Here is a 57,671-nt window from a genome sequence, read left to right as displayed (position 1 = left end):
CGGCCGCGCGACTATTGTGGAAGTCGTAAAGCACGATATTAGGGATAGGATTATTCGGGTCTGGTGAATCCCGACCTGAGCAATACACCCACATGTAGCTGTTTACTTTATCGGATTTCACCACCTTTAATGGCGTTTCATCGGCAAACAACGTGGGCAGCTTTAACAGCTCGGCTTTAAGCCGCGCAACTAATGGCGCGAAGAGTGCGGCGGATTTGTCTATCCAGCTGCTCATGGTCTGGCGACTGAGCTCAATACCGTATTGCTTGAACATCGCTTCCTGGCGATAGAGCGGTAACCCATATTGGTATTTACTGGTGATAAGCTGACTGAGCAAACTGCTTGTTGCAATGCCTTTGTTGATGGGCATGGCAGGCATTGAGGCTTGTTTTATCGGTGTCTGAGTCGAGGATTTATCACAGTGACGGCAAGCGTACTTAGGCCTAATGTGCTCAATCACTTTGATTTGAGCGGGTATAAACTCAAGCTTTTCTGACTTATCTTCACCCATTTTATGCAGCTCACCGCCACAACAATCACAGGTCTTATCGGTGATGTCGTGAATAACCTGCTCACGGGGTAAGTCTTTTGGCAGTGGCTTACGCACCGGCTTTTTACGGGTATAGCTAATGGATTGCTGCTCAGCCTCAGCGGCTTCAACAATCTCTTCTACTTCATTGAATAACTCGCCTTGGCCGACAAAGCCTTCAGCACTTTTGCCGAATTGTTTTTGTTGGGCTAAACGCCAGCGCTCTTCCAATGCCGCAATGTGGGCATCCTTCTGCGCTAACAGTTTTTCAAGTTCAGCAATACGCTGTTTAAGGGCGAGTTCATTTTTCATGACGCCTATTTTAAGGCATAACAAAAGGCTTTCCAGTGCTAACTGAACTAACTTTGATGATCATCAATCGATCGCAAGAATTAAAGCACTTGCTTACCTGCAACATCCATTTTGCGGTGACCAATCACATCATAACCTGCTAATAACCAATGTAATTGTTGCTCGGTTAATGTCATGGTGGGTGACATGAGTTTAGGCCATTTGAACTTATGCTTATCTAAACGCTTATACCACAGGGCAAAACCGGTGTTATCCCAGTACAGCAGTTTGAGTTTGTCGCGCCCTTTATTACAAAACACAAATAGCGCACCACTGAGCACAGGTAGTTCAAGCTCTGCTTCCACCAACGCCGCCAATCCATTAATCGATTTACGAAAATCGACCACATCGGCACATAAATAGACGGTGGGTACATCAACGAACATCTTCATGCCGTTAGCCCTTTAATAATGGCAACGATATCGTTCGTTGCTAAATTGGCTGGAAACATTAACTGGCCTGTGCGGATATCAAACAGCACCACATTTTGATGAGTTTGCGCGCAGACTTCAGTGGTGGTTTGTTTTAACTGAATAAAACGTGATGATGTGGGGTTGGTTGTTTGCACTGGCAAAGTTGAATTAGGCTGATACTCAGCCAGTAAAGCGCGCTGTTTATAGTAAGTGGTGATAGCGACATTATGGTGTTGGCAAAATTCGATATTAGTGCCACTAAACGAGCCGCGTTGTTGAAGTAGCATCTGCCACTGAGTAGTTGTTCTGTATGTTTTCATCACCTGCTCCAAATTTATCATTGAGCAGGTATTTTTAGATAATCAGAACATCGATGCTAGGTGTACTTCGCTAGACGCATACGTTGAAGACGTACTTGCCCGGACGCTTACTTAGCATCATCTATGTTTCGATATGATTAAATTACAGATATAAAAAAGCCCGCTATATAATAGCGGGCTGTTTTACGACTCTTGCAAGTCAATTAGGCGCCTGGAAATGACCTACTCTCGCATGGGGAGACCCCACACTACCATCGGCGATACTGTGTTTCACTTCTGAGTTCGGAATGGGATCAGGTGGTGCCACAGCTCTATGGTTTCCAGACAAATTTGCATATCTAACACACTAACTCTTCATTAGGCATTAAATAATAATTCGGAAAGCTGATTGCTTCTATCTTACTTTGAGTCTCTTCACACCGTTTAAGCGCTTCATTCTAACACTAAGGTCAGTAAAACCCATCTGGGTTGTATGGTTAAGCCTCACGGGTCATTAGTACAAGTTAGCTCAACGCCTCACAACGCTTACACACCTTGCCTATCAACGTAGTAGTCTCCTACGGCCCTTTAGAGAGCTTAAAGCTCTAGGGATGACTCATCTTGGGGCTCGCTTCCCGCTTAGATGCTTTCAGCGGTTATCGATTCCGAACGTAGCTACCGGGCAATGCCATTGGCATGACAACCCGAACACCAGCGGTTCGTCCACTCCGGTCCTCTCGTACTAGGAGCAGCTCCCCTCAATCATCCAACGCCCACGGCAGATAGGGACCGAACTGTCTCACGACGTTCTGAACCCAGCTCGCGTACCACTTTAAATGGCGAACAGCCATACCCTTGGGACCGACTTCAGCCCCAGGATGTGATGAGCCGACATCGAGGTGCCAAACACCGCCGTCGATATGAACTCTTGGGCGGTATCAGCCTGTTATCCCCGGAGTACCTTTTATCCGTTGAGCGATGGCCCTTCCATTCAGAACCACCGGATCACTATGACCTACTTTCGTACCTGCTCGACGTGTATGTCTCGCAGTTAAGCTGGCTTATGCCATTGCACTAACCGTACGATGTCCGACCGTACTTAGCCAACCTTCGTGCTCCTCCGTTACTCTTTGGGAGGAGACCGCCCCAGTCAAACTACCCACCAGGCACTGTCCTCAACCCCGATAAGGGGCCAGAGTTAGAACATCAAAACTACAAGGGTGGTATTTCAAGATTGACTCCACTCAGACTAGCGTCCAAGCTTCAAAGTCTCCCACCTATCCTACACATGTAGGTTCAATGTTCAGTGCCAAGCTATAGTAAAGGTTCACGGGGTCTTTCCGTCTAGCCGCGGGTATACGGCATCTTCACCGCAATTTCAACTTCACTGAGTCTCGGCTGGAGACAGCGTGGCCATCATTACGCCATTCGTGCAGGTCGGAACTTACCCGACAAGGAATTTCGCTACCTTAGGACCGTTATAGTTACGGCCGCCGTTTACCGGGGCTTCGATCATGAGCTTCTCCGAAGATAACCCAATCAATTAACCTTCCGGCACCGGGCAGGCGTCACACCGTATACGTCATCTTGCGATTTTGCACAGTGCTGTGTTTTTGATAAACAGTTGCAGCCACCTGGTATCTGCGACTGCCGTCAGCTTAGGGAGCAAGTCCCATCACCAACAGCAGCGTACCTTCTCCCGAAGTTACGGTACCATTTTGCCTAGTTCCTTCAGCCGAGTTCTCTCAAGCGCCTTGGTATTCTCTACCCGACCACCTGTGTCGGTTTGGGGTACGATTCCTACTAACCTGAAGCTTAGAAGATTTTCCTGGAAGCATGGCATCAACTACTTCATCACCTTAGTGACTCGTCATCAGCTCTCAGCCTGTACATTAAAGTACGATTTCCCGGATTTGCCTAAGAAATCAACCTACCACCTTAAACGCGGACTACCAACGCCGCGCTAGCCTAGCCTTCTCCGTCTCTCCATCGCAGTTAGCAGAAGTACAGAAATATTAATCTGTTTCCCATCGACTACGCCTTTCGGCCTCGCCTTAGGAGTCGACTCACCCTGCCCCGATTAACGTTGGACAGGAACCCTTGGTCTTTCGGCGAGGGAGTTTTTCACTCCCTTTATCGTTACTCATGTCAGCATTCGCACTTCTGATACCTCCAGCGTGGGTTACCCCTTCACCTTCAACGGCTTACAGAACGCTCCTCTACCGCGCACTTCTAATGAAATGCACCCGTAGCTTCGGTGACTAGCTTAGCCCCGTTAAATCTTCCGCGCAGGCCGACTCGACTAGTGAGCTATTACGCTTTCTTTAAATGATGGCTGCTTCTAAGCCAACATCCTAGCTGTCTAAGCCTTCCCACATCGTTTCCCACTTAGCTAGTACTTTGGGACCTTAGCTGACGGTCTGGGTTGTTTCCCTTTTGACAACGGACGTTAGCACCCGCTGTCTGTCTCCCGAGTAGTACTCATTGGTATTCGGAGTTTGCAAAGGGTTGGTAAGTCGGGATGACCCCCTAGCCTTAACAGTGCTCTACCCCCAATGGTATTCGCTCGAGGCGCTACCTAAATAGCTTTCGAGGAGAACCAGATATCTCCGAGTTTGATTGGCCTTTCACCCCCAGCCACAAGTCATCCGCTCATTTTTCAACATAAGTCGGTTCGGTCCTCCAGTTGATGTTACTCAACCTTCAACCTGCCCATGGCTAGATCACTCGGTTTCGGGTCTACACCTTGCAACTAAACGCGCAGTTAACACTCGGTTTCCCTACGGCTCCGCTATTCGCTTAACCTCGCTACAAAATGTAAGTCGCTGACCCATTATACAAAAGGTACGCAGTCACGGTCTCAAGAACCGCTCCCACTGCTTGTACGTATACGGTTTCAGGTTCTATTTCACTCCCCTCACAGGGGTTCTTTTCGCCTTTCCCTCACGGTACTGGTTCACTATCGGTCAGTCAGGAGTATTTAGCCTTGGAGGATGGTCCCCCCATATTCAAACAGGATGTCACGTGTCCCGCCTTACTCGTTTTCATCTATGGTTAGTTTTCATGTACGGGGCTATCACCCTGTGCCGCTGTGCTTTCCAACACATTCCACTAACACCCCATAGACTTAAGGGCTAATCCCCGTTCGCTCGCCGCTACTAGGGGAATCTCGGTTGATTTCTTTTCCTCCGGGTACTTAGATGTTTCAGTTCCCCGGGTTTGCCTCATAACGCTATGTATTCACGTTATGATGACCACTTATGTGGCCGGGTTTCCCCATTCGGATATCGTTAGCTCAAATGCTTATTACTAGCTCGCCAACGCTTTTCGCAAGTTATTACGTCCTTCATCGCCTCTGACTGCCAAGGCATCCACCGTATACGCTTGGTCACTTAACCATACAACCCAAATGAGTTTCACACCCTTGAATTAACAAGAGAAGAGCTCTGGGTCATATCATGACCAGCTGGTTTTTACTTGTCTCACTCCCGACCAGGAAGTGGACTCGCCTTAGTCTTTTAGAATATTCAAGACACTTAAACAGTGTATTGAGAACTCAAGTGTTAATGCTTTCGCATTAACGTTTTTCGCACTAACGTAATCACACAAACGACAACGAATCATCATCTATGCGCCTTTAGTTAGTACTATCAGCTTTCCAAATTGTTAAAGAGCGGGCTAAAAAAAGCCAAAGATAAAATTTCGTTTATCTTTGGCATCTCTGACCAATGCATATGCTTATCTATCAAGATAAGTGTAAATGGTGGAGCTATGCGGGATCGAACCGCAGACCTCCTGCGTGCAAGGCAGGCGCTCTCCCAGCTGAGCTATAGCCCCATTTACATGCAGTTGAGATAAATATCAAGTATCCAATCATAAGATTGGCGAACCCAAATCGAACTTTAGCAAGTTAATTCAATGCGACGTTTCCTCTCTTATTACAAGAGTCTAAACGAGTATTTAATTAACGCAGATAAAATGAAGATTTGGTGGGTCAGAGTGGACTTGAACCACCGACCTCACCCTTATCAGGGGTGCGCTCTAACCAGCTGAGCTACAGACCCATTCTTTTTGGTCTTTTAACTGTTACTCAGCGTTGCTTTCGTCGCTCGGTCGTCATGTAGTGAACTACACATCCTTCCTCTCTTCTCAAGCGCCTTGATTAACAATCAAAATCCTCAAAAATACCTTTCGATATCTTTCTCTTTCTTCTATCAAGTAATCTGTGTGAACACTCACATGCATCGCTGCACTTTAGGTATTGAGTTAGTCGTATAGGTAAGGAGGTGATCCAGCCCCAGGTTCCCCTAGGGCTACCTTGTTACGACTTCACCCCAGTCATGAACCACAAAGTGGTGAGCGTTCTCCCGAAGGTTAAACTACCCACTTCTTTTGCAGCCCACTCCCATGGTGTGACGGGCGGTGTGTACAAGGCCCGGGAACGTATTCACCGTGGCATTCTGATCCACGATTACTAGCGATTCCGACTTCACGGAGTCGAGTTGCAGACTCCGATCCGGACTACGACGTACTTTGTGAGATTAGCTCCACCTCGCGGCTTTGCAACCCTCTGTATACGCCATTGTAGCACGTGTGTAGCCCTACTCGTAAGGGCCATGATGACTTGACGTCGTCCCCACCTTCCTCCGGTTTATCACCGGCAGTCTCCCTAGAGTTCCCACCATTACGTGCTGGCAAATAAGGATAGGGGTTGCGCTCGTTGCGGGACTTAACCCAACATTTCACAACACGAGCTGACGACAGCCATGCAGCACCTGTCTCACAGTTCCCGAAGGCACAAGTCCATCTCTGGTCTCTTCTGTGGATGTCAAGAGTAGGTAAGGTTCTTCGCGTTGCATCGAATTAAACCACATGCTCCACCGCTTGTGCGGGCCCCCGTCAATTCATTTGAGTTTTAACCTTGCGGCCGTACTCCCCAGGCGGTCTACTTAATGCGTTAGCTTGGGAGCCCAGTGACTAAGTCACCAAACTCCGAGTAGACATCGTTTACGGCGTGGACTACCAGGGTATCTAATCCTGTTTGCTCCCCACGCTTTCGTGCATGAGCGTCAGTCTTTGTCCAGGGGGCCGCCTTCGCCACCGGTATTCCTCCAGATATCTACGCATTTCACCGCTACACCTGGAATTCTACCCCCCTCTACAAGACTCTAGTTCGCCAGTTCCAAATGCAATTCCCAGGTTGAGCCCGGGGATTTCACATCTGGCTTAACAAACCGCCTGCGCACGCTTTACGCCCAGTAATTCCGATTAACGCTCGGACCCTCCGTATTACCGCGGCTGCTGGCACGGAGTTAGCCGGTCCTTCTTCTGTAGGTAACGTCACAGCAATGTGCTATTAACACATCACCTTTCCTCCCTACTGAAAGTGCTTTACAACCCGAAGGCCTTCTTCACACACGCGGCATGGCTGCATCAGGGTTTCCCCCATTGTGCAATATTCCCCACTGCTGCCTCCCGTAGGAGTCTGGGCCGTGTCTCAGTCCCAGTGTGGCTGATCATCCTCTCAGAACAGCTAGGGATCGTCGCCTTGGTGAGCCATTACCTCACCAACTAGCTAATCCCACCTAGGTTCATCCAATCGCGGAAGGCCCGAAGGTCCCCTCCTTTCCCCCGTAGGGCGTATGCGGTATTAGCAGTCGTTTCCAACTGTTATCCCCCTCGACTGGGCAGATCCCTAGGCATTACTCACCCGTCCGCCGCTCGTCACCTCAGAAGCAAGCTCCCTTGTGTTACCGCTCGACTTGCATGTGTTAGGCCTGCCGCCAGCGTTCAATCTGAGCCATGATCAAACTCTTCAATTAAAGTTCTTTTGACACATCCCCTTAAGAATGTATCGGCTCAATGAATTCTGATTTTGTTTTCTAAATCCCGAAGAACCTAGATAACGTTTGTACATATTACTATGAACATTCATCGTTGCATTGAGTTTAAATTTTTTGATTATCTAAAGCAGTTAAACTGATTTAAATAATTGTCGAATAACTCAATACCTGTGAATGTCCACACAGATTACTTGATAAATTGTTAAAGAGCGGACTTGGTAACTTGCGTTAGACGCCGTGTTCCGTGTCAGTGGGATGTATTATAGGGAAAACAATTTATAGCGCAAGCGCTTTCTAACGTTTTTATTACTATTACGACTCAACTGCGCACTATTTAAACTTAAAGCCACGTTTAAGGATGTTTATGCTGGCTTTATGAACAAATTAGGCCAAATATAACTACAATAGAATTTTTTTTTATTGTCTATATAAGGCTTGCAGTGCGGTTCACCGTAATATAAGTCGGTTATTTACCTTGTTGAGGCTAAAACATTACCGAAACGAGGTTAATAGCGTGTTAACTCAATTTCTCCTTATAGTAGAAGTTATATTATCAACTTTGCGAACTTAACATATTAGCTCTATCGAGGCGGGAATGGTTATCTTGCCAGGACCAACATCGATAAAGTAACGCAAAGGAAGATCAACTTAGGGCCAACCGAGTAGAATAACGAGCAGACTGTTGGCTGATGTTCACATATAAGAATTAACCTACTTATATATGAACAGCCAGGAGATAATAAATAAAGACTTTAAGCTAACGATTAGGTTACTTATTCGATTACGGTGATATTTGATTACTGGGATAGTAGCTGGCTTAATAGCTTCGGTACATCAGCTACGCTGTCAACAACTGCACTAGCAAGCTCAATACCTGCCTCATCTACCACTTTCCCTGAGCGAACTAAAATAGCAGTATTGATACCCGCTGCTTTTGCTGCACGCATATCATCGGCTTTATCACCTACCATCACAGACTGGCTCATATCAATTTTCAAGAACTCTGCCGCTGTTGTTAACATACCAGGCTTCGGTTTACGGCAATCACAATCTTGCTTATATTCGCCTAAGCCTTTTTGTGGATGATGTGGACAATAGTAAATACCATCAAGTTCGACACCTTTATCGGCAAAGTTCCAATCCATCCATTCTGTTAAATGATGAAAATCATCTTCACTGTACATACCACGAGCTATACCTGATTGGTTCGTGACGACTATTAATAGGTAACCCATTTGCTTTAGTGCTAAACATGCTTCAAATACACCTTCGATATATTCAAACTCATCTACTGTGTGGACATAACCGTTGTCTTTATTGATCACACCATCACGATCGAGAAACACTGCTTTATTCAACCTAATACTCCTTAAACTCTATTCTGTAGTTATTATCCCATTGGGATGAATTTGGAGCCAGTCAATCCGACTATCTTTTACTAATTTGTTTATTTACCGTCTTTTATAAGTTTAATCTGTAGAATTGTATAGGTTTCACTTTATAAAGCGGCAGCTAAGCGTTACTCTTGCTCGAAGAAATTAGTAATAATTATAAATTACATGAGCAATATATCTCCTATTATTCATAAAACTCGCACACAACTTGTTGTTGAGGCGCTCAGGGAGCGGATCCTTTCTGGTGACATACAAGGAGGAGAACCTCTTAGACAATCGGCTATTGCAGAGCAATTAAACGTAAGTCGCATTCCAGTTAGAGAAGCTTTAGTACAATTAGAAGCGGAAGGTTTGATCAATTTCGAACCACATAAAGGAGCTACTGCCACTCTTTTATCTGTTGAACAAGTCTCTGAGTTATTTGAACTACGCGCTATGATTGAATCCGATTTATTGGCGAAGGCAATACCTAACTTAACTGACAATGATCTTGATGAAGCTGAAGTTGTACTCGCTCAACTTGAATTAGCCTTTAAACTGAAAGAGTCTGTTGCCAGCTGGAGTGAGCTTAATACACGTTTCCATACTCGTTTATATCAAGCAGCTAACCGTCCACATACAATGGAAGTGGTTAATGGTTTAAACACTAACTGTGATCGCTATATTCGCCTACAGTTATTGTTCACTGGCGGGATACCTATCGCTGAAAGAGAGCATAGAGTGTTACTCGAATGGTGTAAAAAACGAGATATTGAGAAAGCGACAACGTTATTGCGCGAGCATATCTTGCATGCTTCTGCTTCGATAAAGAAATTGGTAGCACAAAAAATTAAGTCATAATAACAATAATAAATCTTAGCCATGACTATTTAAGAATTTAACATCAATAGTTTTGTATCATAAAATGAATACTTAACTCTTGAATTTGTAAATAAATTTAATTAACTATTGCAACATATTGAGAGAATTTCTTATGCAGTATGCACACATTACCGGTTGGGGTAAGTCTGTTCCGCCCGCAACATTAACCAATGACGATTTAGCCACATTCATGGAAACTACCGATGAATGGATTAAAACTCGTACGGGGATCAGCAAGCGTAACATTAGCCACGTTAATACGTCTGAAATGGCATCGGTTGCAGCTAAGCATGCTCTTGCTGCGGCAGGGATTGATGGCAGTGAATTAGATTTAATTATTTTAGCGACCGCCAGCCCTGATACCTTGATCCCCAACATTGCTTCAACAGTGCAAGCCAATATTGGCGCGACATGCGGTGCATTTGATATTAACGCTGCTTGCAGTGGTTTTTTGTATGGCGTTGGTTTAGCCAGCTCAATGATCAAGAGTGGTCAAAGTAAGAAAATTCTTATCATTGGAGCCGAACGCCTTTCTTTTTACCTCGATTGGTCTCGGCGTGAAACCGCGGTGCTATTTGGTGATGGTGCCGGTGCTATTGTACTTGAGGCCAGCGACCAACCAGGTGGCGTATTAGGTTATGAGTTAAACAACGACCCTGAAGGCCGCGATATTTTACAGTCTAATTTTGGCACACAGATGGACCGATTTGATAATGATTCATTAGACTTTTACATCCACATTAACGGTCAAGATGTATTTAAACGTGCGATTCATGGCATGGGAAGTTTAAGCAATAAGGTATTAGAAAAATGCGGTATTGCTATCGATGATGTCGACTTTGTTATTCCACATCAAGCAAATGAACGTATTATAGATACTCTCGTCAGTAGAATGAAAATTCCTAAAGAAAAAGCATTCGTTAATATCGCTGATTATGGCAATACTTCTGCAGCAACTATCCCAATCGCCATTTGTGATGCATTATCTCAAGGTAAAATTGTCCCAGGACAAACGATTTTGTCATGTGCATTTGGTGCAGGGTTAACCTCTGCGGCGATGTTATTACAATGGGGCGAACGAACCACGCCTATTAATATCAGTGATGCTGAATTACCCCCTTGCGATAAAACCGCACTAGAATTGATTAAGCCTGCGGTTGATTATTTTTTCAATAAAGCCAAAAATGCTCAGTAAACACTAATCATTACTTGATAACTAGCCAGTCTCGATGACTGGCTTTTTCTTGTCTAGCGAAATACATTGATCAAGTCTTTTACCGACAATGTTTTAATGTCGCCCATAGCCGCCACCTGAGCCAATAATAATTCTGCACAAGATAATGCATCTATAAGTGCATTGTGGGCTGAATAAACGGGTAAACGGTAACGTTCACGACTCGCACCTAAGCGTAGCGAACCTTCTTTTAATATAGATTGTTGCATTAAACAGCGTTTCTTCTCTATTGCTAGCGTATCAATAAACACTAACGGGATAGATTGACCAAAACAGCGTACTAATTGCTGTTGAATAAACTCGATATCTAACGGTGCGTGATGCGCCACCAAAATATAACCTTTAGTTTGTGCCAAAAACCACGTCATAGCTTCTTGAAGGGATAAGGCCATATACAATTGATTGTCTACAATACCGTGAACCGTCGCACTATGACCAACACTGCCACTTATGGCAATCATGACATGTTGTGCTTTTTCAAGCGGAATAACCCCTTTGGTAATAGGCACAATACCGATGCTGATGACTTGATCATGAAAGGGATCTAGCCCCGTCATTTCAAGATCAATTGCCATTAGTGGTGCATCGAGAAATGGTTTGGTTAGCGCAGTAGAGATAGCTTCTAAGTAAGCATCTAGTGGCGAAGGTAACGAGACCATTCTTTTACGCCACAACACGGTTTTTACCCACCACAGATTGACCACTAAAAACTCCTCAGAAACTTAAGCTTTATACCTGCTTGGGCATCATGGACTACTTTAAAAGCATCACGCAATTGATGGCGCATTAATGAAGAAAGATGTTGGGGTTTTAAAAAATTATTCACAGGCAGATTATTGGTCGCCTGATAGCCTTGATTCGACAATCGCATATGCGCGATAAACTCATGTGCATCAGCCAAATTTAGCGCATCTTTGCGATTAATAATATTAGCGTCCATTAACACTCTGATCCGCTTAGCGGTATTAACCTCTTTTATTCCTGCACTTAAGGCATACACTCTGGCAATGTCATTAATCAACGCACTGCCCTTGTGTTTTAAATCCATGCCTTTGACTTCTGTACCATCGCGTTCAAGAACAAACTTTCTAAAAAATCCTAACGGAGGCGATTCTGTTAACGAGTTACCCGCCATTCCAGCAAGGAAAATATCATTATTTTTTGTGGACGCTAAAACATCATCTTGCAGTTCGCTAAACAAACTTAGGGGCCCAAATACCGGCCGCATATCAAAAAAGATACTGGCGTGCATTAAAGCTTTCGGATCAGGTGTATTTACCCATTTAGAAAAAAGCCCTTTCCACTTCGCTAACGACAATCGCCATTTGGGGTTTTGCGCCATAATGTCACCCGGGCAATAAATATAACCACATTCATCTAACCCTTTGCATACAGCTTTGGTTAAGGTTTCGAAATAGACCGCGGCTAATTCATCTGGCTCATGGGCAAGCAATAAACCATTATCTTGATCCGAACAGGCTACTTGATCTTGGCGACCTTGTGAACCAAAGGCCAGCCAACAAAACGCCATTGGCGCCTGACCTAAAATTTGTTGATTCAATTCAATTAGCCGACGTGTTAATGCATCAGTTACCGACGTTAATACACGGCCAATTTCTTCTGCTCTAGCATCTGCACTGATCAGGTTTTGTAATAGTAACGGGATTTGCTTACTGACTTGGATAAGCTTTTCTATGCTGTTCTGCCGCCCTATCTCGCCTATCAAAAGTAAAGGTTGTGAGCTTTGTGATCGCAATATATCAGTACTGGTGATCATCCCTAATGCGTGACTACCATCAACCACAGGCAAGTGATGAATATTATGCTCACTCATCGCTAACATAGCTTCAAACACTAATGCATTGGCATGGGTTGTCACAGGATTGGTTGTCATCGCTTGACTCACCAGCGCATTAACACCTAACCCTTCAGCAATAACACGATTACGTAGATCTCTGTCAGTCAAAATACCAGTTAATTTTTTATTATCAATAACTAACACTGATGAAACCCGATGTTCACGCATCAGTTTAGCGGCATCCATAACACTGGCGTATGCATCTATGATAATAGGTTTGGATGACATGATGGAAGTGATGCGACTGGTGGTGGTGAGGTCTTTAGCGGTAAATTTAGCTTCATTGCGTAAACGTTTAGCAAAAGCACGAGCAAAGAACTGATCAAAGCCTCGGTGATCAGAACGTAACTTAGCAAATACCGATTGCGGCAAATGGTACACTAAACTATCTTCTAGAATCGCCACCTTATTCACTACCTTCTCACCGGATAATAAGGTCGAAAAACCAAAACACTCCCCTTCGCCAACACGATCAACTAAAACACCTTCCGGATCGCGAACTTCAAACGCACCACTGCGTACAAGATATAGCTTAGGGTTGTCAGTGTCGAACTCGACAAAAGCCGACGCTTTACTGTAATAACCCACTGTAATTTTTTTCGCACAATACTGAATGATATCTTTCGCAAGCGTATCAAAAGGAGAATGGATCGCTAAAAACTGCTCTACAGGTTGTAATTCACTGGCATCCATTAATTATTTCCCTACTGTACGTGGGTTATCATTATCACTATAGCAAAGCGTTTCACCTACCTGCTATAGGACTAAAGCCCAACAAAAAGAGCGCCGAAGCGCTCTTTTTAAACGGTGTTGATTAATACTTAGTGATCACTCGCTTCACCGGATCCTTTAGGAAAACGAATCGATTCTACCATCGCCACAATTTCGTCAGGAATTTTAGCGGTAACTTTACTAACAGCAAAAGCGACGCCAAAGTTAACCATCATTCCCACCATACCAATACCTTCTGGTGAAATACCAAACAACCAGTTTTCGGATGTATTCGATGCAGGATTAATAAACTTAAAGTAAGCAATATAACCCGCAGTAAATAATAGTCCGATCACCATACCCGCAATAGCACCTTCTTTATTCATGGTTTTAGAGAAAATACCCATGATAATGGCTGGGAATAATGACGCTGCAGCAAGACCAAATGCAATGGCCACCACCGCGGCGACAAAGCCAGGAGGATTAATACCAAAGTAGCCAGCCATAACCACCCCAAAACCAGCGGCTATACGTGCATACATCAGCTCTTTCTTATCAGAAATGTCTGGCATGAGGTTTTTCTTGAGTAAATCATGCGATACCGACGTTGAGATAACCAACAGTAAGCCTGCTGATGTTGACAATGCAGCGGCTAAACCACCAGCAGCAACAAGAGCAATAACCCAAGCAGGAAGATTGGCAATTTCAGGCGTAGCGAGAACGATAATATCGCGGTCAATATTCATCTCATTTTTTTCACCATTGGTGTAAAAAATCTTGCCATCGTTGTTCTTGTCTTCCCAAGTAATTAAACCGGTTTTTTCCCAGTTTTTAATCCAAGTTGGTGCAGTTTCATAAGGCACCCCTGTTGAATCTGGTCCATTAATGGTTTCAATCATGTTTACGCGAGAAAACGCTGCCAATGCAGGAACCGTTGTATACATAATAGCGATAAATACTAATGCCCAACCTGCAGAAATACGTGCATCTTTTACTCGAGGGACCGTAAAGAAACGTACAATCACATGCGGTAAACCTGCAGTACCGAACATCAATGCACCGGTAATAAAGAACACATCGATCATCGATTTAGAACCTTCGGTATACTGGGAAAACCCAAGCTCTGCCGATAATCCATCGAGTTTATCAAGTAAGTAAACTCCCGTACCGTTACCTGCGGCATCCACCATCTCGGCACCAAAACCAATTTGAGGGAAGATATGACCTGTCATCATTACCGAGATAAAGATAGCGGGAACCATAAAGGCAAAAATAAGCACACAGTACTGTGCTACCTGGGTGTACGTAATCCCTTTCATGCCACCTAAAACAGCATAGAAGAACACCACCGCCATACCTATATACACACCGGTTTCTACGTCAACTTCTAAGAAGCGAGAGAACACCACACCAACACCGCGCATTTGCCCCGCAATATAAGTAAAACAAATAAAGATGGCACAAATAACCGCTACTGTTCTTGCTGTTTGTGAGTAGAAACGGTCACCAATAAAGTCTGGTACCGTAAATTTACCAAATTTGCGTAAATAAGGTGCCATACATAGCGCTAATAAAACGTAGCCACCAGTCCAACCCATTAGATAAACAGAGCCATCATAGCCAGTAAAAGACACAATACCGGCTAGTGAGATAAACGATGCAGCTGACATCCAGTCTGCTGCTGTTGCCATACCGTTAAGCACTGGGTGAACGCCACCGCCTGCAACATAAAACTCTTTGGTAGAACCAGCTCGAGACCAAATGGCGATCCCGATGTACAGCGCAAAGGTCGCGCCGACAATTAAATAAGTTAGTGTTTGTACATCCATCTTAGTGCCCCTTAGTCTTCCTGAACATTGTATTTTTTGTCTAATGTATTAGCTTTCGCTACATAAACAAAAATCAGCGCCACGAATACATACATTGCACCCTGCTGCGCAAACCAGAAACCCAGTTTGAATCCCATAAAAGTAAATTCGTTTAACACATCTACTAATAAAATACCGCAGCCAAATGACACTGCAGCCCAAATTGCAAGCAAGCTAAGTACTAAGCGTAAATTCTCACGCCAATATCCCGCTGCCTTATCGTTATTTTCAAAACTCATTGCGACTCCCCGTAAGTTATTTTTTTGTAAAGCCATTGTTAATTTAGCAACTCATGGGGGCACCACAATCAAGACCTTAGTCGTACTTAATTAATAAGAGTTAACACTTCATAGATAAAGTTGTTATTAATCAGGTAAATATCTGACAAAAAAATATATTCCTTGTTCTACATAATTAGACCAAGGTCGAACAAGAATAAGCGCTTGCGGAGTTTGAGATCTGTATCACAAAAGGCAAAAAGTAATATTTGCTAGCAAAAAACTCTTCGTTTGCGTTGAAATCTGTTCTATTTCCTGAGATAAGTACTCCTGTAAAAATAAATCTTTTTAGAATACAGATAATAAGGATATTTTTTTGACGTTGCCACGGATAAATCAACAACACCTTTTATTCTCAATTATCTTGGGAGTAGCCGGACTACTAATAAATTGTTATCCGATACAGTTTTTTGCCAATGTGCAATTTGTATTAGGGAATACGATGACAGTGATTGCTGCCGTTTTATTAGGACCTTGGTACGCATTTTTGACGGCAATGATGGCATCGACAGGATTAATGTTGATATGGGATAGTCCACATGTGTACTTATTTTTTGGACTAGAAGCCCTTTTTTTAGGCTATGCAAGACGTCGAGATATTTATGCTTTATATGCTGATGCGGCTTATTGGTTATTGATTGGTGCACCAATGGTGTATTTATATGTGGTCTTTTTGATGGATATTCCTCCTTCTCACTTAGGCTTTATCATTTCCAAACAAGGGATCAACGGACTGATATATACCAGTATTGCATCGCTATTAATTTTAGCTATTCCAAAGCTGTGGTTTTTAAAAGACAAAGTAAAAGACCGCCATCGCAGACAATTAAGCGCACAATTAACGTATTTTTTCACGTTAATGGTGACATTAACGTTACTATTTACCGCATTAATTTTTAATTTTTATTTTCTAGAACGACAACAAGTTATGTTAAAGCAGAACATGAATGAAGCGGTTGCACATCTGTCTATCTCTGCTCAGAACTATATCGATAATCACCAAATAGTAATCAAAAACACTGCCAATCAGTTGGGTTTAGTTGCCGACAAACCCGAGAAGTGGCAAGCTATTCTATCTAATTTACATCAAAGCTATCCTGGTTTTATTAGTATGTTGATTGCCAATCCAACGGCCGATATTGTGGCAGCAAGCCCAGCATCAAGACTAATAAAACAGCAATTACCAGAGCAAGATATCAACATTAAAGATCGCGATTATTTTATTGAATCATTTTATAATCATCGTCTATTCATCTCATCTGTTTTTCTGGGGCGTGGTTTTGGTAATGATGCAATTATTGCCATGAGTGCACCATTTTATCTCGATCAACAACACACACAAGTAGCTGGAATTGTAGAAGGGTCGCTTGATTTGACCCATTTCTCACATATTGATCAAGTCAATGAATATACTGATGATGAATCTATTGTGATGGTTGATGAGCAAAACCAAATTATTTACGCCTCAGAAAAACTTGATCTAAAACCACTATCACAATTTAATTTTGCAGTAAATAAAGGCGTCTATCGTGCTAACCTTGAGCTCATTAATATTCACAATACCACTTCAATTGTGCCTGAGTATATGTATGCTCATCGTGAATTAAATAATGGTTGGACAGTGTATATTTTAAAAGAATTTTCACCGCTATTGAAACTGGCCGAAGAACAAATGTTTGCTAGTTTTATTATGTTGTTAGTGTCATTACTGTGTACTTTTTATATCTCAACAAAACTCAGTGCACTATTAACAGTGCCATTAGAAGCGGTAGCGAATCAATTCAGTCAAGCTTATTCTGCTTCAGGAAAAACCTCAGCGATAGATGATAACTCACCCAGAGAAGTATTCAGCCTTTACCAACGATTAGCGGCTAGTAAACAACAACTTATTGCACATCAAGTTGAATTAGAAGAGACCGTAGCCAAACGAACAGCTGAGTTAGAGAAAGCCAACAAAAAGCTGACTGAGTTGGTTGATAGAGATGCGTTAACCGGATTATATAATCGCCGTTATGCTGAACGTAAATTCTCTGAGTTATTGGATTTTTGTTTGCAAAGCGATCAAGCGATTACGGTTGTCGTACTTGATTTAGATTTGTTCAAACAGGTTAATGATAACTATGGTCATTTGGCTGGAGATGAATGCTTACGTAACGTCTCTCTACTACTGCAGAAGTATTTTAAACGAGATATTGATGTTGTCGCTCGCTACGGCGGGGAAGAGTTTTTGCTCATTTTACCTTTATCTAACACCTTACATATTGAACACCACCTCAATGGTTTCAGAGAAGCACTGTCACAATTAGAAATCACTTCACCGGAAGATAAACAGACCTTTAAAGTGACGGTCAGCATTGGCGCAATTACAGCCAATGCTGACTATGAGATAGAGCTCGATAAATGGATTAAAGTTGCTGATGATAATCTTTATCAGGCAAAGCAGCAGGGACGTAACCGAACAATCATTAATATCATTACTGATTAATCTTTAGTTGTTTTTTATCCATTGGTGACTCTGAATGGCGCTCTTGAGTAAACTCATCAATTCGAGTCATCATATATGGATAAAATGGGTTCCATTTCTGCCGTAACATATCATCGGCAGGTATGCTAAAAATGCCACGCTCGCCTTGGTAAATCGCTCTTCCTATCTGAATTTTTTGTGGATTATCCACCGGAAGTGGTCCATAAAGCGTATCTTCAATCGGAAAGTTTAATGCCACATGAGATAAAGAATACACGTCTTGAGGCCAAGTCAAACTTAATGCGAGTACATCATTGGTTATCGATTTATCAGCTAACTCTTTTACTTGAACGTGATTGTCGTGTTGTGGATCATTTTCAACCAAACTTAACCGATAAGGCAATTTTTGGGGTAGCCAAAATGGGGCAAAGGATGCCAATGGATCTTGGTAAAGTAATTGGTTGTTACTCTTAGTCCTATTCACGTCAAATAACACCAATTGATGGTGTTTATTTGCTGGTAATCTTTGATATAACAAATCCACCACAGCAAGCGAAGAGACGGTATCATCGACAACAGACTGAAAGGTTAATATTGGCGGGATAGCTGTAAACTGTTGCGGTGTCAGTGTCGCTAATAACGTCTGATTACGTTGCGTTAACTCATACACAACATCGCCAGCATTAACCGCAAATGATTGATATTTGAATGGGTCATATTCTGTTTGAATACTGTTCCAATACAATTTATCTTGCCCGAGTAATTTTCCCAGTTTTGCTTGCCAATATGCGCCTGCGGCAATAGGATCGAGACCGATGGCTGGTGATAACATAATGATGCCATCAAAGCTTGTAGGCTTATCTAAACTGATATTTTCAAGCTCGTGATTTAATGCTAATGCCGCCCCAGTTGAAAACCCCGCCACATATATCGGTTTACCCGGCAATTGCGATGATAAGTGCGCGACAGCCAGTGATACCGCACCGGCAAGATCAGGCCAGGTAATGTCGGTTAATCCAGAAGGAATTGTGCCATGGCCAGGTAAACGTAAACCTAAAACATATGCCTGATGCTGATAATGCTGTGCTAAATGCGACATCATATAGGGGGAATCAGACATACCGTGTAGCAATAATAAGCCGAACTCAGCTTGTGGGTTTTGCCATTCAAATGAACGGTTCCAATTTTGCTGCCATAATCCAGGATCAGATAAGCTATGGCGCTCGTAACGGTTAATAGGAGATGCGATTTCTGGCTGATATTGTCGGTAAACTTGTTGTTCTACTTCAGCAAAAAGTTTATCTTCTAATTGCAAATATTGACTAAAATCAGTTAACCCTGACTGTTGATGGTATTCAGAAGTAAGATGTGTTGTGTGCCACAATGATAAATTAGGCCGCGCATTAAGCAACCAAACGGCAGTAATAATCAATGCAAGGGCAATACCCAAAGCACCATAAAATGCAGCGAATAAAAAATGTTTAGTCGACCCAATCACAATTGCGCGCATAACAACCTTGTAATAAGCAAAAATAAACTCAAATATAAACCCTCAATGTAATAACCATTTAACGTAAAAAGCAGCAAAAAAGCCAAGTAATAACAATCCTTAACTATCCTGGGAAGTAATATGTCATCAGATTTATTTAGCTATGTATGGGGACCGATGAATCCCGATATCATATTTTATTTACCTACGCCTCCAGAGCTACCCGCACATTGGCAAGCCGCTCACCCCGATGCAATTACCCAACTGGTTACATTGAATGGCAACCACTGGCGTAAAATCGTCACCATTATGGCAAAAATTTGCTGTTTAGAGCACGATATCAATGCTAACAAAGGGATTGACTGGAAACAGATCCGTGACCAATTATTTAATGAATCTCATAATCAACAAACCAATAAACACATCAATACTCCATCACGTTTGCATTGCCAATTACGTATTGTTAATTCAAAGGTTGAACATCACGACGAGATAGCATTTTCACCTGAATCTTGGCATATTTTATGTGGTAAAGAAGCCCAGCTACGTATGGGGGTAGTAGATCAACAGTACTATACATCACTAGATGAAAAGCAAAAAATACAGCATCAGCAAACTGTGTTACTGACACCATATTTAGATTATCGGCAATATTCTAATGCGCTTATTGAATTGACACGACAACAGATTGCGTTAGCCAAATAATAAACCTATCAATCGTAAATAGTCGGAATAGGTTCACGCTTATGTTGAGTGCGCTTATAAATACTCACCAGTTTTTCTTCTACTGATTTAGCCACATCTTTACCTTCTAAGAAGTCATCTATTTGATCATAGGTTAGCCCTAAAGCAACTTCATCTTCAAGTTGAGGTTTATTGTCTTCTAAATCCGCGGTAGGGGCCTTTTTAACCAATATCTCTGGCGCGCCTAAATGGGCTGCTAATTGACGTACCTGACGTTTATTTAAGCCAAATAATGGTGCTAAATCGCATGCACCATCACCCCATTTGGTATAAAAACCAGTAATATTTTCCGCACTATGATCGGTGCCAACAACTAATCCGCCGACTAAGCCAGCAATGTTATATTGTGCAATCATCCGCATTCTGGCTTTGACGTTACCTTTAACGAAATCAACCTTGTTTTCATCTGCTAAAGCGATATTAGCTTCTGCTAAGCCTGCTAACGTGGCTTGATGCACACCGATAACGCCTTGAGCAATATTGACCGTGACTTGTTTTGAAGGCTGAATAAACTGACAAGCCATTTGTGCCTCATGTTCATCTTTTTGAACTTGATAAGGTAAACGAACCGCAATAAATTGATAAGATGAGCCACAGTGCTCTTGATTAAGAGAATCTACCGCTAATTGACACAAACGACCCGCTAGAGATGAATCAACACCACCGCTGATCCCTAATACTAAACTACGAGTCTGAGCCTCTTTTAATTTAGCTTTAATAAAAGCAACACGACGTTGAACTTCAAACTCAGGCTCAATGGCCTTGAGTACATGCATCTCTCTTAAGATCTGTCCTTTCACGTGACGCTCCTGATTACTGGTTAAGATTCTGACTTTCGATACCTATTCTATAAAAATCTACACAAAAAAAAACGATAATGATGCTTCATTATCGTTTTTTTTTATATGCCGCTGATCATCGTTCCCAATAAGACTCTTCTAAACTGTCTTCACGTTCAGGTAAACCACGCGACAAACGTGGGCTATGCTGCGCTAACACCTCGTATGCAACACGATTGGCGTATTTACATAATTGTGAAAATGATGAATAACATAAACCATCTCGTTTATGCTTACTTGAGCCAGGTATATTAGTTTTATGGAACGTATTGGCAGATAAGTCATGTAAAAGTGCAGACAATGCGCCATCACCAGCACCATTAGTATTGCGGATTAATTCCGGACCACCCATATAAGGCGCAATGTGTGCGTACACTTTTATCGGCGTGTCACAATCGGCTTGTAATTTAGGGCGAGAGAACTCATAACGATTAAACTCAGGAATAGCACCTGGTAACAAGGTATGGCTAGTTTCACGCTTTTCATTATTATCGGTGTAACCTGCGGTATAAAGCCCTATGGCACCCGCGGTCGTTAACACCATGTCACACCATTCAAGCGCAGCTTCACTGGCAAGTAATGGGTCTTTAAAACCGGTTAACGCTTCGCCTTCATCCTCATTCATAGCTAAAATGGTAACATGTTGATTAATAAAGTTTTGCCACCACTGTGGGTCTTCTTGAATTAAAAAACGTGTCCCTAAAGTTAACACCACGGGGACATCCGCTTCTTTAGCATAATTAATCGCTGTCATGGCAGCATCAGTAATACCATCACCATCGCTGGCACGCATCAAGTAAGCCGTTAACACTAACGCTGAACTGCCCTGCACCACTTCTTTGTCGATATACTCAGGGGTGAGTTTATCCATACACCCTTTGCTGATAGCAAACGTGCGCTCACCACAATCAGAAACCAGAGTAAAACAACGTCCAATAGGGCCGTCGACAGGTTGTAAAAAGTTAAGGTCAACCTTTGATGAAGTATTGCATAAATAGCGATAAGCGTAGCTGCCGACCATAATATGCTGGCTCATTACACCAAAAAGTACTGAGCGGTCATCGGCTAAAATAGAATAATTGTGTACTGTGTTACCAATAGTACCACCAGCAAATTCATCGCTGATCATCTCATTAGATTTAAGTTCAAGGTACAAGTTATGGGCTTGCTCATCATTAATCAGAGTTGAGTTGCCTTTAGGCAAGCCATAGCGCTCAAGTAATTCATCTTCTACTTTAGCCTCTATATCAACCAAAGTTTGATCAATACCACAAATATAAGTAGAAAAAGGTTGAGGCTGCTGCGTAAGTTGAGCCAATAACGGATCACGACTGTTTACAGGGAAATAGTGCTTGGACTTACGTTGACCAGGAAACTTCATATTGGGCTCTCATAGCTTGGCGTCCATGCAAGTGTGAAATTAATTACCACTGACACTCATTCAATTTGAAAAAGTCATCATCCGCGAAAATGGCGGCAAATTTTATCATAGGTACGCGTTAATTCTATATCACTTTTATCATATTCGTAGCCTAAACACGCTTAATGAACAATAAGAGACGGGATACATCGATAGAAACGAGTTTATTGCCAGTTTACGTGATAAAACTTACTCTGTATTTTACTTACAAGGCATAAATACGTGCCAGCTTGGTACTGGTTGTCATTAATGTAACGCAGATAGCATGACAGCAACTGGTTACTGACTCCAGTGTAGAGAGCGTAGTCACTGAATGGATATAACCTTCGAGCCATAAGCCAATGAGACTTAACCATGCGGTTTTCTTTAGCCATAAAAAAAGCCTGCGTTGCAGGCTTTTTATTGAGTAACGCTAAGCAGCTATTATTTTAAAATGCCGGCCAGTTGCTCACTCACTTTAGTGACAGACTGAGTTCCGTCAAATTTGTTGTACTGAGTACGGCCTTCTGCAGCCACTTTGCCATAGTATGCCACTAATGGCTTAGTTTGCTCATGGTAAATACCTAGACGCTTACGCACGGTGCTTTCTTCATCATCAGGGCGAATAGCTAAGTCATCACCGGTTACGTCGTCTTTACCTTCCACTTTTGGTGGATTAAACACGATATGGTAAACCCGGCCTGAACCCGAATGAACACGACGTCCACTCATGCGCTTAACGATTTCTTCGTCTGGCACATCAATTTCAATCACATGATCAATTTCGATTCCGTTTTCAGCCATAGCATCAGCTTGTGGGATCGTACGAGGAAAACCGTCTAAAAGAAAACCTTTTTCACAGTCGTCTTGTGTAATACGCTCTTTTACTAAACCAATAATAAGATCGTCAGACACTAATTGGCCTGCATCCATTACTTTCTTAGCTTCTAAACCTAATGGAGTGCCCGCTTTAACTGCTGCACGCAACATATCACCGGTTGAGATTTGTGGGATACCATACTGTTCCATAATGAACTGTGCTTGGGTACCTTTACCGGCACCTGGTGCACCCAATAAAATAATGCGCATCTCAAAAGTCCTCTTTTAAGTTTATGTTCTTTTTAGGGCGGCGATTTTCGCACATCTACCACACTTTTAATAGCGCTTTTGTTATGACATTAGACCTAAATCTAATAAGGGTTGTAACAAAAACGCATCAACTTGTTTAATACAATAAAGTATATAATTTACGGCGATATTGATTAGCTAAGGCATTACCCTGACCTATCGCGGTTAAAATTTCCATGAACACTTGTTTAACTTTGCCATCGGCAACGTTCAGGTCTTTTTGTAAAATAGCGAACAGTAATTCAAGAGCTTCTTCGTTACGTTGAGCAACATTTAATGCTTTAGCTAAGATTAACACCGCATCCATATTGTCAGGTTGGTCGGCAACATTTTGTTGCAGCTGACGAATTTCAGGTGTATCAGCCGCATCTTCTGCTAAGGCTAATTTAGCGACTAAATTATGATAATAACTGTCTTGATCCGCTAAGCCTATACGGGCAAGTAGCACTTTAGCTTCTGCTAATAACCCCTGCTGTAACGCCACATCTGTCATGACTAATGCCACTTCAGCTATCTGTTGTGCGTCGATATAAATGGTTTTTAATTGTTCAGCTATTGTGATCAAATCTGGTGACGATAACTCACCTTGAGCCAACTGTTGCTTAACGTCATCAAACTCTTGTATCCACATAGGTGGTAAATGCTTGTCGAGTAAGTCACTAATCTGTTCTTGGCTTTGTAGCCCAGAAAAACCGTCAATTGGTCTTCCTTTATCTAAAATTAATGTGGTTGGTACATTTTGAATTTGAAAATAGTTAGCAATTTCTAACTCGGTTTCACAATCCACTTTGGCAAGAATAAAACGCCCAGCTTGAGTGTTAGCCAAATGTTCTAGGGTGTGCAACATCTGCACACTTTCGGGCTGCTGTTGAGTCCAAAATGCCAATACCACCATTTTTTGCATTGAGGTATCAACAACTTGTTGAATATTATCTTTGGTAAGATTGATGAGGTAGTCCATATTGCCTCCGCAGAATGACAAAAACAAAAGCGGACTTATTGTCCGCTTTTGCTGCTTAAATCGAATTTATTTTACACTTGCCAATAACATTTGATTGGTTAGTTTAATAAATGCTGAAGGGTCTGCTAAACTGCCCTTTTCCGATAACAATGCTTGTTGTAATAACAAGTTAGCCCAATCGGCAAACAGTTTTTCGTCAGTTTCTTTATTCAGATGCTCAACCAGAGGATGCGTTGGATTAATCTCAAACGTTGGCTTAGATTCTGGTACTGGCTGACCAGCAGCTTGCATCAGTTTAATCATCTGCGTCGACATTTCACCTTCACCGGCAACCACACACGCTGGCGTGTCAGTTAAACGAGATGTCACGCGAACTTCTGATACACTATCCGCTAGCGCAGCTTTAACCCGCTCAACAAGTGCTTTTGATTCTTCAGCCACTTTGTCATGAGCTTCTTTATCAGCCGCATCTTCAAGTTCGCCTAATTCTAAATCACCACGGGTAACTGAATGTAACGTCTTGCCTTTGAACTCGGTTAAGTGGTTCACTAACCATTCATCAATACGCTCAGACATTAATAATACTTCAATGCCTTTTTTGCGCAACAACTCAAGATGAGGACTGTTGGCTGCAGCTTCATGACTGTCGGCAACAATATAGTAAACCTTATCTTGGCCTTCCTTCATGCGCTCAATATACGCCTCTAGTGACACGGTTGTAGCGGCAGAGTTGTCATGGGTAGAAGCAAAACGCAATAAACCTGCAATGCGTTCTTTGTTAGCGAAGTCTTCTGCTGGGCCTTCTTTTAATACTTGACCAAACTCAGCCCAGAAAGACTGATATTGTTCAGGCTCATCTTTAGCCAGCTTTTCAAGCATACCAAGCACACGCTTGGTGATACCCACGCGCATTGCTGTGGTCACTTGGTTGTCTTGTAAGATTTCGCGAGAAACGTTTAATGGCAAATCATTTGAATCGATTAAGCCGCGAACAAAGCGTAAGTAAGTCGGTAAAAACTGTTCCGCTTCATCCATAATAAATACACGTTGAACAAATAATTTCAAGCCATGTTTATGGTCGCGATTCCACATGTCCCAAGGTGCTTTAGCTGGGATATACAATAAGCTGGTATATTCTTGTTTACCTTCTACACGATTGTGTGACCATTTTAATGCATCACTGTAATCGTGAGAAATATGCTTGTAAAATTCTTGATATTCTTCTTCCGTGATGTCTGACTTATTACGAGTCCAAAGCGCGGTGGCTTTGTTCATCACTTTCCACTCACCTTCAGTAGCTGCCACTTTCTCGTCATCTGGTCCATCTGACTCTGGCGTACCTTCATTCCACATTTGCACTGGAACAGAAATATGATCAGAATACTTAGTGATAATTGAACGTAAACGATAATCGTCAGCAAACTCCATTTCTTCATCACGTAAATGCAGCACGATTTCAGTACCACGTTCATTTTTAGTAATACTTTCTACATTAAATGAACCTTCACCTTCAGACTCCCACAACACGCCTTCATTAGCCGCATGGCCAGCTGCACGAGTGCGCACAGTGACTTTTTTCGCTACGATGAAAGCTGAATAAAAGCCCACACCAAACTGACCAATCAATTGTGAGTCTTTTGATGCTTCGCCAGAAAGATTACCGAAAAACTCTTTAGTGCCCGATTTAGCAATAGTGCCTAAATGCTCAATAACACTATCGCGGGTCATACCAATACCATTATCAGAAATGGTTACTGTGCCCTTTTCTTTATTGGCACTAACACGAACGCGTAAATCGCCGTTGCCTTCATATAAGGCATCATCGGTTAAGGCTAAATAACGTAGTTTATCTGCTGCATCGGCGGCATTTGAGACAAGCTCACGTAAGAAAATCTCTTTATTTGAATACAGAGAGTGGATCATCAATTGCAGAAGTTGTTTTACTTCGGTTTGAAAGCCATGAGTTTCTTGTTGTGACATGAATAATTTCCTTGGTGTTACGTTAAATCGATCACGAGTCGAAAAATCAACTCGCCTTAAAAATCTATGTTAACCAAGAGATGGGGGGACGTTACAATATTTTCAAGGGGCAACACCACCTTGTTGAAGAATAAATCATCAGTTAGGCTCAAATCAGTTAAATAAGGCAGATTATTGCCCGTGTATTACCTGAGTAAGTCAGCCTTAATAAGATAAAAAAATGCCAGTAAACGTTATTCACGTTCTACTGGCATAGAGGTGTGCTCGTTCAATAATAGGATTATTACAAAGGAATACGCCCATTAAATGACAACGCTAAGGTGGTGCTATCTACGTATTCAAGCTCACCCCCTACAGGTACTCCGTGAGCAATACGACTAATCACCACATTATGTCTTCTGGCCATATCTGCAATAAAATGTGCGGTTGCATCGCCTTCAACGGTAGGGTTCGTGGCAAGAATAAGTTCACTGACTTCATCAGAAACTAAATGGCTTTCAAGTAAAGCCAAACCAAGCTCTTCAGGGCCGACACCGTCTAGCGGTGACAAGTGCCCTAACAGCACAAAATAACGACCATTAAAATGTCCACCTGCTTCTATAGCAAGTACATCAGCGGGCGTTTCTACCACGCAAATTATTCCTGTATTAATACGGCGATGGCTGCTACATATAGGGCATAAATCTTGTTCGGTAAACGTACGACAGCTTTGGCAATGGCCCACTTCAGACATGGCTTTTTGTAACGAATCGGCAAGCTTAAGGCCTACTTTTCGTTCACGCTCAAGTAGTTGAAATGCCATACGCTGTGCAGACTTAGGGCCGACGCCGGGTAGTGCGCGTAAAGATTGAATTAATTCATCGACCAAAGGACTAAATTTCATAAATTTGTCAATACCTTATAACTAAACTCATTGTGATGTCATCGGTGAAACAGGCCTGTGATCAGCAGAACCACATTATACTACGCCGAAGTTGTGCGATTATTGTCTGTGCTGCGCACGAATGCAAAGATTAATGTTTTTATGACAATAAATGAAGCCAACAATCAATTTAAAGCATATTTGTTAATTTTTTTAGCTACACATTAAAGGCAATAGTGACACCGATATATATAAATAGGTCACTGAACGACCAAACGATATCGACTCTGCTTTAGTGAGTTCAAACCGATAAAACAAGTAATTTTATCAAAAATTGAGAGCAATCACCTTGCTATTTAATCCATATAAGATTCTATTATTATCCATCGCAGAGTTATGTTATCTAAAATCACTGCAAGATAACTTGACAGCAATATAATAAAAAAGGCTCAAGCATAATGCTTGAGCCTTTTTTAACTGTGGTATAAAACAACAATTAAAACGGCATTTTCATCCCTGGAGGTAATTGCATACCACCAGTGACTTCGGCCATTTTAGTCTTTTGATTTTCTTCAATGCGACGAGCTGCGTCATTGCATGCGGCAGCGATAAGATCTTCTAACATCTCTTTATCGTCTTCCATTAAGCTTGGATCAATTTCAACTTTACGCACACTGTGGTTACCTGTCATGGTTACTTTAACCAAGCCTGCACCCGCTTCACCCGTCATTTCTGTGCGAGCTATTTCTTCCTGCACTTTAGCCATTTTATCTTGCATCATTTGGGCTTGTTTCATTAAATTGCCCATACCGCCTTTTCCACCAAACATAGTCATCTCTCTCTAATTAAGGTTGTTAGCAAGTCGCCATAATGACGCTAATCTTACTGAAATAAAATTGATTGGCAATCTTGCCGATACATTTTTGAGATGAAGATATATTCATCTCAAGCTAAATCGCCATGTTTGTTTATTTATGAAGCATTAATCAAAGCAATATCTTGCGCTATTTGCCCTAGTTGCTCCGATGGATATTCAATGCTATCACTGTCTAACTGCGCCGATAAATGTTGTATCATCCACTGTACTTTATCATCAACTAAAATAGACTGTTGTGCTTGTGCTATGAGTTCGCGATGAAAACGCTTACGTAACTCAAGCGGAGTTTCTCGTTTTGGCACAATCCCAATCTGGATCTGCACTTGAGTGGGTTGCTCAAGATAGTCAGTTAATGCCACTTGTAATTGATCAATAGCAGTTTGTGCTGACAAATGCTTTTGATCTGGTTTTAACACCAATATTACTGGATTAGTCAATGCTGAGCACACTGAGTTCACCCCTAATTGTCGCACTCGGCCGCCCACAGACACATTGGTCATCACTTTATACCAGTGCAAATCAACCTCGTCGCCTTGAATGCTATGTGGCTCAAACTTGGCCACTGCAGGCAATTGAGTCAATGTTGGCTCTGCACTGAGTGGATTAGCCGTTAATGAACGGGTTATTTTTGCATTTGCAGAGAGTTGATTATCGATCGGGTGACTGACAGAACTCGGCTGCTCAATCGTGGCTTCAACTACAGGTTTATTTTCCTGATTGTTCGCTGTAAAGGCATTAACTTGCTCACCAGCTTTGGGGGCAACCCAGGGCGGTCTATCATACTCGGCCAGGATCGGAGTGTTATTGGTTTCACTGGCCAAGGTCGGTAACGTAGCATTGATCTTAGGTGCACTATATTCAGGTGCGTTAGAGACAGTGTGCGACTCATCAGCGTTGACTAGTGGCAAGGTGGCAGATTTAATGACTCTTGACGTCACCGTTTTTGTCGCTTCTTTTTTAGCAAGTTCTTCTTTTTGCTGTAACGCCCCAACATCAGCAATAAGAGAATCACGGCTGGCGAGAACTTCATCAAGAAAGTCATCTAGATTATCTTCGGTGCTACTGACATCTGGGTAAATACTATTGTCAGCATTGTCATTTATATTGTCACTGGAGTCATCATTGCCTTGACGAGACTCTGTCTGCTCAGAAATAGAGCCTGTAGCAACATTAATATTATTGGCTTCAGGAGTCTCATTTAAAGCCGAAAACGCAATATATTCATCGTGATCAGATGGTTGATATTCTATGGATGCTTCATCAGACACGTCATAATCCATAAAAGAGTAGGCATCTAATGAACTATTTTCTGCACTATCATTCGATTGACGATCAGTTACTGCACTTGTATGACTCGACGTTAATGTCTGTTGTTCAGCAACCGCTTCTGATGCTGTAATATCATTTTTTGCTTCTTCAGTACTAATACTCGTTGTTTGTGCGTCAGCTTCAGCGCTAATAGTAACATTATCAACGGTTGTACGATGAAATATACCTGCATCAGTCTCATCGTCTGTAACATGACTTACATCGTGTGCAACATCATTACGGGTAACCCCGCTAATACTATCTATAGCCTGCTTATCAGCATTTTGGGGCATTGATGAATTAAAGCCTAAGCTTTGCGCTTGGTCTAATAATAAAGTTTGCTCGGCAACTAATGTTGCAGCAACGTCTTCATCATCGAAAAAGTCATCCGTTTCGGCCTCAGAACCCGTAATAGCTGCTTCTGCTTGAATAGCGAATGTCGCTAACTCTTTGTCAGCTAGAGGCTGGGTATCAGACTTTGGGCCTGTTTCAATGACCTCTTGCGCGGGAGGTGATGAATGATCAATAACGCTTAAATCAATATCTGCGGCAGTAGTGGTTACCCAACGTTTGACTTGTTTTTCTGGTGTAAACGCAACCGCGCGAAGTAAAGCCATTTCTAAGCCGGATTTAGGGTCAGGAGCAAAAGCTAAATCTTTACGGCCATTCAATAACATTTGATAATATAGCTGTACTTGTTCAGGCCCTAATTGCTGTGCGAATGCTAAAATTTGCTCACTGAATAACGATTGTTGCGCAGCCGCTGGCGCAAACTGAGTTAAGGTAATTTGATGCAGTAATTCTAATAAACTGCGCAGTACTTCTTCAGCATCAGCACCAAAGGCTAATACTTTTGCCACCGTTTGCATTAACGGCCCAACGTCGGCATCACACAAGGCTTTTAATAATGCGAGCACATGTTGCTCATCAATACTGCCCAGCATGGTTTGTACTTGTGTCAACATCACCTGACCACTGCCAAAGGCTATTGCTTGATCAGTTAAACTGAGTGCATCACGCATACTGCCATTAGCCGCTTTAGCTAATAATTTCAGTGCTTGTTGCTCAAAAGGTAATTGCTCTTGGGTGATGACATATTCAAGTTGTTTGCTAATTTCGTCTTGCGACAAACTTTTCAAATTAAACTGTAAACAACGAGATAACACAGTAACAGGCAGTTTATGCGGATCGGTAGTCGCCAGTAAAAACTTAACGTGTTCTGGAGGCTCTTCTAAGGTTTTTAGCAGTGCGTTAAAACTGCTACGCGACAACATATGTACTTCGTCAATTAAGTACACTTTAAAACGGCCACGGGAAGGACGATATTGCACATTGTCTAGGAGTTCGCGGGTATCATCGACTTTGGTACGCGACGCAGCATCGACTTCAATTAAATCAACAAATCGACCTTGAGCAATTTCAATACAACTAGAACATTCACCACATGGGGTCGCTGTCACGCCGGTCTCACAGTTGAGACCTTTAGCAAATAAACGCGCCAAACTGGTTTTACCTACACCACGTGTGCCGGTAAACAGGTAAGCATGATGTAAACGTTGCTGGCTCAATGCATTGGTTAATGCCATTAATACATGGGATTGACCAACCATTTGTTCAAATTTGGCTGGACGCCATTTGCGGGCGAGTACTTGGTAAGACATGAGATTCCCCACACGGAGCTATCGGGAGTAATCCCTTTAAAGGGGTTAACAATAACATGCCAAGGGCTGGCATGCTATTGTTGAGCAAGCATTTGATAGCGCATAATGCAGTTAACTGCCTAATAAAATAGCAGTTTATTTTACTATGATTACTCGCCGTCAAACTCGCATAAACTTAATACTTCAATTCCCATTCCTTGTAAGCGTTTTTCTCCACCAATTTCTGGTAATGAGATAACAAATGCAGCATGGCTCACTTGACCGCCTAATTGACGAATAAGCTTTACAGTGGCTTCAATCGTGCCACCCGTTGCAAGTAAGTCATCAATAACCAGTACTTTATCATTGGCATTAATCGCATCGACATGAATTTCTAAGGTATCTTTACCGTATTCTAATTCATAGGTCTGGCTAATCGTTTCACGTGGTAATTTACCTGGTTTACGCACCGGCACAAAACCAACACCTAGTTCAAGTGCTAATGGCGCACCAAATAAGAAACCACGCGCTTCGGTACCGACCACTTTAGTGAAGCCTTTTGATTGATAATGAGCCACTAAAATAGCAATAGTCGCTTTATAAGCTTCTGCGTTTTCTAATAAACTGGTCACATCACGGAACATAATGCCTGGTTTTGGATAATCAGGAATGGTTTTAATGCTCTGCTTAATAAGCGCTAAACTGTCTTGGTTCATCATAATTTTAGTTAACTCTGTATAAAAGTGATTACGCAATAAAAAAGTCCACGTTACGGGTGGACTCTGGTAAAAATACTAATGTGATCTTATGCCCGTTTAATCACAGTTGCAACAAGCTTGCATTAACTGGCAGTTTATTATTCTAACTCTGGGATCCGCCACAAGAAAAATAATAATACGAACATCATACACAGCAGCATAATTTTCACCCAAACTATTGGCACAATAATAATACTCACCATAAAGCTAAGGCAACTCATTAACATGGCTTTTTGCTTTAATGGTCGACTTAATGCTCGTTTCGATTGCCACTGATTAATACCTTCAGCAAACCAAGGATGAGTAACTAACCAATGGTGAAGTCGATCATTAGAGCGGGCAAAACAAAATGCTGCCAGGAGAATAAATGGCACTGTCGGTAATAAAGGCAATGCAATGCCAATTAAGCCTAGAGCAAGACTGCACAAACCGATAATCAGAAAAAAACCGCGTTTTACCGCCATAACCGTCCTCGCAATAAATAAAAAACCACTCTATAAGAGTGGTTTATTAAGACGATATCATGACAGGTTAACCTGAAGTAAGCGTTAAATTAATCCTGTTGCTTTTAACCATGAAAGACTCGCTGGTAATGTTGGGATTAATAAAACCAAAATAAAACCGATAAAATAAAAAATGTTAAACGGGTCTTTGAAAGGCTGACTCATGATTATTCCTACATTAAGATGGTGTTGTAACTGCAATCGCTTACATCTTTCATCCGTTATGATGAGTCAACTTTACGGTTAACTTAACGAATATAGGCGTGAGGCTTATCGCAAAAAGTGGCTTATTTTAGACCTATATCCACAAAATAAAAACCTTAAATTTAATAAGACTATTCTGTATCAAGTGACGAAATAATAATGCCCTTTTGAGCCAACTGTTGTAATAAAGGTAAACAACCTGACAACAAAGTTTTACTGAGCATTTGTGGATAATGCTCACTTAACCAAATAATAATTGCATCCACGGTAACACTTTGTTGCGAATAGCTCATTTGTTCAATGTAAGCCAATACTTGAGCACTTAACGGTGTCAGTTGCAAAAATGCCACCTCGTCAGTTAGCTCTCTAAATACACAGAAAAAGTGTGCTTGCGGTGTAGGTTTAATCGGCTGGTAATCAATACTAATATGTTGAACATCAAAAGCATATTGCGCTACTCTGGCACAAGCCGCTAGACATAATCTGTGTTGGCTTAGCTCGGTAATATTGATCAATTGAGCCGTTGGCGTGTCAGGGGCAACGGCTACACATAATTCTAGCCATTCATAGTGCGCTAACTGCAACATAAAAACAGGATCATCTTCTGTCATCTGGTATTCATGTTGTAAAAACGCTAAAAACTCACCGGCAATTTCAACAAATATTGGTGTCTTACAATCGTGGCTTACAAAAAATTGTTGTACTAAGGCCTGCCATTGGTCGTCCTGATATACACTTTTCAACACCGGAAACGCACTCGACACAAAACCTGCAATATTATTAAAAAATAATTCTCGATAGATTTTCATACGTCTAGGCTCAATCCCCTCGGGCAATGGCAAACGAGGATCACGGATATAGTCCATAAATTGTTGTTGTACTTCAATGAAATCCATTATGCCTTCCTCAATGATGACTGTTGAGCTAATGCATTTTGTTGATACTGATGGATTTTATTAATTTCATTTAACAAGATTTCAGTTTTAGGAATATTAAAATCACGCTCTAGCAATGTTGGGTGCACGCCATGTAATTGATAACACTGCTGTAATAAAGACCACACAGGATCGATAACATCGGCACCGTGAGTATCCACCATTAAATCAACGTCTTCTTGGTAGTGTCCAGCAATATGTAAATATTCAATTCGCTCGGTTGGCATGGCGGCCAAAAAGGCACTGGCATCGTATTGATGGTTAATCGAGTTAACATAGATATTATTCACATCAAGTAGCAGTTTACAGTCAGCTTCCTGTAAAACAGCATTAACAAACTCGACCTCGCTCATTTGTGCACCGGGAGCAGCATAAAAAGAAACATTCTCTAAAATAAATGGTCGCTCAAGTATGTCTTCAACCTGCTTGATTCTTTTTGCTGTATGGATTACCGCGTCATCGGTAAATGGGATAGGCATAAGATCGTACATATGCCCCGTTCCGGAACAATAACTTAAGTGTTCTGAATAAATATTAATATTATGACGGTCTAAAAAGTGTTTTATATTTTGAACGAACGAAATATCTAATGCTTGTGGACTGCCAATAGACAATGATAACCCATGACAAAAAAAAGTATGCTGCTCGGTTAATTGTGTAAACTGGCGGCCAAACTTACCACCTAATGTCATCCAATTTTCAGGCGCAACCTCAAAAAACTCAATTGCTGATGGTACATGCTGGCAAAATTCATCCAGCATTTCGCGACGAAGCCCTAACCCAACCTTGGCCGGATCAAGAAAATTGTGATGCTGAATAGACATAATGCGTCCTTTAACCGTAAAAAATAGATAAAATTAAGGCCTGATTATCAGGCCTTAGTTGCAGTAAATAACATAAATTAAGATAGTATCAAAAGACAGTAGTCAATTATTCTGACCACATATTTACCTTACTTTATTTCAACAGATTTTTTCATCTCTTCTGCTGCTTTGTCAGCTGATTTTTTCATGTCGCCGCCGCACTTGCCTTCGCCACATTTACCTTCAACTGCTTTTTCGGCTGACTTTTTCATATCGCCGCCGCACTTACCTTCGCCACATTTACCTTCAACTGCTTTTTCGGCTGACTTTTTCATGTCGCCGCCGCACTTGCCTTCGCCACATTTACCTTCAACTGCTTTTTCGGCTGACTTTTTCATGTCGCCGCCGCACTTGCCTTCGCCACATTTACCTTCAGCTGCTTTTTCGGCTGACTTTTTCATGTCGCCGCCGCACTTGCCTTCACCACATTTGCCTTCTCCGCCATCAATTTGATAACCAGAAGTTAATTGTTGAAAACCAAATGGGTTAGCTTCTACTTGAGCAGAAAAGCCTGCAGTCATTACAACAGAACCTAATGCAACCGCTAAAGTAGTTTGTTTGATTGAATTCATAATAATTATCTTCCTATATCTTTATTGTGTAGGGTGACCAACATCATTGCCGGCTTGGTTAAAGAGACCTGCTGTCAGTAAATTTTATTGCAAAAAAATTAAAAAAATGTGAAAAATATCTATTTATTTAACACAAATACTTGCTAGGCAAGCCTCAAAACTAATGCCACCTACATTTAACATAAATACAACAAAAGTGCTATCAATATGATTATTAGCAAGAATTTGTTTAGTTAATCGACAAAAGAACTCGTATCGTAATTTAGTACTGATATCAAATAATAAACACGCTAAAATAGCGCACTTTTGAGTTCAGCAAGGTGTACTTGTGCGCGTTATTTTAGCTCCAATGGAAGGTGTGGTTGATGACCATATGCGTGAAATATTATCTGCCATCAATCCATTTGACCTGGTTGTGACTGAATTTGTCAGGGTCGTCAATCAACTCATACCAGATAAAGTGTTCTATAAATTGTGCCCTGAGCTACTTCATCAAGGGCTAACCGCATCAGGAACACCTGTACGTGTTCAGCTGTTAGGTCAAGAACCAGAGTGGATGGCACAAAATGCCATCAGAGCCATAGAGCTAGGCTCAAATGGTGTTGATGCAAATTTTGGTTGCCCAGCTAAAACTGTCAATAAAAGCAAAGGCGGCGCAGTATTACTGCAATATCCTGAGAATATTTATAATATCGTCAAAGCCATGCGTGATGCCGTACCTGTAGAGCACCCAGTAACCGCTAAAATCCGTTTAGGTTATGAGGATAAGTCGTTATTTATGGAAAATGCTTTAGCTGTATATGAAGCAGGTGCAACAGAGCTCGCTATCCATGCTCGCAGTAAAACTGACGGTTATAAGCCTCCAGCATATTGGGAATATATTACTGAAGTCAAAAAGCGCCTGCCAATTCCTGTTATCGCTAACGGAGAGATTTGGAATGCCGCTGATGCTCACAGATGCATGGATGTCACTGGCTGTGACAGTATAATGATTGGTCGAGGAGCCATATCGCTGCCTAATCTAGGCGATACCATCAAAACGGGTGCGACGCCATTTAGTTGGCTACAAACCTTAAGCTTACTTATGGCCTATACCGACAAAGAACTTAATGGGCGTAAGTCTGACTATTATCCTTCACGTATAAAACAATGGTTTAGCTACTTGAATCGTCAATATCCCGAAGCGGATGCTCTATTTAGAGAGCTAAGAGTGTTCAAAACAACTGAAGAAATCGTTAAGGTTCTACAGCATGCTCACAGGTCGCTTATATAAGCTTGCAACAACACACCAACTGTATACCTAGGCTTAAATTAACCTTGTTGATAATGTGTCATCAAGGTTATATACCCTGTTAATCCTATTCAATAGTAAACATTTCCTAGCCTACCATCGACAGTGATTCAGTGACCATGTTGACGCCGCAATCAACCCTAGCTTAACGCCCAGACAGACAATAATGAATGTTAACATGAATAAAAGTTAAATTATGATTCATGTTTTTATCGTAGAAATCTTATCCTGAATTGATCTTAGTCATAACGTCTGCTTTATTTGTGCCTAAAATAGGATTTCTACATTAGCATAGTCAGTTAAGGTTATCTCAGTTGCACAACACTCAGGACAAACAGCAAAAACTTCAACAACTCGAACTTATTTTGAGATATGAGTTAATGCGACTTATAAGGGATTCATTAAATGCTACTGAAGTTGCTCATATTTCGATGGAAACCCCTCTTGGAAAAGTGATTGACTACTTACCACAAGTAAAACTAATCAATACTGATATTTTCACTAAGTTCATGAAGCTAGATGCTGCTTACTGCCAGCTTGAATTGGGTTTATATGGTCTTTGTTCAGATTGTGAAATAGACATAGAGCCGCCCCGCTTAATCGCCGATCCGACCGAACAACGTTGTACAGACTGTGAACAGAAATTCCGTCGAGAACATCGACATGAATTACGCTTAAATCACTAATCACTCTATTATCGAATTAGTATTATCCAATAAAAAAGGCCTACAAGAATGTAGGCCTTTTCGTATCAGACAGTGTAATGGTCACACTGTCTTATGTTCTGCTTATAATCGCTGGATGGTTATTTAGAACTTAACCGTTACGCCACCGTAGTACTGACGACCAATAGTGTCATACACTTCTGGTACAGTACCACCATCACTACCGTTAGATACGCCTGAAGGCTCTTCATCAGTGATGTTTTTCACACCAGCACTTAAGCTAATCATGTCAGACACATAATAAGTACCAGCTAAGTTGTGATACAGAATCGCATCCACTTTATCGCCTGTATTTAGGTCGTCCATTTCACCAATGTAACGGTTGAAGTAGTTAACACTCCAGCTGTCTTGACCGGCTTGAATACTGAAGTTGTTACGAACTTCAGCATACGCACCAAAGTTACCGTCAATCTTGTTAGTGTAATCATTGTCTTCTTGTTCGAAGTTCAACAAATACGTAGTATCATTGCTGATTTTCCAATCTAGAGATAATGCTTCAAAGTTATACGCTAAGTTGAAGTCTACACCACTAGTGTCTTGGCTACCTACGTTGGTTAACGAGTTAGTTAAGTTAGACAAATCACCATTTGAACCAATATTAAAGGTTTCACATGCTGCAGCAGATGCATTCGCGAAACACTCAGTTAGGCCAGCTTGAACGTCTAAACGGGTAATAGCGTTACTCACTTTAAAACGCCAGTAATCTAGGGTTAATGATAAACCTTCAACATAGCTTGGTGAATACACAATACCAGCAGTGTAAGAGTCTGACTCTTCAGCTTTTAGATCATCATCAGAAGTATAACGAACTAGAATCTGTGGATCTTGTGCATTTCCCCAAGGATCATCTAAGTAGTCGTAAGAACCAGTATCACCACCAAATAACTCGCTGATACTAGGCGCGCGGAAACCAGTTGCAGCAACACCACGAAGCATTACATCATCAGTGGCTTCATACGTTAAACCGACTTTCCACGTTGACGCTTTACCAAATGTTGAATAATCGTCATAACGCAGTGCAAATTCACCGGTTAATTTTTCAGTAAAAGGAACACTGACTTCTTGGAATACAGACATAACATTATAGTTACCATCTGTAGGATCTTGTTGTGCAGCAGTGCTATCGCCAGCAACGGTTACTGGGTCAGGATTAAAATAACCGCTTTCATAACGGTATTCAGCACCAATAGCAAAGGCAACAGCACCCGCACTTACGTCAAACAATTCACCTGTTAAACCAGCAGAAACAACATGTTGCTCATTACCGCCATCAGAATTGTCAGTAAAGCTAATGTCATTAACAATTTCACCTGTTAATGGAACACCTGTGAACCATGCATCTTGGTTAGCATAAACAGATTGCTTAAGATTAGTGGCATTGATTGAGTTCTCTACTTTAGAATCTGCCTTATTTTTACCATAGGTATAAGCAACATCCCAGTTCATACCAGTGTTAATATCAACTTCACCGGCAAGACCGGCAGATAGACGTAATGTATCAGTATCTTGAGAATACATACGTGGACCGGCATCAGTAGTACGGCGACGATAATTAACTCGTCCTGTATCATCGGCAGCAATGCCGCCAGTTGTCATTGCTTGATCAACTGTAATACATGCTGCACCAGCAGCAACGCCTGGAGCGCCACATACATTTAGCATAACGTCAGCAGGTTGTGGTGCTAATTGCTGATCAGACTTACGTTTGGTGTAGAGTGCATCACCAGTTAACACTAAATTATTATCTAGCTCTTGGACCATGTTAGCAAACAAGCTGTAACGCTCGCTTGGTGTTTGATAATAGCTGCTAGTGGTGTAATCATAACCAGTAGAGCGAGCAACCCATTCTCCAGCGTCATTGCGCACTTTTCCGCCTAGTGAACCAGTCGGTAAGAATGAGCTGTAGCCAGGTTCTGTCCAGCTACGATCTGACTGTATAACGCTTTCACGCTTTGAATATGCTGCACCGACAGTGTAGTTACCACCATCTGTATTAAAACCATATAAACCACTAATTTCGCCAGTATCACCATCGCTTTCGCTGGTTGTACTTCCGTTAAGGTCTAGTTGGAAACCTTCGAAATCTTTTTTGGTGATGATGTTAACGACACCAGCAATTGCATCAGAACCGTATACTGCTGAGGCGCCATCTTTCAAGATTTCAACGCGAGAGATCATCGCGACAGGGATAGAGTTCAAATCGACAGAGCTGTCAGCACCTGAACCAGAGTTAACCATACGACGGCCATTTAACAGCACAAGAGTGCGTTGAGCTCCCATACCGCGTAAGTCAACTTGTGCAACACCGCCAGCACCGTTGTTTGTGCTAGAACCAACAGCAGCGCCGGCCATTGACGTTTGAGCTTGAAGTAGTTGATCAACTGAAGTGAAACCTTCTGCTCGAATAGCTTCTGCAGAGATAATGGTAACTGGAGAAGCAGTTTCCATGTCTTGACGCTGAATACGAGAACCGGTTACTTCGATTCTTTCAACTTTCTGTTCATCGGCAGCAAATGCTGCTGAAGAAAATAAGCCTGTTGTCGCGACACTTGTTGCTGCTACCGCTAGTAAACTACGGCGAATTGCCTTAGCAGTTAATGTGACTGAACTCATGAATAAACTCCCTATAACTTGTAATAAAATAAACCAAGTCGTTATATTTTTAATTATGAATAATTGGTCAGTGCCAATTATTGAAAAACATTATTAATGAATAAAAAACCTTTAGTCAATAAGAGCAACATGTGAACAACATCACACTTAACATGTGGATGGATAATTAATTTGACTTAAACTGATCCATTTAAAATCAATCAGTTACTAGATTTAACGCTATTTATCAAGATTCTTAACATTTAAAAACGCAAATAAAAATACAAACTAAAGACTATTAATACACAAGTAGATCCACAAGGTTAAACAAAAAACAAACATTGTTAACAATTTAAAGTCAATCGATCATAAAATGCATCAAAAATTAATTCGTAATTTTTTTTAAAAAAAATTTTAATTGTTGTAAAAAACATCAGAATGACATTTCAAAATTACTGAGTATTTATTCAGAAAATTACTTATTCGTATTTTTTTAGGCTGATTTTATTCAAAACAGCTCTAATATTGCCTCTAATAGATACCATCGTTTGGATCACAACAAAAATAAAATTGTTTATATAGCAGACAGAAATCTTCAACTTGGTGAAGAATGCATGGGCTATGTTAAGCAAAGTATTAATACTCAGTTTAGCGGCTAAATGTTAACAACCGTAACATCCCAAGGTTGCAATATTAATCGTAAGTATTAATCACCAATGCTTAGACTCATCGGCTTTAACAACATAAATCATAAGAGAACATTCATCTCTGAACAGCAGACACAAAAAAAGGAGCCGAAGCTCCTTTTTATCAACTTACAGTAACAATTAACGAGTGCGTGAACACACTTCATCTGCACTGAAGAAGTAAGCAATTTCACGAGCTGCTGATTCAACAGCATCAGAACCGTGAACGGCGTTTTCGTCGATGCTTGCCGCATAGTCTGCACGTAAAGTACCACGTGCAGCTTCAGCTGGGTTAGTTGCACCCATGATTTCACGGTTAGCTAGGACAGCGTTTTCGCCTTCTAACACTTGAACCACTACTGGACCAGAAGTCATGAAAGAAACTAAAGCACCAAAGAAAGGACGTGCGCTGTGCTCAGCGTAGAAACCTTCAGCTTGTTCTTTAGATAGGTGTACCATTTTAGAAGCGATGATCTTAAGACCAGCTGATTCAAAACGGTTATAAATAGCGCCAATGTGGTTTTTAGCAACTGCATCTGGCTTGATAATAGAAAATGTGCGTTCGATCGCCATAACTAGCTTCCTTAATGTGAGCAAGTTTAAAAAATTCGCGCGGATTATACGTAATTTAAACGTATATTCCTAGCCTTATCCGCTTTGGAGCTGATATTTGATCAATTCGTGGCATCATTTTTATTAACATGGCGCAATATATGCTTTAAAGATGTGCGCTATGAGTAAAGATAAATCTTACTCAGCTGACTTTACCGTCTTACCGATACTCTTTTCCATGAAGCATATTATGGCGTCGGCAACGTCTTTTTGAGTCGATTTTTCAATGCCTTCTAAGCCAGGAGAGGAATTGACTTCCATCACCACTGGACCATGATTTGAACGTAATAAATCAACCCCAGCAATATTTAACCCCATGGTTTTTGCGGCGCGAAGAGCAACTGAACGTTCCTCGGGTGATAACTTAACCAAAGTAGCACTGCCTCCACGATGTAAATTAGAGCGGAACTCACCAGGTTTGGCTTGGCGTTTCATCGCTGCTATCACTTTATCGCCAAGTACAAAGCAGCGGATGTCCGCGCCTTTTGCTTCAGCAATATATTCTTGCACCATAATGTTGGCTTTGAGCCCCATAAAGGCTTCAAGCACGCTCTCTGCTGCTTTGCGGGTCTCAGCTAATACAACTCCAATACCTTGGGTGCCTTCGAGTAACTTAACCACTAAAGGAGCACCACCGACCATATCAATTAAATCGGGGATATCGCTAGGTTTATTGGCAAAGCCAGTAATAGGTAAACCAATCCCTTGACGCGATAACAGCTGCATTGAACGCAATTTGTCTCGTGAACGGGCAATTCCAATTGAACCATTAACCGCATATACGCCCATCATTTCAAATTGGCGTAGCACTGCTGAGCCATAAAACGTGACCGATGCACCTATCCGCGGGATCACGGCATCAAAATGACCGAGATCTTTACCGGCCATATGAATGCTCGGTTTGGTCATATTGATATTCATATAACACTTTAATGGATTGATAACCTTGACTTCATGTCCTCTGGCTAATGCAGCTTCGACTAAGCGTTTAGTGGAATATAATTGCGGGCCTTGAGACAGTATTGCGATGCGCACAGAGTGCTCCAAAATAGGGATTTTCCGGCATCATACGCTGAGTTTATTTAAAATCAATGACTGGAATGAGCGCAGATAAAAAAAGAGCCAATCTTAATAGATTGACTCTTGTTAATGTGATCAACTACTCGGTATAAATTACCACGTTGAGCAGATAACGCTTAGCAAAGACTAGCCTTCGCTTACCATGTTAACGGTGTATTTAGGAATATCAATAATCATATCGCAATCGACAACTTTAGCTTGGCAAGATAAACGACTTTCAGGCTCAAGACCCCATGCTTTATCTAACATGTCATCTTCTAACTCATCACTTTCTTCAAGCTGGTCAAAGCCTTCGCGCACTATAATATGACATGTGGTACAAGCACATGACTTTTCACACGCATGTTCAATATGAATACCGTTACGCAGTGCAACGTTTAAAATGGTCTCACCCACTTCTGCTTCAAGTACAGCGCCGTCAGGACAAAGCTCTTGATGGGGTAAAAATACTAACTGTGGCATTATTTCACCTATAAGTTGTTGACCGACTGCCCTTTTAGCGCCGCTCTAATAGAATTATCCATGCGTCTTGACGCAAAATCTTGAGTTTTGTCATCGAGATTTGCAATCGCTTTCTCAATGGCCTCAATATCGTCTTGTTGTGCTACGGCACTAAGATGTGCAATCGCAACCACTAACCCTTCACGCTCTTGCTCATCGAGCAATGCAGCATCTTTAGCTAAGGCAGCATTAAGCGATTCAATCACTCGCGCAGCTTCCACTTTTTGCTCTGCTAGCATACGAAGAGTAATGTCTTCTTTAGCATATTTCATCGAATCTTTTAGCATTGTAGCTATTTCAGTATCCGATAAACCAAATGAAGGTTTAACTTGGATAGAGGTGTTAACTCCGGTGGATTTCTCCATCGCAGTAACACTCAGCAAACCATCGGCATCGACTTGGAATGTCACTCGAATATGGGCTGCGCCGGCGGCCAATGGCGGAATACCTTGTAAGGTAAAGCGGGCCAAAGAACGGCAGTCGTCAACAAGCTCTCGCTCGCCCTGTACCACATGAAATGCCATTGCTGTTTGACCGTCTTTAAAAGTGGTAAACTCCTGTGCCCGAGCAACTGGGATAGTGGTATTACGCGTAACCACTTTTTCAACCAAACCGCCCATGGTTTCAACACCTAGCGATAATGGAATAACATCTAACAATAGTAAATCTGATTCGGGCTTATTACCTACTAGAATATCAGCTTGAATAGCCGCGCCAATAGCAACCACTCGATCGGGATCGATAGCTGTTAACGGAGTTTTTTTAAAAAAGATTTCAACTTGGTCACGCACTAATGGTACTCGAGTAGACCCACCGACCATTACGGTTTCAATGACTTCATCTACGCTAACACCAGCATCACGTAAAGTACGACGACAGCTACCAATGGTTTTTTTCACCAACGCGCCGATTAACTCATTAAATAACTTTTTATCAACAGTGCAGGTTAGCGTTTTTTCACCAATAACAACGGATGCTTCAATACTGTTATTATCGGTTAATGCTTCTTTAACTCGACGCGCTTCAATCAGTAATTGTCGTGCAAGTTGATTGTTAGGCTCAGTAATATTCCACGTTGTTTGTAAATGGCTCACAAGTAGATGATCAAAATCATCTCCACCCAGAGCGGAATCGCCACCGGTAGCCAGTACCTCAAATACACCTCGATTCAAACGCAACACCGAGATATCAAAAGTGCCACCGCCAAGGTCGTAAATCGCTATCACGCCTTCTTGCTTTGAATCTAATCCATAAGCAATGGCAGCTGCAGTGGGCTCGTTAAGTAAACGTAATACTTTAACACCTAACAATTCTGCAGCATCTTTGGTACCTTGACGTTGTGCATCATCAAAATAAGCTGGCACAGTAATAACTACGCCCTCTAACTCACCACCTAATGTTTTTTCTGCTCGAGCAATTAAAGGTTTTAAGATTTCGGCGGACACTTGGATAGGATTAACATCCCCTATAGGCGTCGTAAACACCGGTAAACCGTTTTCACTCGCGTGCAATGTGTAGGGTAATCGATGCACACCAGACTGAATATCAGTCAGGCTTCTCCCCATAAAACGCTTTACAGATACGATAGTATTTTGTGGGTCTAAAGCAGATTTTTCTTGAGCGTCATAGCCAACTAGCACATTAGTATCGCCATAATGCACTACTGAAGGCAACGAATGACGTCCTTGCTCATCAGGTAAGGTCAATGCTTGTGCACTTCTTACCGCAGCAACGAGTGAGTTGGTAGTACCAAGATCAATCCCAACCGCAAGACGATGTTGGTGCGGTGCGGCGCTTTGGCCAGGTTCTGCAATTTGCAACAGTGCCATAATGTTCCAACTTGTTGTGTTATCGATTAGCCAAGCTAATCATAAATAAGATTTAGAATTTAGGAAACTCAATCGAGCAGGCCATCTTCAATACGCGCTAATTCATTATGTAATTTTGCCATAAACTTTAGCTTACGAATTTGATCAGCCGCTAGTAATGCGTCCGCATTATCATCAGTTGCCAATAACGTCACTAATTTAGCAGATAATATCGACTCAAATTCACCGAACGATTGATATAATTCATCAATTGATGACTGTGGATCGCCGCTCTGCGAAATATCTTCAAGCGCTTCACGCCACTCCATTTGCTGCATCAAAAATGCACCATCTTTTAAGGTAGTCGTTTCGTGACTTAATTCAATTCCGCGTAGGCTCAACATGTGTTCAGCACGACGTAAGGGATTTTTTAACGTTTGATAGCCATCATTAACTTGTGCAGTACGCTGAACTGATAACCGTTTTTGTTGCTCGGTATCATTAGCGAATTTATCGGGATGGACCGCCCTTTGCAGCTCGCGGTAGCGCTCTGCAAGTAAGGCGGTATCGATATCAAAGGCAGGTACTACATTAAACAGATCGAAATAATTCATGGGCAAATATCATGCTTACTGTTTGATATAAAACGGCTTAATAGGTGGATAATGGTTAAACAGTGAAACTTTCACCACAACCACATTCACCTTTTGCGTTAGGGTTATTGAACTGAAAACCTTCATTTAGGCCTTCTTTGACAAAATCAAGTTCAATACCTTGCAAATAAATGAAACTTTTAGCATCGATGATGATATTAACACCTTCGATATTATAAAGTTCATCATCGTCATTGAGATCATCAACGAACTCAATGACATATGCCATACCTGAACAACCTGATGTTCTCAACCCAAGGCGCAAACCGAGGCCTTTCCCGCGATTAGCAAGAAACGATCTAACTCGATCAGCCGCAGCGGGGGTCATTGAAATTGCCATCTTAACTCCAGGTATTACTTAGCTTGTCTGCTTTTATACTCTTCAATTGCTGCTTTAATGGCATCTTCTGCCAAAATTGAGCAATGAATCTTAACCGGCGGCAATGCTAATTCTTCGGCGATGTCAGCATTTTTAATGGTCGCTGCTTCATCAACACTTTTGCCTTTAACCCATTCGGTTACTAATGAGCTTGATGCAATTGCGCTGCCGCAACCATAAGTTTTGAATTTTGCATCTTCAATAATGCCATCAGCATTAATTTTAAGCTGCAACTTCATTACGTCACCACAAGCGGGTGCGCCAACCATACCAGTCACTACTGATGGATCGTTCTTATCAAATGAACCTACGTTACGTGGGTTTTCATAATGATCGATTACTTTTTCGCTATAAGCCATGATACTACTCCAAAATCTGTGTCGTTATCAGTTTACGATTAATGGTATTACACTGAATTTAATAGCATTAAATTAGTGATGAGCCCATTGAACTTGGTCCAAATCGATACCATCTTTGAACATTTCCCACAAAGGAGACATTTCGCGCAACTTATCGATAGATTCAGTTATCGTTTTAATAGAATGATCAATTTCTTCATCGGTAGTGAAACGACCAATAGAGAAACGAATTGAGCTATGTGCCATTTCATCATTTAAACCCAAAGCACGTAATACGTAGCTAGGCTCTAAACTTGCTGAAGTACAGGCTGAACCTGAAGAAACGGCTAAGTCTTTTAAGGCCATCATTAACGACTCGCCTTCAACAAAGTTGAAGCTAACGTTAAAAATACCGCTGTAGCGTTGCTCCATGTCGCCGTTGATATAGGTTTCTTCGATATGTTTAATACCGTTCCATAACTTGTCACGTAAACGGGTAATACGAGCGCTGTCTTCTGCCATATCTTGCTTAGCAACGACAGCCGCTTCACCTAAACCAACAATTTGATGAGTCGCTAATGTACCACTGCGCATACCGCGTTCGTGTCCACCACCGTGCATTTGCGATTCAAGACGAATACGTGGCTTACGGCGAACATATAATGCGCCGATACCTTTTGGTCCATACATTTTATGGCCAGAAATCGAAATCAAATCAACTTTGGTGGTTTGAACGTCAATTGGTATTTTGCCAGCACTTTGTGCCGCATCCATGTGGAAAAAGATGCCTTTTGAACGACACAATTCACCAATCGCATTGATATCATGAATAACACCAATTTCGTTATTAACATGCATGATGCTAACTAAAATAGTGTCATCGCGCATTGCCGCTTCTAAACGTTCCATAGGGATGATGCCGTTAGCATCAGGAACAAGGTAAGTGACTTCATAACCTTCACGTTCTAACTGACGACAAGTGTCTAACGTTGCTTTATGTTCAGTTTTACTGGTGATGATGTGCTTGCCCTTTTTATGATAAAAGTGGGCAATACCCTTAATCGCAAGGTTGCTTGATTCTGTCGCACCTGAGGTAAAGACAATTTCACGGTGATCAGCGTTAATTAAATCAGCAACTTGATTACGGGCGACATCAACCGCCTCCTCAGCTTGCCAACCATAACGGTGTGAACGAGATGCAGGGTTACCAAACACGCCGTCCATTGTCATGTGTTGCATCATCTTTTCTGCAACCCGTTTGTCTACAGGGGTTGTTGCGGCGTAATCTAAATAGATAGGAAGCTTCATAATACACTCCGTACTCAGCAGACTCATATGAGGCTACGTACAACGTACAAATAATAATTATAATCAATCAACATAGCCGAGTTACAAACTCACTCTATGTTCCTTTTGTATTTCATCTTGCTTTAACGAAATAAATCTTACATCTCGCTTTTGCATTAAACCTGCAAGAGAAATACCATCTAAAAAATCTGAAATTTGTTTACTTAAGTCGCCCCATAAAGAATGGGTTAGGCAACGAGTACCACTTTGGCAGTTACCTTTTCCTTGACAACGAGTGGCGTCTACAGATTCATCAACAGCATGCACGACCATGCCAACTGAGATATCGACGGCTTCTAAACCAAGACGATAACCACCACCGGGTCCACGAACGCTTGATACCAGACCATTTTTACGTAACTTAGCGAAGAGTTGTTCAAGATAAGACAAAGAAATTCCCTGCCTTTCAGAAATATCAGCCAAAGGCACAGGACCAGTAGCAGAGTGAATCGCAACATCCAGCATAGCTGTCACTGCATAGCGACCTTTTGATGTAAGTTTCATAACTTGTACTGCTCCCAAAAAGTATGCAGTAATTTCATCATACCCGAGTAATTTAGTCAAGTATTAATCCTACTAAAACACTCGGGTATTATGGCATTTCTTATAACAAAAAGGTCCATGTTTTGGAGTCAGGTATTTAACCTTTTTATCTTGTAACATTCAATCCCGACAGGATAATTAATCATATTATCGGTCATTTTTTTGACCTGAATCTACAATGACTTACGATTGTTAAATACTCGGGTCAAACTTATCAATATCTTGTTTACGATGAGTTGCTGCTGCTCGCGACGCCTCGTCGAAGGCATCAACGTTCAACTCTGGCAACTTTTTAGTACAGACTTCGCCGCCCATTTGTTGGATGGCATTACACAGTTCTTGTACTTTAGAGTCCATTAAATGCATGTGATCAAGCATTTGCCCAATGGCATTAGCCACTGGATCGGGGTTATCTGGTGACACCGCATACGCATCAAACCCGTACTTTTTAGCCATTTCAGTGCGGCGTTCAGTTTTTTCTTTTGACTGATTAGTCGGCGATGACACCACACGTCCCGGAATACCCACGACGGTATGATCGCTAGCAACATCTTTAACCACCACAGAATTTGAACCGACACGGGCACCGTCATGCATCGTAATTGGGCCCAGTACTTTAGCCCCAGCACCAATCACCACATTATTGCCTAATGTTGGATGACGCTTACCTGGCTGCCAGGTAGTCCCGCCCAAAGTAACGCTATGATACAAGGTACAATCATCGCCAATTTCGGCGGTTTCACCAATAACAACGCCCATACCATGGTCAATAAAGAAACGTCGGCCAATGGTCGCACCAGGATGAATTTCAACACCAGTTAACCAGCGAGAAAATGTCGATAAACAACGGGCGGTAAAACGCCAGTTAGCGAGCCAAAGTTTATGACTAATGCGGTGGATCCAAATCGCATGCATACCCGGGTAATTAAATATTATCTCTATGGTACTGTTTGCAGCAGGATCGCGATGATAAATCGATTCGATGTCTTCTTTTAATCTAGCGATGACGGCCATGGTGTTGTTCCTTTACTGCTTAATCTTGTTTATCCACTTTCTTATCAATGGAAGTCAAAATACCGCGTAGAATATTCATTTCTGCGGTTTCGATACGGGTACGAGTATATAAACGACGGAGCTTAGTCATTACTTGTCCTGGATGATTTTTAATCACAAATCCGGTTTTAGACAATGTTGACTCTAAATGAACGAAGAAACGTTCTAGCTCAGAGGTTAATGGATATTCATCCGCAACGACTGGTGTTTCTGTTTGCGCTAAGTGCGCGACTCGAGTTTCGTAACAAATAATTTGTACAGCTTGAGCCAAGTTTAGTGAGCTGTATTCTGGATTGGCTGGTATCGCCACGTGATAGGTACACTTTTGTAGCTCTTCATTACTTAAGCCATGATTTTCACGGCCAAAGACAATAGCAACAGGACCAGTTAAGCTTTCCTGAGTTAGCTTCAAACCTGCTTCACGGGGATCAAGCATCGGCCAGTCAAGGGTTCTACTGCGAGCACTAGTGGCTATGACTAAACTACAATCAGCAATAGCCTCTTCTAATGAATCAACACGAGTTAAGTTTTTGAGAATATCTGATGCACCTGCAGCAAGCGCTATCGACTGCCCATCGGGCTCAGTTCTTGGCTCTGCAAGATATAAATTTGATAAGCCCATGGTTTTCATCGCTCTAGCTGTAGAGCCAATATTACCAGGGTGCGAAGTACCAACTAAAACAACACGAATATTACTGAGCATGTAGCACTTTCTTCTAGCTAAAAATATTACCGATATATTAACACAATCGTTAAAAATTACGTTATATGAAAATCTGCATTTGATATAACGCTGAAATTAAGTATAATGCGGGCGCTATTTTACTCGTTCTTTAACATCCAGGGGATTGCAATGCATCCGATGCTGACTATTGCCACACGCGCTGCTCGCGCTGCTGGCCAAACTATTATGCGCGCCTATACTGAACTTGACCGTGTTGAGGTAAGCAGTAAAGGTATTAATGATTTTGTGACTAGTGTAGACAAGGAAGCAGAAGCAACTATTACTTACCAAATTCGTAAATCATATCCAGACCACACCATTATTGGTGAGGAAGACGGTGAAAACCGTGGTACTGATAAAGACTACGTTTGGATAGTTGATCCTTTGGATGGCACTAACAACTTCGTTCGTGGTATTCCTCATTTTGCGGTATCTATCGCTGTTCAATATAAAGGCAAAATTGAAGTTGCCGTTATTTACGATCCTGTACGTGAAGAGTTATTTTCAGCGGTTCGCGGCAAAGGCGCTAAGCTAAATGATTTCCGCATGCGTGTGACCAACGTAAATGATTTAACCAGCACTATGATTGGTACCGGTTTCCCATTCAAAGCACGTCAACACACAGAAAGCTATATGGCTATTTTGGGTGAAGTATTCCCATTGTGTGCAGATATTCGTCGTGGAGGTTCAGCTGCGTTAGATTTAGCTTACGTCGCTGCAGGCCGTTTAGATGGTTTCTTTGAAATTGGCTTAAAGCCTTGGGATATCGCTGCAGGTGACTTAATTTGTCGCGAGGCTGGCGGTACCGTTACCGACTTTATGGGTGGGCATAACTATATGACTTCTGGTAACATTGTGGCAGGTAGCCCAAAAGTAACCTCTCAATTAGTTAAGACTATGCGTCCGCTACTAAATGAAGGCTTAAAGCGTTAATCGCTGACCTTTATTAATAAAAAAACCGTTAAAGTTTCGCTTTAGCGGTTTTTTTATATCAGTTAAATAGCTTATCCCCCCACCTCATCAGCATAAAATTTTATCCCTTCATCTAGTTAATACTTATATCAATAACATAGAATAACTAACGTCCTAAGTTCTAGCTCTAAGTGGTAGGTGGTAGGTGGTAAGTGGTAAGTGGTAAGTCGCAGCCAATAGACCAACACGAATATCTATTATAAAACCTAATATTCACCCAACAAGCTGCAGCAATTGAAACAAGCCAGCCGGTCAATCACAGGATAATGAATGCCATGTGACCGTTAAATTATACATCGATTTAAATAGGCGCTATTTATCTCACAAAATCGATCGAGATCACTGGGAAATTTACTTGAAGTCGTCAATAATAGTGTTTTGATTTTATTAATGAAGATGACTATGCCATTACTGCGAAAAGTAGGACTAAAATCCTTAAAAAATATCGAACATTTAGTGTTATTAATTATCGCACTGGCAACGGTATTTGCTATTGGTGAAGAAATTCTCCACATGATTGCCATTCGCACCGTCGAACTGGCCGATTTACTCTTACTGTTTATTTATCTTGAAGTATTAGCGATGGTCGTTAATTATATTGAGTCCGGTAAATTACCTATTCGTATGCCGCTTTATATTGCCATTGTTGCATTGGCTCGATACTTGATTTTAGACATGAAAGCGATGGAAGATTGGCGTATTTTAGCCATTTCACTGTCAACGATTTTACTGGCTGGCACGGTAATTGTAATCCGTTGGGGTCAGTTGAAAATGCCTTACCCTAAAAACCAGGACTACGATAATTAATCATCTTAGCGGCTTAGCTAATCAATACTGAGTATCTTTAATCGCCATATTAATACAAATTTAGTTTTGCTTAATAAAGTCGTTATGCTAAAAATGGATACAATCAACCTAAATTAACCCTGAAGTTTAACAACACATAAATAGCGGCCGCAGAATATTGTAACGTTACTGGTTAATTAAAATCAGTGGTATCGATAATAAATCGACACTAAACAACAAAATAGATGCATAAAGATCAACCATTTCAAGGAGAAAAACAATGGAGCAAGAACCAACAGGATTCGACGAAAAACGCAGTTCTTTACGTGTAGATATGGAAGCCGAACGGATACGCCTAGATTGGATTAATGCACAAGGCGAATCATCTACTGATCATGGTATTTGCATTGATTTGGCTCGCAAAGGCGTGTTATTTGACTTTAAGGCTCCTTTTAAAGTAGGTGACTTAATCGCATTAACCTTTAATGAAAAGACCGATAAACAAAATACCATTAAAGGCCAGGTCTGCCGCTGCTCTGAATGCTCAACTAATAGTTACCATATTGCTCTACAGCTCATTTAATTGATTATTTTTATGCAGTCCTCTATAGCTACTCTATAATCAAGCTAGGATACCAATCGAAAACTTCGGTGCAACAAAGCGCCTAGTATCAAGGATCACAACATGATATTGCTTGTTGGTGGAGAAAAAGGTGGCAGTGGCAAAAGCTGTTTAGCGCAAAATATTGCCGTACACATTAGCCAAAAACATGATGCCAATGTACTCATGGTTGACTGTGATCCGCAACGAACAACATCAGACTGGATCCAAGCTCGCAATAATGATCCCAGTTTAAAAGCCATCAATTGTATTCAGCTTTATGGCAAAATACGTAATGACCTGCTGAGCTTAAATGAGCGGTTTGACTATGTCATCGTTGATTGTGGTGGCCAAGATAACCTTGCTATGCGAGCGGCAATGTCTGTTGCAACCTATGTTGTTATCCCTCTTAGGCCTAAGCGTCGCGATCTAAAAACATTACCCCATATGGAAGACATGCTTAGCACCTGCAAGATGGTCAACCCAAAAATGATTGCTGCGATTGTGATAACCCAATGCCCTGCACTGCCATCTCAAGGAAAGCGTATTTTAGAAGCTAAGGAAGTGGTTGAGTCTTTTGGTTTACGCGCACTCAATGCTGTAACAATTAGTCGTAATATCTATGATGATAGCGAAGAGAGTGGATCTTCTGTGCTTGAAATCGATCCTAACGGTAAAGCGGCTGATGAGATTCGTGCTATTGCCGATGAACTTTTTGCGATTCCAGCAGAAAATAGCTATGAGTTTAACTGATCTTAAGCGCAAGAAACCCAAAGATACCCGAGTTAAGGTATCGGTAGACGACTTCATTGAAGATGCTAACAAATATGCGTTGGGTCTTGATTCTGCTCATGGCCAGAGCACTATTCCGTTAAATACTCAAGATTTCTTAAAAGGGCTTGATAAAAAAAGTACTAAAATTTATCGTCATGCCACCTTTACCCTGACCGAAAAAAGCATTTCACAGCTAGATGAACTAGCCAAAATCAGTAAAGTCGCTAAATCTAAAATACTAAGAATACTCATTGACGATTTTTATCAACAAGGCAGCACTAAGCAAGCTGAATTATTGGGTAAAACATCGCGTTAATAGTAATACTTTTAAATAAGTATTCTCAATAAGATGCTGGTAAATACTGTACTGTAATGAGTCTAACAATACCTTATGAACGAATGATAATTGGCTCCTCGAAGCAAAATCATTAACTTTAGTCACTACCGCAATTATTGCAGCAATAATTATTCTTAACATTAAAGGTAAAGGCGACATTGATACCGATGATGAAGACAACGTTACATTAGCTAACAAGCAATAATCACTAATGTGGAAGCAAAAAAATGGCAGCCTAGGCTGCCGTTTTTGTGTTGATATCACTTTAGCAGCAATATAGGTATAATATTATCAAACTCAATTAGCTCGCACGGTCCATGACACAAGCAAACAATCCGCTTCACGGCATAAAACTAGAAACTATCGTGACTTCACTCGTTGAAAAATACGGCTGGGAAGAACTCGCATCTAGGATAAACATTCAGTGTTTCAAAGATAACCCGAGTGTAAAATCCACCTTGAAGTTTTTACGTAAAACGCCTTGGGCTCGTGACAAAGTTGAATACTTATATCGTAAAGCAAACAAGCTGCCATTACCGCCGCCTAAAGAAGATAGCCGTGGTTCATTTTCCGCTAAATCTCGGCCAGCCAAAGCCAAAGTGACCGCGACGAAACCTACAGCAAATAAAGTTGTTTCAGCCAAGGCAAGCTCAAAGACTGCATCGACAGAACCAGTGAATGCCAATATTTGGGGAACCAGCGAAAATTAATTTATTCATCTATTCACATTGATAGGGCTTATAGCGGAAATTCAAAAATTAAGCGCCACACTTTAAGCCCACCACCCACTTGATAACTTAATCCAAAATGTTCAATTTCGACACTGTCTAGACCTATCGCACTCAAGGTGATGGGTTTAGAAAATGCCAACGTTGTACCTATTTCATAAGTATATGAGGTCAACACATCATCCCCCACCGGAGTGACGAACTTTAGTTTGTCGAAATACCAATGGCCGGCAATAAAAAATCGTGGTTCAACCCGGACATCTTTCCACTGCCAATCATAATTAACCCCAAAGTCGACACCCGTTTTTAAGACCGAGTAACCCTCTGTGCTGTCATTTTGATTGCTTAGATAACCGGCATAATAAATTCGGTTTACCCAAACGGGGGTGAACAATGGTACATCAAGTTTATAAAGTACAGAAATGCCAGTAGAAAAAATCCCTACATGACTGTAAGTTGAAAAATTGTGCCCATAGCCCAAATCAACATAACTCTCTAGGGTTAGCTTATCGTCCACCAGCCAGTGATATTCAAGCCCTGGCGTTAAGGTGATGGTGCCGACATTTTTAGGAATACTGCCTTGGGGTAAATCATTAAATGAATAATCAAAAAAGCCGAATGATGCTGTAAAGCGTAACTTCAATACATAATCATCTGCTGAATCAAGTTCAAACCCCATAGGAATATTAGCAACGGCAGCACTTTGGCCAGAGGTGCGATAAATACCACTGCCTAAATAATTAGCAAACGCATAATGGGAAGCATCGGGTTCGGTAATTAATTCAGGTGGTGTCGTTGAAGGTAATTCAGATGCATGGCTCATATGACTCAATAGCATGAGTAATACCACCAAAGTTAAACGATAAGGGATATGTATAAAACGTAAATAATCAAACGATGATGGCCCAATAAGCTGCATATTCTGCCCTTGTTTCATCATCATTTAGACTATTATAGTGCCAGACTATTCATCGTGAAAATGGTATTCCGACATCATATGACCTAGCTCAGTAGACTTGGTTTTTAAATATGATTCGTTATAACGATTTTTACCCACTTGTAACGGAATACGTTCAACCACTTCAATACCCACACTTTGCATTGCCATAACTTTGCGCGGATTATTGGTCATCAACTTCACTTTAGTGACACCAATTTTTTCTAACATCGGCAAAATCATGTCGTACTTACGCATGTCAGCTTCAAAACCTAAACGTAAATTGGCTTCGACCGTATTGGCGCCGGCATCTTGCAACTCATAAGCACGAATTTTATTGAGCAAACCAATCCCACGTCCCTCTTGGCGTAAGTACAACAAAAAGCCTTGGCCTTTCTCTGCAATACTTTGCATTGCAGCTTGTAATTGAAAACCACAATCACAACGTAAACTAAATAATGCATCACCGGTCAAACATTCAGAATGAATACGACCTAGCATAGGTTGAGTGGGATCCAGTTGACCAAATGTCAACGCAACGTGTTCTTTACCTGTGGCAGTTTCTTCAAAACCGTGCATAGCAAAAACACCCCAAGGAGTGGGTAACTTAGATGTTGCGATATACTTTACCGACATGAATTAACCTTACGACAACTAACTGTAAAAGAAAATATTAGAACTTAGCAGGCGCAAAACCCGTCACATCTTTTATGCCCATTTCACGGCCTAATGCTGTTAAAGGATGCACAACGACTAAACCTTTTACCGACTTATTCAACTTACCCATATCGGCTTGTTCAGCTTTAGTCAGCACGCGCTTAAAACCTAACGCTTTCAACGCCACGCCTTCTTTGCTGAACTCGCGAGTTTGCTGGCCTTTAATGCTGGCGATTCGCTTAGTCACAGTCGCCACTTCTTTCTTAAACTGCAGGACAATCGTGGCATCGCCACGTGCTTCAGCCGCAGCTAACTTGCGACGAAACTTGTCTAATTTATCATTCAATGTCTGCAGTTCTAGCTTTAAATTCATTTGATTACCTTAAGTGCTTTGGTGTGTTAGTGAATCGTTTACGCTTATACGTTTGTCACAACACCGTTTCGGAGGCAGATTATATACCCAAAAGCACTCAAGATGCGAATAGCAAACGTTTCATATATGGATGTACAGGCAAAATTTTTTACCTAGAACAAACAATCTGGAAATTATCACATTACCAACATCCATTAACACGACCACATGACACACTCATTGGGTAACTCACGCTAATGTACGTTTATAGCGCTGAAGCGCTAAATTTATAGATGACAGATCGCCTTCAATGGTCTGTTAATCATGCTAATCGTTTATTGAGATTGTTTGATTTATCAGCAACCAAATCACCAAAACCCATTTTTTACCACATATAACAAAACTCGCTATTGCAATACTTATGATAATCATTATCATTCGCGCCATTGTTAATAAAGAGCTTACCTTGTTATGACGCCATTACGTTTATCTCTACTTGCCCTTGCTTGTCAAAGTGTATTGTTTCCCGTTTATGCTCACGCACAAACACCAGTTACCCAACCTGAGGTTACTGCGCAATCTTCAGATGATACGGACAATGCATCACCCTCAGCCAACTATGAACGAATAACGGTTTATGGCCGACAAAACCAAGTAGTGATGAACTCAGGTTTAGCAACTAAATCTGATATGTCACTGATGGAAACGCCTGCGGCGGTAGTGATTGTTGACGAAGCATTAATCGATGCCCAAGGCGTCAGTAACATGCAAGATTTAATTCGTAATATCAGTGGTGTGACCCAAGCGGGTAACAACTACGGTATTGGTGACAACCTCGTCATTCGAGGCCTAGGAGCAAACTACACCTATGACGGCATGTATGGCGGCGCAGGACTTGGCAACACCTTTAACCCTACCCGTTCGCTCACTAATGTCAGTTCGGTTGAAGTGTTAAAAGGCCCTGCTACCGGATTGTACGGAATGGGAAGCGCTGGCGGCGTAATGAATTTAATAGAAAAGAAGCCAGAGTTTGTCAGTAAGCATGTTATGGAAGCCGAAGTGGGTCAATGGGACACATATTCATTTATGGCTGATAGCACAGGTGCTGTCACTGACGATGTCGCCTATCGTGTGGTAGCAAAAAGTGCTCGCAGTGACGGATACCGCGATTTAGGAACCGACCGCGACGAAGTCTACGGCTCGCTAAAGTTTGTGTTGAACGACAACCAAAACCTCATGCTGTCTACCGCTTACATAAACGATTCTATTCCCGTAGATTCCATTGGCCACCCAATCCGGATTTATAATGCGGCTTCTGTTGATGGTAAAACGGCAGACCAGGTAAGTTGGCAAGATTTGGTTAATGACCCTACCAGCAGTGGCGTGCAGCTCACCGATGAGCAGCGTCAACAACTGGCTAATTCACTGAGTGCATCAGATGGTGAAACACCTTACGATTTTGGTCATAATGGCTTAATTTCACCAATGGCAAAAGATAACGAAGGTGAAGAGTTACGTTTCAAACTGACTCACAACATTTACTTAACCGATAACCTGTTTTTAAACCAACAATTGCAATACCGAAATTATGAAACCAGTTTTGCTCGCCAAACTGGCGCGTATAACTACGTGTATTGGGAACGAAATGGCATCATTAACCAAGACCCACGCGCGCCGTTAGTTGAAGATGAAGTGTTATATCCTTATGCAGCTCGTCGTCAGGAGTATCGTAAAGTTTCTGCCGATGAACAATCTTGGCAATACTTTGCTGACTTACGTTACGACTTTGACATTGGCAATATCAGTAACGAATTATTAGTTAATGCTAACTTTGAAGACCGCACAATTCGCTTCAAACAATACTCAATTTGGGATGCCGATTACGTATTAAAAGACAGCAATGGCGATGTATCTTACCAAGGTACCCTGCCATACATTTACGATATTCGTAACCCCAACTGGGCCGAAGGCGAATTTGAAGATTACGATCCATTACTGACCAGTAATTACAATAAAACCGTCACCGCATG

The 57,671-nt window shown here is 41.6% G+C and carries 50 protein-coding genes, 2 tRNA genes and 3 rRNA genes (2 of these 55 running past the window's edge); 13 read left to right on the top strand and 42 right to left on the bottom strand.

All coding sequences use genetic code 11. The features are described 5' to 3' along the window. From tnpC to gmhB, 9 genes are all read right to left on the bottom strand, one after another. Nucleotides 1-841 carry the 5' portion of an IS66 family transposase gene (gene tnpC, locus EGC82_RS09175; protein WP_124730481.1) on the bottom strand. It extends 641 nt beyond the left edge of the window, so only the first 841 of its 1,482 coding nucleotides appear in the window; the start codon lies at nucleotides 839-841; its stop codon lies off the left edge, out of view. A gap of 80 nt (nucleotides 842-921) precedes the next feature. After that, the gene (gene tnpB / locus EGC82_RS09170; protein WP_124730480.1) at nucleotides 922-1,272 is read right to left on the bottom strand and encodes an IS66 family insertion sequence element accessory protein TnpB; all 351 of its coding nucleotides are present in this window, start codon (nucleotides 1,270-1,272) and stop codon (nucleotides 922-924) included. After that, on the bottom strand, nucleotides 1,269-1,613 hold the full coding sequence (locus EGC82_RS09165; protein ID WP_124730479.1) for a hypothetical protein: 345 nt from the start codon (nucleotides 1,611-1,613) through the stop codon (nucleotides 1,269-1,271). The genes tnpB and EGC82_RS09165 overlap by 4 nt, the downstream gene beginning before the upstream one ends. Before the next feature lie 209 nt (nucleotides 1,614-1,822). After that, nucleotides 1,823-1,938: ribosomal RNA gene (gene rrf / locus EGC82_RS09160) — 5S ribosomal RNA — on the bottom strand. A 147-nt stretch (nucleotides 1,939-2,085) separates the two neighbouring features. Then, nucleotides 2,086-4,990 (bottom strand): 23S ribosomal RNA (locus EGC82_RS09155). Nucleotides 4,991-5,353: 363 nt separating this feature from the next. Beyond that, a tRNA-Ala gene (locus EGC82_RS09150) sits at nucleotides 5,354-5,429 on the bottom strand. A 150-nt stretch (nucleotides 5,430-5,579) separates the two neighbouring features. Further along, nucleotides 5,580-5,656: transfer RNA gene (locus EGC82_RS09145), tRNA-Ile, on the bottom strand. Nucleotides 5,657-5,871: 215 nt separating this feature from the next. Further along, nucleotides 5,872-7,414: ribosomal RNA gene (locus EGC82_RS09140) — 16S ribosomal RNA — on the bottom strand. The 16S, 23S and 5S rRNA genes sit together here with 2 tRNA genes alongside, the layout of an rRNA operon. 818 nt (nucleotides 7,415-8,232) lie before the next feature. Continuing rightward, a complete protein-coding gene (gene gmhB / locus EGC82_RS09135) occupies nucleotides 8,233-8,793 on the bottom strand; it encodes a D-glycero-beta-D-manno-heptose 1,7-bisphosphate 7-phosphatase (protein ID WP_164839115.1) in 561 nt (186 codons plus the stop codon). A gap of 201 nt (nucleotides 8,794-8,994) precedes the next feature. Here gmhB and EGC82_RS09130 point away from each other — a divergent pair, with 201 nt between their 5' ends. Further along, nucleotides 8,995-9,669, top strand: a complete 675-nt coding sequence (locus EGC82_RS09130; protein WP_124730477.1) for a GntR family transcriptional regulator — start codon at nucleotides 8,995-8,997, stop codon at nucleotides 9,667-9,669. A gap of 133 nt (nucleotides 9,670-9,802) precedes the next feature. After that, nucleotides 9,803-10,885, top strand: coding sequence for a ketoacyl-ACP synthase III (locus EGC82_RS09125; protein WP_124730476.1), 1,083 nt, complete (start codon nucleotides 9,803-9,805; stop codon nucleotides 10,883-10,885). Between the two features lie 53 nt (nucleotides 10,886-10,938). On the opposite strand, the gene EGC82_RS09120 is transcribed toward EGC82_RS09125, so the two are convergent. The 4 genes from EGC82_RS09120 to EGC82_RS09105 all read right to left on the bottom strand — a co-directional run bounded on the left by EGC82_RS09120 (nucleotide 10,939) and on the right by EGC82_RS09105 (nucleotide 15,600). Further along, nucleotides 10,939-11,583, bottom strand: a complete 645-nt coding sequence (locus tag EGC82_RS09120) for an exonuclease domain-containing protein (protein ID WP_164839209.1) — start codon at nucleotides 11,581-11,583, stop codon at nucleotides 10,939-10,941. Nucleotides 11,584-11,627: 44 nt separating this feature from the next. Then, nucleotides 11,628-13,475, bottom strand: a complete 1,848-nt coding sequence (locus EGC82_RS09115; RefSeq protein ID WP_124730474.1) for a DUF294 nucleotidyltransferase-like domain-containing protein — start codon at nucleotides 13,473-13,475, stop codon at nucleotides 11,628-11,630. A gap of 128 nt (nucleotides 13,476-13,603) precedes the next feature. After that, nucleotides 13,604-15,322: a sodium:solute symporter family protein gene (locus EGC82_RS09110; RefSeq protein WP_124730473.1), complete on the bottom strand. Its 1,719-nt coding sequence runs from the start codon at nucleotides 15,320-15,322 to the stop codon at nucleotides 13,604-13,606. Between the two features lie 11 nt (nucleotides 15,323-15,333). After that, nucleotides 15,334-15,600 carry a DUF4212 domain-containing protein gene (locus EGC82_RS09105; protein ID WP_124730472.1) on the bottom strand — a complete coding sequence of 89 codons (267 nt, stop codon included), beginning with the start codon at nucleotides 15,598-15,600 and terminating at the stop codon, nucleotides 15,334-15,336. Nucleotides 15,601-16,081: 481 nt separating this feature from the next. On the opposite strand from EGC82_RS09105, the gene EGC82_RS09100 reads away from it, so the two are divergent. Beyond that, entirely contained in the window at nucleotides 16,082-18,124 is a 2,043-nt protein-coding gene (locus EGC82_RS09100) for a diguanylate cyclase (RefSeq protein ID WP_244212562.1), read from the top strand. On the opposite strand, the gene EGC82_RS09095 is transcribed toward EGC82_RS09100, so the two are convergent. Further along, a complete protein-coding gene (locus EGC82_RS09095) occupies nucleotides 18,114-19,613 on the bottom strand; it encodes an alpha/beta hydrolase (RefSeq protein ID WP_124730471.1) in 1,500 nt (499 codons plus the stop codon). The genes EGC82_RS09100 and EGC82_RS09095 overlap by 11 nt on opposite strands. Nucleotides 19,614-19,733: 120 nt before the next feature. Between EGC82_RS09095 and EGC82_RS09090 the strand changes: the two genes are divergently transcribed. Further along, nucleotides 19,734-20,297 carry a DUF6942 family protein gene (locus EGC82_RS09090; RefSeq protein ID WP_244212561.1) on the top strand — a complete coding sequence of 188 codons (564 nt, stop codon included), beginning with the start codon at nucleotides 19,734-19,736 and terminating at the stop codon, nucleotides 20,295-20,297. A gap of 8 nt (nucleotides 20,298-20,305) precedes the next feature. Here the strand turns inward: EGC82_RS09090 and nadE are convergent, their stop codons facing one another. From nadE to EGC82_RS09020, 13 genes are all read right to left on the bottom strand, one after another. Beyond that, complete coding sequence (gene nadE, locus EGC82_RS09085) at nucleotides 20,306-21,136, bottom strand: ammonia-dependent NAD(+) synthetase (RefSeq protein WP_124730470.1); 831 nt, start codon at nucleotides 21,134-21,136, stop codon at nucleotides 20,306-20,308. 115 nt (nucleotides 21,137-21,251) lie between these two features. Continuing rightward, entirely contained in the window at nucleotides 21,252-22,556 is a 1,305-nt protein-coding gene (locus tag EGC82_RS09080; protein ID WP_124730469.1) for an inosine/guanosine kinase, read from the bottom strand. Nucleotides 22,557-23,018: 462 nt separating this feature from the next. Continuing rightward, nucleotides 23,019-23,663 (bottom strand): adenylate kinase, encoded by a 645-nt coding sequence (adk, locus tag EGC82_RS09075; RefSeq protein WP_124730468.1) that lies wholly within the window; start codon nucleotides 23,661-23,663, stop codon nucleotides 23,019-23,021. Between the two features lie 136 nt (nucleotides 23,664-23,799). Then, a complete protein-coding gene (locus EGC82_RS09070) occupies nucleotides 23,800-24,663 on the bottom strand; it encodes a tetratricopeptide repeat protein (RefSeq protein ID WP_124730467.1) in 864 nt (287 codons plus the stop codon). A gap of 66 nt (nucleotides 24,664-24,729) precedes the next feature. Then, nucleotides 24,730-26,643, bottom strand: a complete 1,914-nt coding sequence (htpG, locus tag EGC82_RS09065) for a molecular chaperone HtpG (protein ID WP_124730466.1) — start codon at nucleotides 26,641-26,643, stop codon at nucleotides 24,730-24,732. A gap of 283 nt (nucleotides 26,644-26,926) precedes the next feature. Further along, the gene (gene recR, locus EGC82_RS09060; protein WP_124730465.1) at nucleotides 26,927-27,526 is read right to left on the bottom strand and encodes a recombination mediator RecR; all 600 of its coding nucleotides are present in this window, start codon (nucleotides 27,524-27,526) and stop codon (nucleotides 26,927-26,929) included. A gap of 475 nt (nucleotides 27,527-28,001) precedes the next feature. Then, complete coding sequence (locus EGC82_RS09055; protein WP_124730464.1) at nucleotides 28,002-28,334, bottom strand: YbaB/EbfC family nucleoid-associated protein; 333 nt, start codon at nucleotides 28,332-28,334, stop codon at nucleotides 28,002-28,004. Nucleotides 28,335-28,477: 143 nt separating this feature from the next. Further along, on the bottom strand, nucleotides 28,478-31,351 hold the full coding sequence (gene dnaX, locus EGC82_RS09050; protein ID WP_124730463.1) for a DNA polymerase III subunit gamma/tau: 2,874 nt from the start codon (nucleotides 31,349-31,351) through the stop codon (nucleotides 28,478-28,480). Nucleotides 31,352-31,500: 149 nt separating this feature from the next. Then, nucleotides 31,501-32,052 (bottom strand): adenine phosphoribosyltransferase, encoded by a 552-nt coding sequence (gene apt, locus EGC82_RS09045; protein WP_124732611.1) that lies wholly within the window; start codon nucleotides 32,050-32,052, stop codon nucleotides 31,501-31,503. Nucleotides 32,053-32,186: 134 nt separating this feature from the next. Continuing rightward, nucleotides 32,187-32,552 (bottom strand): YbaN family protein, encoded by a 366-nt coding sequence (locus tag EGC82_RS09040; protein WP_124730462.1) that lies wholly within the window; start codon nucleotides 32,550-32,552, stop codon nucleotides 32,187-32,189. A gap of 374 nt (nucleotides 32,553-32,926) precedes the next feature. Beyond that, complete coding sequence (locus EGC82_RS09030) at nucleotides 32,927-33,691, bottom strand: HvfC family RiPP maturation protein (protein WP_124730461.1); 765 nt, start codon at nucleotides 33,689-33,691, stop codon at nucleotides 32,927-32,929. Then, nucleotides 33,691-34,554: an HvfB family MNIO-type RiPP peptide maturase gene (locus EGC82_RS09025; RefSeq protein ID WP_124730460.1), complete on the bottom strand. Its 864-nt coding sequence runs from the start codon at nucleotides 34,552-34,554 to the stop codon at nucleotides 33,691-33,693. The genes EGC82_RS09030 and EGC82_RS09025 overlap by 1 nt, the downstream gene beginning before the upstream one ends. Nucleotides 34,555-34,682: 128 nt before the next feature. Further along, nucleotides 34,683-35,165, bottom strand: a complete 483-nt coding sequence (locus EGC82_RS09020; RefSeq protein ID WP_124730459.1) for an HvfA family oxazolone/thioamide-modified RiPP metallophore — start codon at nucleotides 35,163-35,165, stop codon at nucleotides 34,683-34,685. Nucleotides 35,166-35,493: 328 nt separating this feature from the next. Between EGC82_RS09020 and EGC82_RS09015 the strand changes: the two genes are divergently transcribed. Beyond that, nucleotides 35,494-36,438 carry a tRNA-dihydrouridine synthase gene (locus tag EGC82_RS09015; RefSeq protein WP_124730458.1) on the top strand — a complete coding sequence of 315 codons (945 nt, stop codon included), beginning with the start codon at nucleotides 35,494-35,496 and terminating at the stop codon, nucleotides 36,436-36,438. A 332-nt stretch (nucleotides 36,439-36,770) separates the two neighbouring features. Continuing rightward, on the top strand, nucleotides 36,771-37,142 hold the full coding sequence (locus EGC82_RS09010; protein ID WP_244212560.1) for a TraR/DksA C4-type zinc finger protein: 372 nt from the start codon (nucleotides 36,771-36,773) through the stop codon (nucleotides 37,140-37,142). Between the two features lie 123 nt (nucleotides 37,143-37,265). Here the strand turns inward: EGC82_RS09010 and EGC82_RS09005 are convergent, their stop codons facing one another. The 12 genes from EGC82_RS09005 to trmJ form a co-directional block, all read right to left on the bottom strand. Continuing rightward, the gene (locus EGC82_RS09005; RefSeq protein ID WP_124730457.1) at nucleotides 37,266-39,794 is read right to left on the bottom strand and encodes a TonB-dependent receptor plug domain-containing protein; all 2,529 of its coding nucleotides are present in this window, start codon (nucleotides 39,792-39,794) and stop codon (nucleotides 37,266-37,268) included. An 806-nt stretch (nucleotides 39,795-40,600) separates the two neighbouring features. Beyond that, nucleotides 40,601-41,032: a nucleoside-diphosphate kinase gene (gene ndk / locus EGC82_RS09000; protein WP_124730456.1), complete on the bottom strand. Its 432-nt coding sequence runs from the start codon at nucleotides 41,030-41,032 to the stop codon at nucleotides 40,601-40,603. Nucleotides 41,033-41,209: 177 nt separating this feature from the next. Further along, complete coding sequence (gene rimK / locus EGC82_RS08995) at nucleotides 41,210-42,106, bottom strand: 30S ribosomal protein S6--L-glutamate ligase (RefSeq protein WP_124730455.1); 897 nt, start codon at nucleotides 42,104-42,106, stop codon at nucleotides 41,210-41,212. 171 nt (nucleotides 42,107-42,277) lie between these two features. Beyond that, entirely contained in the window at nucleotides 42,278-42,613 is a 336-nt protein-coding gene (gene fdx / locus EGC82_RS08990; protein ID WP_124730454.1) for an ISC system 2Fe-2S type ferredoxin, read from the bottom strand. A gap of 8 nt (nucleotides 42,614-42,621) precedes the next feature. Next, complete coding sequence (hscA, locus tag EGC82_RS08985; protein WP_124730453.1) at nucleotides 42,622-44,481, bottom strand: Fe-S protein assembly chaperone HscA; 1,860 nt, start codon at nucleotides 44,479-44,481, stop codon at nucleotides 42,622-42,624. A 68-nt stretch (nucleotides 44,482-44,549) separates the two neighbouring features. Then, nucleotides 44,550-45,074, bottom strand: a complete 525-nt coding sequence (gene hscB, locus EGC82_RS08980) for a co-chaperone HscB (RefSeq protein ID WP_124730452.1) — start codon at nucleotides 45,072-45,074, stop codon at nucleotides 44,550-44,552. Nucleotides 45,075-45,129: 55 nt separating this feature from the next. Beyond that, nucleotides 45,130-45,453 (bottom strand): iron-sulfur cluster assembly protein IscA, encoded by a 324-nt coding sequence (gene iscA, locus EGC82_RS08975; protein ID WP_011637876.1) that lies wholly within the window; start codon nucleotides 45,451-45,453, stop codon nucleotides 45,130-45,132. Between the two features lie 14 nt (nucleotides 45,454-45,467). Beyond that, the gene (iscU, locus tag EGC82_RS08970) at nucleotides 45,468-45,851 is read right to left on the bottom strand and encodes a Fe-S cluster assembly scaffold IscU (protein ID WP_011637877.1); all 384 of its coding nucleotides are present in this window, start codon (nucleotides 45,849-45,851) and stop codon (nucleotides 45,468-45,470) included. Nucleotides 45,852-45,923: 72 nt separating this feature from the next. Beyond that, a complete protein-coding gene (locus EGC82_RS08965; RefSeq protein WP_124730451.1) occupies nucleotides 45,924-47,138 on the bottom strand; it encodes an IscS subfamily cysteine desulfurase in 1,215 nt (404 codons plus the stop codon). Between the two features lie 81 nt (nucleotides 47,139-47,219). After that, on the bottom strand, nucleotides 47,220-47,681 hold the full coding sequence (gene iscR / locus EGC82_RS08960; protein ID WP_124730450.1) for a Fe-S cluster assembly transcriptional regulator IscR: 462 nt from the start codon (nucleotides 47,679-47,681) through the stop codon (nucleotides 47,220-47,222). Nucleotides 47,682-47,912: 231 nt separating this feature from the next. After that, nucleotides 47,913-48,734: a serine O-acetyltransferase gene (cysE, locus tag EGC82_RS08955; protein WP_124730449.1), complete on the bottom strand. Its 822-nt coding sequence runs from the start codon at nucleotides 48,732-48,734 to the stop codon at nucleotides 47,913-47,915. Between the two features lie 19 nt (nucleotides 48,735-48,753). Further along, a complete protein-coding gene (gene trmJ, locus EGC82_RS08950; RefSeq protein WP_124730448.1) occupies nucleotides 48,754-49,476 on the bottom strand; it encodes a tRNA (cytosine(32)/uridine(32)-2'-O)-methyltransferase TrmJ in 723 nt (240 codons plus the stop codon). Between the two features lie 150 nt (nucleotides 49,477-49,626). Here trmJ and suhB point away from each other — a divergent pair, with 150 nt between their 5' ends. From suhB to EGC82_RS08920, 6 genes are all read left to right on the top strand, one after another. Beyond that, nucleotides 49,627-50,430 carry an inositol-1-monophosphatase gene (gene suhB, locus EGC82_RS08945; protein WP_124730447.1) on the top strand — a complete coding sequence of 268 codons (804 nt, stop codon included), beginning with the start codon at nucleotides 49,627-49,629 and terminating at the stop codon, nucleotides 50,428-50,430. A gap of 441 nt (nucleotides 50,431-50,871) precedes the next feature. Continuing rightward, on the top strand, nucleotides 50,872-51,276 hold the full coding sequence (locus tag EGC82_RS08940) for a phosphate-starvation-inducible protein PsiE (RefSeq protein WP_124732609.1): 405 nt from the start codon (nucleotides 50,872-50,874) through the stop codon (nucleotides 51,274-51,276). 259 nt (nucleotides 51,277-51,535) lie between these two features. Next, nucleotides 51,536-51,838: a PilZ domain-containing protein gene (locus EGC82_RS08935; protein ID WP_124730446.1), complete on the top strand. Its 303-nt coding sequence runs from the start codon at nucleotides 51,536-51,538 to the stop codon at nucleotides 51,836-51,838. A 102-nt stretch (nucleotides 51,839-51,940) separates the two neighbouring features. After that, nucleotides 51,941-52,609 (top strand): AAA family ATPase, encoded by a 669-nt coding sequence (locus tag EGC82_RS08930; protein WP_124730445.1) that lies wholly within the window; start codon nucleotides 51,941-51,943, stop codon nucleotides 52,607-52,609. Continuing rightward, entirely contained in the window at nucleotides 52,596-52,946 is a 351-nt protein-coding gene (locus EGC82_RS08925) for a replication protein RepA (RefSeq protein WP_124730444.1), read from the top strand. Before EGC82_RS08930 ends, EGC82_RS08925 begins: the two co-directional genes overlap by 14 nt. Nucleotides 52,947-53,284: 338 nt before the next feature. Next, entirely contained in the window at nucleotides 53,285-53,677 is a 393-nt protein-coding gene (locus tag EGC82_RS08920) for a VF530 family protein (protein WP_124730443.1), read from the top strand. 28 nt (nucleotides 53,678-53,705) lie between these two features. Here EGC82_RS08920 and EGC82_RS08915 read toward each other — a convergent pair whose 3' ends face one another. Genes EGC82_RS08915 through EGC82_RS08905 form a run of 3 tightly spaced genes read right to left on the bottom strand, consistent with a single transcriptional unit; the run spans nucleotide 53,706 to nucleotide 55,662 of the window. Continuing rightward, complete coding sequence (locus EGC82_RS08915; RefSeq protein WP_244212559.1) at nucleotides 53,706-54,614, bottom strand: hypothetical protein; 909 nt, start codon at nucleotides 54,612-54,614, stop codon at nucleotides 53,706-53,708. A gap of 45 nt (nucleotides 54,615-54,659) precedes the next feature. After that, nucleotides 54,660-55,268 (bottom strand): GTP cyclohydrolase II, encoded by a 609-nt coding sequence (gene ribA / locus EGC82_RS08910; protein ID WP_124730441.1) that lies wholly within the window; start codon nucleotides 55,266-55,268, stop codon nucleotides 54,660-54,662. A gap of 37 nt (nucleotides 55,269-55,305) precedes the next feature. Next, nucleotides 55,306-55,662 carry a YibL family ribosome-associated protein gene (locus EGC82_RS08905; RefSeq protein WP_059746680.1) on the bottom strand — a complete coding sequence of 119 codons (357 nt, stop codon included), beginning with the start codon at nucleotides 55,660-55,662 and terminating at the stop codon, nucleotides 55,306-55,308. 450 nt (nucleotides 55,663-56,112) lie between these two features. Here EGC82_RS08905 and EGC82_RS08900 point away from each other — a divergent pair, with 450 nt between their 5' ends. Next, nucleotides 56,113-57,671, top strand: partial view of a TonB-dependent receptor gene (locus EGC82_RS08900; RefSeq protein ID WP_124730440.1) — the 5' portion only. It continues 919 nt past the right edge of the window; the window shows 1,559 of its 2,478 coding nt (coding positions 1-1,559); its start codon is at nucleotides 56,113-56,115; its stop codon lies beyond the right edge, outside the window.

The sequence above is a fragment of the Shewanella livingstonensis genome (genome assembly GCF_003855395.1).
GTDB classification, from domain to species: domain Bacteria; phylum Pseudomonadota; class Gammaproteobacteria; order Enterobacterales; family Shewanellaceae; genus Shewanella; species Shewanella livingstonensis.
This window is presented reverse-complemented; position numbering and strand designations above follow the sequence as displayed.

Excerpts from the sequence above, each read along its gene's own strand:
- EGC82_RS08915 (WP_244212559.1), bottom strand. The coding sequence starts at position 54,614 with ATGCAGCTTATTGGGCCATCATCGTTTGATTATTTACGTTTTATACAT.
- EGC82_RS09125 (WP_124730476.1), top strand. The coding sequence starts at position 9,803 with ATGCAGTATGCACACATTACCGGTTGGGGTAAGTCTGTTCCGCCCGCA.
- hscA (WP_124730453.1), bottom strand. The coding sequence starts at position 44,481 with ATGGCACTGTTGCAAATTGCAGAACCTGGCCAAAGCGCCGCACCGCAC.
- EGC82_RS09040 (WP_124730462.1), bottom strand. The coding sequence starts at position 32,552 with ATGGCGGTAAAACGCGGTTTTTTTCTGATTATCGGTTTGTGCAGTCTT.
- ribA (WP_124730441.1), bottom strand. The coding sequence starts at position 55,268 with ATGTCGGTAAAGTATATCGCAACATCTAAGTTACCCACTCCTTGGGGT.
- EGC82_RS09025 (WP_124730460.1), bottom strand. The coding sequence starts at position 34,554 with ATGTCTATTCAGCATCACAATTTTCTTGATCCGGCCAAGGTTGGGTTA.
- EGC82_RS08920 (WP_124730443.1), top strand. The coding sequence starts at position 53,285 with ATGACACAAGCAAACAATCCGCTTCACGGCATAAAACTAGAAACTATC.
- recR (WP_124730465.1), bottom strand. The coding sequence starts at position 27,526 with ATGAAATTTAGTCCTTTGGTCGATGAATTAATTCAATCTTTACGCGCA.
- fdx (WP_124730454.1), bottom strand. The coding sequence starts at position 42,613 with ATGCCACAGTTAGTATTTTTACCCCATCAAGAGCTTTGTCCTGACGGC.
- adk (WP_124730468.1), bottom strand. The coding sequence starts at position 23,663 with ATGCGCATTATTTTATTGGGTGCACCAGGTGCCGGTAAAGGTACCCAA.
- EGC82_RS09105 (WP_124730472.1), bottom strand. The coding sequence starts at position 15,600 with ATGAGTTTTGAAAATAACGATAAGGCAGCGGGATATTGGCGTGAGAAT.
- tnpB (WP_124730480.1), bottom strand. The coding sequence starts at position 1,272 with ATGAAGATGTTCGTTGATGTACCCACCGTCTATTTATGTGCCGATGTG.
- EGC82_RS09095 (WP_124730471.1), bottom strand. The coding sequence starts at position 19,613 with ATGCGCGCAATTGTGATTGGGTCGACTAAACATTTTTTATTCGCTGCA.
- EGC82_RS08965 (WP_124730451.1), bottom strand. The coding sequence starts at position 47,138 with ATGAAGCTTCCTATCTATTTAGATTACGCCGCAACAACCCCTGTAGAC.
- dnaX (WP_124730463.1), bottom strand. The coding sequence starts at position 31,351 with ATGTCTTACCAAGTACTCGCCCGCAAATGGCGTCCAGCCAAATTTGAA.
- EGC82_RS08940 (WP_124732609.1), top strand. The coding sequence starts at position 50,872 with ATGCCATTACTGCGAAAAGTAGGACTAAAATCCTTAAAAAATATCGAA.
- hscB (WP_124730452.1), bottom strand. The coding sequence starts at position 45,074 with ATGAATTATTTCGATCTGTTTAATGTAGTACCTGCCTTTGATATCGAT.
- iscA (WP_011637876.1), bottom strand. The coding sequence starts at position 45,453 with ATGGCAATTTCAATGACCCCCGCTGCGGCTGATCGAGTTAGATCGTTT.
- htpG (WP_124730466.1), bottom strand. The coding sequence starts at position 26,643 with ATGTCACAACAAGAAACTCATGGCTTTCAAACCGAAGTAAAACAACTT.
- iscR (WP_124730450.1), bottom strand. The coding sequence starts at position 47,681 with ATGAAACTTACATCAAAAGGTCGCTATGCAGTGACAGCTATGCTGGAT.
- EGC82_RS09165 (WP_124730479.1), bottom strand. The coding sequence starts at position 1,613 with ATGAAAACATACAGAACAACTACTCAGTGGCAGATGCTACTTCAACAA.
- EGC82_RS09070 (WP_124730467.1), bottom strand. The coding sequence starts at position 24,663 with ATGGACTACCTCATCAATCTTACCAAAGATAATATTCAACAAGTTGTT.
- suhB (WP_124730447.1), top strand. The coding sequence starts at position 49,627 with ATGCATCCGATGCTGACTATTGCCACACGCGCTGCTCGCGCTGCTGGC.
- trmJ (WP_124730448.1), bottom strand. The coding sequence starts at position 49,476 with ATGCTCAGTAATATTCGTGTTGTTTTAGTTGGTACTTCGCACCCTGGT.
- cysE (WP_124730449.1), bottom strand. The coding sequence starts at position 48,734 with ATGGCCGTCATCGCTAGATTAAAAGAAGACATCGAATCGATTTATCAT.
- ndk (WP_124730456.1), bottom strand. The coding sequence starts at position 41,032 with ATGGCGATCGAACGCACATTTTCTATTATCAAGCCAGATGCAGTTGCT.
- EGC82_RS09110 (WP_124730473.1), bottom strand. The coding sequence starts at position 15,322 with ATGGATGTACAAACACTAACTTATTTAATTGTCGGCGCGACCTTTGCG.
- EGC82_RS09115 (WP_124730474.1), bottom strand. The coding sequence starts at position 13,475 with ATGGATGCCAGTGAATTACAACCTGTAGAGCAGTTTTTAGCGATCCAT.
- EGC82_RS09080 (WP_124730469.1), bottom strand. The coding sequence starts at position 22,556 with ATGAAGTTTCCTGGTCAACGTAAGTCCAAGCACTATTTCCCTGTAAAC.
- EGC82_RS09030 (WP_124730461.1), bottom strand. The coding sequence starts at position 33,691 with ATGGATTTCATTGAAGTACAACAACAATTTATGGACTATATCCGTGAT.
- EGC82_RS09055 (WP_124730464.1), bottom strand. The coding sequence starts at position 28,334 with ATGTTTGGTGGAAAAGGCGGTATGGGCAATTTAATGAAACAAGCCCAA.
- EGC82_RS09120 (WP_164839209.1), bottom strand. The coding sequence starts at position 11,583 with ATGGTCTCGTTACCTTCGCCACTAGATGCTTACTTAGAAGCTATCTCT.
- EGC82_RS09020 (WP_124730459.1), bottom strand. The coding sequence starts at position 35,165 with ATGAATTCAATCAAACAAACTACTTTAGCGGTTGCATTAGGTTCTGTT.
- EGC82_RS08925 (WP_124730444.1), top strand. The coding sequence starts at position 52,596 with ATGAGTTTAACTGATCTTAAGCGCAAGAAACCCAAAGATACCCGAGTT.
- EGC82_RS08935 (WP_124730446.1), top strand. The coding sequence starts at position 51,536 with ATGGAGCAAGAACCAACAGGATTCGACGAAAAACGCAGTTCTTTACGT.
- EGC82_RS08905 (WP_059746680.1), bottom strand. The coding sequence starts at position 55,662 with ATGAATTTAAAGCTAGAACTGCAGACATTGAATGATAAATTAGACAAG.
- EGC82_RS09100 (WP_244212562.1), top strand. The coding sequence starts at position 16,082 with ATGACAGTGATTGCTGCCGTTTTATTAGGACCTTGGTACGCATTTTTG.
- EGC82_RS09130 (WP_124730477.1), top strand. The coding sequence starts at position 8,995 with ATGAGCAATATATCTCCTATTATTCATAAAACTCGCACACAACTTGTT.
- EGC82_RS09090 (WP_244212561.1), top strand. The coding sequence starts at position 19,734 with ATGTCATCAGATTTATTTAGCTATGTATGGGGACCGATGAATCCCGAT.
- EGC82_RS08930 (WP_124730445.1), top strand. The coding sequence starts at position 51,941 with ATGATATTGCTTGTTGGTGGAGAAAAAGGTGGCAGTGGCAAAAGCTGT.
- EGC82_RS09005 (WP_124730457.1), bottom strand. The coding sequence starts at position 39,794 with ATGAGTTCAGTCACATTAACTGCTAAGGCAATTCGCCGTAGTTTACTA.
- iscU (WP_011637877.1), bottom strand. The coding sequence starts at position 45,851 with ATGGCTTATAGCGAAAAAGTAATCGATCATTATGAAAACCCACGTAAC.